Consider the following 57,671-nt stretch of genomic DNA (forward strand, 5'->3'; position numbering starts at 1 on the left):
GGATTTCCTGTCCGCAGACGTGGCGGCCGAAATGGTGGCTGCCAATGCCGGAATTGACCGGATCGACATTCCGGGCGCAACGCACTACGTGCATGACGATCAGCCGGCCGCGTTCAATCACGCGTTGCGCAACTGGCTTGATCGCCTGGACGATCCCGCGTGGCGGGCAGGAGTCTGACGGATGACAGCGAACAAATCGAACCGGACGTCTGTCGCGATCGTCGGCGCGGGCCCGAACGGCGCCGCGATGGCGAACCTGCTGGGCCTTTATGGCATCGATACGGTGATCATCGAAAAAACGCCGCAGATCGTCGAGTTTCCGCGCGCGGTCGGTATCGACGACGAGGCATTGCGTCTGTTCCAGACTGCCGGCCTCGCCGACGAGTTGAGCCGTGACATCATCCAGAACGTGCCGCTGCGCATGTTCAAGGCGAACGGCGCGTGCTTTGCCGACATTCGCCCATCGATGCGCGAGTTCGGCTGGTGGCGGCGCAACATCTTCATGCAGCAACTGGCCGAGCGAACGCTGCGTGACGCGCTCGCGCGCTATCCGCATGTATCGCTTCGTACGAGCGAAGAGGTCGTCGGCATCGAGCAGGACGATGAACGCGTCGCGTTGCAGGTGCGCCGGGCAGACGGGCAGCAATACGTGCTCGAGGCCGACTACGTGGTTGCGGCCGATGGTGGACGCAGTCCGATGCGCGACATGCTGGGCGTCAGGCTTGCCGGCACCACACATCCGATGAAATGGATCGTGGTCGATGTCAAGAATGCCGGGCTCGACCAGCCGTGCACGGCGCTGAACTGCGATCCAAGGCGCCCGAACGTCTGCATCTATCTGCCGTTCAATTATCGGCGCTGGGAGTTTCTCGTGTTTCCGCACGAGGACGAAGAGGCAATCGCGCGACCGGAATCGATACGCGCGCTGATCAAGCCGTATGTCGACGACGTCGATCGTCTCGAGATCGTACGCGCCCGAACCTACACCCACCACTCGCGCGTGGCCGAGCGATTCGTCGTCGGTCGGGTGTCGCTCATCGGCGATGCGGCCCATCTGACGCCGCCATGGATCGGCCAGGGTCTGAATGCAGGCTTGCGCGATGTCGGCAACCTCGCGTGGAAGCTGGCGGGTGTCGTCAAGGGGCGGCTCGGCGCCGGCGTGATCGCGACGTACGAATCGGAGCGCCTCGATCACGCGAAGGCGATGATCAGCCTCGCGGATACGTTCGGCGCCATGCTGATGCCGACCAACCGGCTGGTGGCGTTCCTGCGCGATCGTTTCCTCGGGCTTGCCCGATACGCCCCGGGCCTGAAGAACTATGTGCTGCAGATGCGGTTCAAGCCGATGCCGAGCTACACGCGCGGTGTCGTGCTGGCGGGCGCGTCGGGCGCGATCGGCAGGATGATCGCGCAGCCCGACGTCGAAACGGCCGACGGGGTGCGTCGCAAGCTCGACGACGTGCTGGGTCCGTGGTTTGCGATCGTCGGGTGGCAATGCGATCCACAAAGCTGCCTGAGCGATGACGATCGTGCGTACTGGACGTCGCTGGGTGCGAGATTCGTGCAGATCAACCGCTCGCGGAGCGGGACCTGCCGCGAAGGGCGTGTCGCCAGCGCGTATGGCAGCGAGTGCGTAGAGGACGTCGACAACGCGATGGCGGACTGGTTCGACCGGTATCCCGCTCCCCTCGTCGTGGTGCGGCCCGACCGATACGTGGCGGCGCAGACGGACGCCGCGGGCATGGCACGCGTGACTTCCGGTTTCCACACGTTTGCGCCGCATCGACAGGAGGAAGCCCATGCTGGTTGAGCAACGCATCTATACGCTCGTGCCGGGCGGCGTCGCCGAGTATCTGCGCTTGTACGCGGAATGCGGTCGGGCGGCGCAGGAGCAGGCGCTCGGCACGATGATCGGCTGTTTTGCGACGGAGGTCGGACCGCTGAACCAGATCGTCTATCTGTGGGCGTTCGATTCGCTCGACGAGCGCGCACTTCGTCGCAACGCACTGATGGCCGATCCCGCGTTCAAGGTGTTCCGGGGCAAGGTCCGGCATCTGCTCGTCACGCAGGAAAACCGGATTCTGCGACAGGAAATCGGCGGCCTGCTGCCCGGGCCGTAACAGCCGGCTTGACGCGTCCAGGGTTCGGACGGGCGACCTGTCAACCCACGCGGCGTGTCCGTGCCGAGCGGGCACACCGCTTCATGAAGCTCTTACCGAGGTATCCGTCTTGATTCCGTTTACACCGCTGACTTCTCAGATGACGCCGGATGGACAACGCGACTACGCGCCGCTTCATCTGTATATCGACGGCCGGTTTCACCCTGCGGATGGCCGCCGCACACAGTCGGTCTTCGATCCGGGAACCGGCAGCGTGCTCGGCGAACTTCCGCATGCGACCGTCGACGATATTGACGCAGCGATCGACGCCGCGCATCGTGCGTTCGGGGCGTGGCGGCACGAGTCGCCGCTCGTCCGCTCGGATATTCTGCGCGGCGCCGCAGCGCTGGTTCGCCAGCGGGCCGCCGAAATAGCGCGTCACATCACGATGGACCAGGGCAAACCGCTTCACGAGGCCGTTGCCGAGGTCGTGTCGTCCGCGGAACAGCTCGAATGGCATGCCGAGGAGGGCCGCCGTACCTACGGCCGCGTCGTGCCAGCGCGTTCTCCCGACGTGATGCAGACGGTATTGCGAGAGCCGATCGGCGTGTGTGCGTCATTTTCGCCGTGGAACTTTCCGTTCAGTCAGGCGATGCACAAGATTGCGGCGGCACTGGCGTCGGGGTGCACGCTCGTGCTCAAGGGGCCCGAGGAATCGCCGAGCGCAATCGTGGCACTCGCGCATATCTTCCATGATGCAGGGTTGCCCGCAGGCTGCCTGAATATCGTATGGGGTGTGCCGGGCGAGGTGTCAACGCAGCTGATCGAGTCGCCGCTGGTGCGCAAAATCTCGTTTACCGGCTCGGTGCCGGTCGGCAAGCGACTGGCGGCACTCGCCGCGTCGCATATGAAACGCATGACCATGGAGCTGGGCGGGCACGCGCCGGTTCTCGTCTGCGCGGACGCCGACATCGAGCGCGCCGCCACGATGCTGGCCGCGTACAAATTCCGTAACGCCGGGCAGGTTTGCGTGTCGCCGACGCGGTTTTTCGTGCAACGGCCGGTGCTCGACCGTTTTGTCGCCGCGTATCTCGATGTCGTCGGTACGATCCGCGTCGGATACGGCCTCGACGACGGCGTCACGATGGGACCGCTCGCCCATGCGCGGCGTGTATCCGAAATTGATGCGTTCGTGGCCGATGCCAAGGAGAAAGGTGCGGACATCGTCGCGGGCGGCGCGTCGCTGCCGGGGCCCGGGCACTACTTCGCGCCGACGGTCGTGCTCGGCCCGACTCGCGATTCGCGCCTGATGAATGACGAGCCCTTTGGCCCGATCGTCGGCATCGTCCCGTTCGACGACCTCGGCGATGCGCTCGCGGAGGCCAATCGGCTGCCGTTCGGCCTTGCGTCGTATGCGTTTACCGCCTCGGTACGCAATGCGCACCGGATCGGCCGCACACTGGAAGCCGGCATGGTCAACATCAACCACTTCGGCATGGGTCCGGCGGAAATTCCGTTCGGTGGCGTGAAGGACAGCGGCTTTGGAAGCGAAGGAGGAACGGAGACCTTCGATGGTTATCTGGTGAGCAAATTCATCACGCAGCTGAATTGACCTGCCTCGGCCCGGCGGCGTCGAGCGGCATTCGTTCGTGATGCCGCCCGGCGCCCGGGCAGGTTGGCTGAGTCGGACCATGGGCCTGATCCGAAGCGCGGCGTCGGCGCCTCCGGGAGTGTCCTGAACGAGGCGAGACACCGCGCAGCCGGGCAAATCGCAAAGCCGGGCACGGAATCGGCGCGGCCATGCATCGCGCAGGTCAGAAGCGATGCATCATGTCGATACGCAAAGCCAGCTGGTTTCGCCCCGACGACTGGCCGGCGGTCCCGAGGACGTGCGCGAAGTCGAAGTCCGTGCCCGTGTTTCCCGTTGCGTGCTGGTATGCCCCCTGGATATAGGTCGACGTCCGCTTGCTGAGGTCGTAGTCGAGCATCATCGACACCTGGTGCCAGTTCGGTGACGCAGCGTCTGCCGCCGTCGTGAGGCGGGCATGCGTATAGGTATAGGCTGCACCGAACCAGAAGTCATGCTGGAAAAAATACTGGCCGTTGACTTCGACATTGTCGAATTTCCACGCATGCTGCGAGCCTGCCAACGGCTGGTCGACGAAATAGAGGTTTGATTCCGGGTTGTACACGTCGACGTGCGAATAGGCAGCCGACAGCGTCAGCTTGTCGCCGAACCTGTATGACATTCCCGCATCGATGGTCTGCTGCGAGCGGCCGCCGAAGACCGTATCGTCGCTCGACAAGGCACCGCCTGCCGTGGCGCCCCCGCCGTTTGCCCTGAGATAGGCGACGGCAGCGGAGAACGCCCCTGCCTGATACTGGACCGCAGCGCTGTAGGCGCGATTGCGGGCAAAGCCGCCCGCCCGGTTGCTGAAGCCGTAGAGCACCTCGCCCTTGAAGCCGCCGTAGGCCGGAGACATGTACTTGATGCTGTTCTGGATGCGGTAGTCCCAATCGGCGTTATCGTTGTCGTACGGGTGCGCGCCAAAGTCGCCCAGCCAGTTGCCCGTGGCGGTAAAGGGGCTCCACATGTCCAGCGTCGGATCATACTGGCGCCCCAGCGTCAACGTGCCGAATCGGTCGGAATCGAGCCCGGCGTACGCTTGCCTGCCGAACATCCGTGACGTCACGCCGAGCGCGCCCGTGTTCGTGTTGAAGCCGTTCTCCAGCTGGAAAAGTGCCCTCAGTCCGCCGCCGAGGTCTTCCGTGCCTTTCAGCCCCCAGTTGCTGCCGACCGTGTCGCCGCTGACCATCTGGTAGCCTTTGTTTCCGGCAGCATTGGTCGTGAAATTGAAACCCTCGTCGATCAGACCGTAGAGCGTCACCGTGCTCTGTGCATGTCCAGTCGTGCCGAATCCCATCGCGCTCGCGGCCGATACGGCCACCATCATCTTCTTCATCGTCGATCTCCGTGAACGGGCGCCGATCGATTCGCGTTCCGGATTCGATCTGCCGTATTTGTATTAGGAAAACTAATTATTATTGCCGAGGGCAATCGAATGGCCGGATCTTCCATCGCAGGAGCGTGGGTGCGCTACCGGGACTCCGCCGGTTCTCGTGCCGTCGCCGATTGGTTGAAATAGCGGAATCAGCCGACGTTCCGGCTCCGCGTTACAGCATGCGGCGCAAGACGTCGTTTTCGCGGTTGGCGTCAAAAAACCGGTGTTTCAGTGCGGCGAGAACATGCAGCGCGACGAGCGCCAGCAACGTATAGGCCAGCGTCCTGTGCAGCCACTGGAACACCACGAACCAGTGGTCGTTCTTCGGAAGCAGTTCGGGAACGCGGAAAAAGAAGAACGGCACGCCGTCGCTTTGCGTATACGTACTGGACATCGAGTAACCCATCAGCGGAACGACGATAGCCAGCACGTAGAGCAGGTAGTGGGCGACCTTGGCGAGCTTTCGGTCCAGCGCCGGCAGACTCGACGGCAATGGGGGCAAAGCCTTCATCGAGCGAATCGCCAGTTGCGTGATGACCACCAGCAACGTCAGCACGCCAAACGCCTTGTGGGTCGGGTAGTACCAGTCGAACTTGGCGGGCAGGTTGTCGTCGAGCCGGACCATGGTCCATCCGGTCCAGAGCTGCGCGCCGATCAGTATCGCCCGGACCCAGTGAAGCAGTCGGAGCGCGAGCGGATATTTGGCCGGCTGGAATGCAATGGCCTGGTTTTCCATTTGATGTGTCTTCCCTGAAAGCGAAACTGCGAGATCCGGAAGCAGGGTGGCGGCTTTGATCTGCTGCCGGCGTGGTGCGCCGCCGCGTGCCGGATCGTGTGGGGGATTCGACGCGGCGGCGGACGCGCACGCACCGCTGTACAGGCGGCTCGTGCGCATCGATATCCGCCGATCAGGCGCTCACAAGCGCGTCCTGACAGCATTCCTGCAATGCTTCGCGCAGCGTTTGTGCGATGAAGTCGACTTCGTCCGACTTCAGTGTCAGCGGCGGGGACATCACCAGCTTGTTCGCGATCGCCCGAACCAGCACGCCGCGCCGGCGTGCGGCATCGGCCACGCGCGCCGCGAACCCTTGACCCGGATCGAGCGGAGTTCGGCTTGCCTTGTCGGTCACGAGATCGAGCGCCAGCATCAGCCCTTTGCCGCGCACGTCGCCAACGGTCTCGAAATCGTCCTTCAGCGGCAGCAGTTGATCGAGCAGGCGCTGGCCCATGCGTGCCGCATTGGCCGGCAGGTTCTCGGATTCGACGATGTCGAGCACGGCGAGCGACGCCGCGCACGCGAGGGGGTGCCCGCTGTACGTGTAGCCGTGCATGACCACGTGCGAGAAGCCGGCGCCTTGCTCGATCGCTTGCGCGATCCGCGCGTTGTACATCGTCGCGCCGAGCGGGACGTAGCCTGCGGAAATGCCTTTGGCGAGACACAGGATGTCGGCGGCGACGCCCCATCCGCGGCTCCCGAGCAGGCTGCCCGTGCGCCCGAAGCCGGTAACGACTTCGTCGGCGATCATCAGGATGCCGTGCCGGTCGCACACGGCCCGAACGCGCGGCCAGTAGTCCGCCGGCGGGACGATCAGGCCGCCCGCCCCTTGCACGGGCTCCGCCACGAACGCTGCGACTGTTTGCGCACCGTGGAACGCGATCGTATCCTCGAGCTGCCGGATGCAATGGTCGACGAGTTCCTCGGGATCCTCGCAGCCCCACGGGTTGCGATACAGCCACGGCGTATCGAGCAGCACGCAACCGGGCAACAGCGGGCCATGATTGTAGTGATAGACACCGTTGCCGCCGATCGAGGTTCCGCCGATGTGCACGCCGTGATAGCCGTTGCGCAGCGACAGGAACTTCGTCCGGGAAGGTTCGCCCGTGGCGATCCAGTACTGGCGTGCCATCTTCAGCGCAGTTTCGACTGCATCGGAGCCGCCGCTGCCGAACATGACGCGCTGCATGTTTTCTTGCTCGAACATCTCGCACAGCCGATCGGCCAGGTCGTACACACGCGGGTGGGCGACACCGTCGAAGGTCTGGTAGTAGGACAGCTCGTCCATCTGGCGCGCGATCGCGGCCTTCACTTCCGGGCGGTTGTGTCCGACGTTGACGTTCCACAACCCGCCGACGCCGTCGAGCATGCGATGACCGTCGACGTCGTATACGTAATTGCCGTCGCCCCGCGCGATCACGACGGTCGGCGTCGTGTGGCCGGCCGCCGCCGAGCTCATCGGATGCCAGAATCTTTTTTGGCGTTTTTGATAGTCCATGTTGTGTCTCTCACGAAGTGCTTGAAGAAATGGCGGCATGACGCGCGGCGGCGAGCCGGCGCACGCCGAGGGATTACAGCGCGACGGTAACGATCTTTTCCTCGAGGTAGGAGTCGAGTGCGGCCCGCGACAAGTCCCGCCCGATACCGCTGTGCTTGGTGCCGCCCCACGGCAGGCGGGCGTCGATCGGACTCCATGCATTGATCGCGACCGCGCCGACGTCGAGCCGCTCTGCGACGCGGTGTGCAACACCGAGGTCCTGCGTCCAGACCGACGCGGACAGGCCGAATGGCGTGTCGTTTGCGATATGAATCGCCTCATCCTCCGTATCGAACGGGATGACCATGCCGACCGGGCCGAATACCTCGTCGCGGGCGATCCGCATGTCGCGGTGCACGCCGCCGAGAATCGTGGGACGCATGAAACAGCCGCGCGGCGGAAGCGGTTCGTCGCCTGCGAGCAGGCGCGCACCCTCCGCAAGCGCACCTTCGATATGTGCGCGCACGCGTGCGAGGTGGCGCGGGTTGATGAGCGCTCCCATTCGCGCGTCGGGATCGGATGGCGGACCGACACGGATCGCGCGAGCCGCGGCGGCGAGCCGTTCCTCGAGCGCCCGGGCGATCGACCGGTGGGCGAGCACGCGGGAACCGGCCGCGCAGGTCTGTCCCTGGTTCGCGAACATGCCGGCGACGAGAGACGGGATCGTGCGGTCGAGATCCGCATCGTCGAAGACGATCTGTGCCGCCTTGCCGCCGAGTTCGAGCGTGACGCGCTTGAACGTCCTGGCCGCTTCGCCGGCGATCACACGGCCGACTTCCGTGCTGCCGGTGAAGCTGATCTTGCTTACCAGCGGGTGGGCAACGAGCGCGGCACCGACATCCGAACCCATGCCATGGACGATATTGACAACGCCAGCGGGAAAGCCGGCTTCGCAGGCGAGTTCGCCGAGCCTGGAAACTGCGAGCGGCGCGTCTTCCGACGGTTTGATCACCACCGGGCAGCCGGCCGCAAGTGCCGGCGCCAGCTTCCAGACGGCGATCATCAACGGCGCATTCCACGGAATGATCTGGCCTGCCACGCCGACGGGCAGGCGTCTCGTGTAGTTGAGGGTCGGGCGACCCATGAATCCGTCGGTGGGAATCGTACGGCCCTCGAGCTTGTCGGCCCAGCCGGCGAAGTAGCGCAACGTATCGATGCTCATCGGGACATCCATCATGCGCATCTCGGCCAGCGGACGCCCTTGTTCGGCGGCAAGACGCTCCACCAGCGCTTCGCGGTCGCGCTCGATCAGATCAGCCAGCCGATGAAGCCAGCGGGCGCGGGCTGCACCACCCGCGCGAGGCCAGTCGCCGTCGCGCAGCGCGTCATGCGCGGCGCGAGCGGCGCGGTCGACGTCTTCCGCGTTCGACGCAGGTACGGAGGCGATTCGATCACCGGTCGCCGGTGCGCGTTTTTCGAAAGTGTGCCCGGCGGATGCATCGCAATGCCGGCCGCCGATCAGGTTTTGAATTTTCATCATGGTGTCCGTATTTCTCGAAGGGAATCGTCGGCCGCTCCGGTTGGTGCAATCGCGGCTGCCGCTACGCGTGCTCGACGTTCGGATTCACTGTATGTCGATGAAATGGCGGACCTTGTCCGCTATCGGCAACCGTTGCCGTGATGTCGCGCTAGGGAATACCCGTGCCATGACGACGATGACGCGATACGAACGCGGTCATGGTCGGGTCGACTGCCTTCGAGAGGCGGCCGGAGGCGCGACGGAAAACCGGCCACGCCGGGCAGGTTCGTGACGGCCGGAGGCGGCGGTGCAGATGCGACGCGTCATGAGCGTCGCATCCGCGGCGGGGAGATGGAATTGCGGTTGTGGTGCCGATTGAGAAGCGGGTGACCGGGGGATTACCGGACTGCGCGTCCGAGTTCGCGATAGAGATCCGGATCGCTTCGCTTCAACCGCAATGCCGACCTCATGCCGAACGCGCCGATTCCGAGGAGGAAATAGGGAAAGAGTGCCACGAAAATCGAATCGGATCCGCTGAGCACGGACAGATTGCGCACGACGAGCACGAGGCACGCGGCGAGCGCGATCACACTGACGAGCGGTGCGATCAGTCGATGGACGATGCCGGTGTCGCGATGATCGCGAGAGAAGAACGAGATGACCGATGCTGCCACCAGAATCTGCACGGCGATGATGCCGATGGTGGCCAAAGCGCTCATCCACGAGAAGACGACCGCAAACGGATCGAGACGGAATGCCGCCGAGCCGACGATCGCCGTGAATGCAATCAGTGTCTGCACTTTCCCGGCGACATCGGGGCAGCGATGCACGGGACACGTATGGCCGAGCTTGTGCCACAACACGCGTTCGCGGCCCATCGCGTAGAAGTAGCGCGTGATCGTATTGTGGAACGACAGGATTGCCGCGAACAGGCTCGTGACGAGCAGCACGTTCATCGCGTCCGTCGCAACGTTGCCGAGCAATCGTCCGCTGACGGCAAACCACAGATTCGCGGGATCCTTGGCGGCTTGAGCCGCTATCTGGCCTTCCCCCCATGCTTCGACGATCGCCCACGACGACAGCGCATAGAAGACCATGATGAGGATCACGGCCAGGTAAGTGGCGCGCGGGATCGTGCGCTTCGGATCGCGGGCCTCTTCGGAAAAAATGGCGGTCGCCTCGAAACCCATGTAGGAACCGAGAACGAATACGAGCGCGGTGCCGAGACCGGGCGTGAACACCGTCGCAGGGCTGAACGGCTTCGCGCTGAACCCGCCCGTGCCTGCGCCGTGCATGACGATGGCCAGGTCGAGCAGCATCACGATCGCGATTTCACCCATCATCAGCATGCCGAGTAGACGGCCGCTGAACTCGATCCGTCGTGCGCCGCAGCAATGGACGGCGGCCACGCAGACCAGCGCGAATATCCACCACGGCACGTCGACGCCATAGTGCTGCTGCACGCCGCTGTTGAGAAAGAACCCGAACATGGAATAGATCGCGATCTGCACGGCGTTGTACGCGACGATCGCGACGAATGCGCCGCCCACGCCGACAGGTCGTCCGAGACCGTTGACGATGTACGCGTAGAACGCGCCTGCGTTGGAGATGTGCCGGCTCATCGCGGCATAGCCGATGCTGAAGATCAGGTACATCACGCCTGCCAGCACAAACACGCCGGGTACGCCCGCACCGTTGCCGAGCGAGAACGCCGCGGGCGTTGCACCGACCATCGCGGTGAGCGGCGCCGCGGCGGCAACGACGAAGAATACGATGTGTGAGAGTCCGACAGCGTTCTTGCTGAGTCCCGCTTCGGACCGGGATGACAATTCGTTCATGGAGAGTCCCGCTGGCCGGGTCGTCCGTCAGGAAGCGACCGGGCATGCCTGATCAATACGCCTGCGTGTCGGGCCGATCCTGATTGCCCGTCAACGCGTGTTGCCGTCTGCCGACGACGCAGGTGCGCGCTTCGAAGGTCGCCCGGTGAAGGGTGCGAAGCACCCGGGCGGACCGTCGAGAAAATTTACGGTGCCGAAATTCGATGCGTTGTCCGCTATCGGCAATCTGCGCGAGCTGGACGACAGGGGGATTACCCGGAGACACGCGGGCCGCGTGACACACATGCGCAGCCGTCAGCTCAGGCGCGACGTATGCGACGGGCGTTCGTGGAAATGTTGCTGGTAGTACGCCGAGAATCGCCCGAAGTGGCAAAAACCGAATTGCGCCGCGGCGTCGCCGATTCGCACCGTTTCGGGTGTCGTCATCAGGAAGCGCCGCACGGCGTTAAGCCGGATCGAGCGCAGGTAAGCGGTCGGTGTGGTACCAACGACGTTCTGGAAGCTGTATTGAAGCGTGCGTCGACTGATCCGGAGGTGGTGGCAGAGATCGAGAACGGTCGGTACGTCGTCGCTGTCCAGGGCGATCTCCTGGCTCCGGCGAACGATGTAGCTTTGCGTCGACGCCGATGGCAGCGCGGCGGATGCCGATTCGTCAGACTGAACGAGGTCGAGCAGGATGCCGACGACACTGTGCGTGAGCACGCGTTCGTCGAATGCATCGTGCCCGGTAAGCGAGCCGGTGTCGAGCGCGTGGCTGAGCACGCGCTCCAGGCCCTCCAGGGCATTGGCGTAGCGTAAGGGCGAGATGGGAAGCACCGGTTGCTTCAGGATGCGCGACGGCAAATTCGCGAGTTCGTCGAGTTCTCGATCCGCCGTGATGCCGCGGTCGATCGTAAAGGCCAGCACTTCGGTATCGCGCGGCAGATGGGCGACGAACTCCTCGCCGCCGCGCAACGTCAACAGGCTGGGCCGTTCGACCGTGCGCCCCTGGACGACCGGAGCAACCGAACCCGCGATCGGTAGTGCGAAGCAAAGGCGGTCGTGCGGTGCCATTCCGTGTTGCATGACGCGCTGATTGATCAACTCGCGGAACACATGGAAACGCTGGCCGGCAACCTGCCGCAGTGTGGTGTTGGCGGTGCCGGGGCTGATCTGGTCGTAGTGCTGGGACCAGTTCACGATTGCCTGGGAGTGGAGGAACACATCCGAGAAACACCGTGCTTCAGCGTGCAGGTTCATGGTCTGAACAATGTGTCCGTAGTCAAGTTCGACACCGGTTGCGGCGAAACCGCTCGAACCGACTGTCGAGCGGGCGGGGTCTCGCGATCCGGCGGAATCCGGGCCGGTATCTTCAGGGGTGGCATCGCGCCATTCGAAGCGGCCGTCGCGACGATCTTATCCAGACAAAAACCGCGACGCGATGTGTCGGACCGCTTTCCGCGCACCGGGGCTGTAACGGAGGATGCCAGTGCCGGGCCGGCCCCGTCGCAGCACCGCTCCGAAGCCTGCGGTGTCCGTCGCATGACTGCCCATTTCGCGGGCACCGGCGGGGGCCATCCCGGACCGGGGGCTGATGCCTGCCTCCCACACGAGGCTCGTCACGTTTGATAAGATAAATCCCATTATAGGGGATTTATAAAATATTTGAGAGGGCGGGACGCGTGGGCAACCGTTTCGCGGGATTCAGTGCCGAATGTTCGCCTGGATATGGCCTCCTGGTGCCGGATCGACACACGCCACGGTTGTCACGAGCGCCATGCCGCGGCTCGGGCCTTGGATACGCATGTTCCAGGATGTGGGATTTATAAGGTTAACTACGGATTAATCCCGAATTGGGGGATTTGTAGAATTGTCGTGACGGAGCGGCAGGTACTTGCACACTTCACGCGTTTCGACGCCGGCGGGCGGGAGCTTGACGGAAGACGCCGGCTGCGATGCGCGCGGGCAAGGACAGGCGGGACGGTTGCCGCACGCATTTCAACATCCCGGGAGCGGTCCATGTCCAAGTCGTACCCCACGCGTCTGTATCGTCGTGTCGCACTGCGCGTTATCCCGTTCCTTTTCCTGTGTTACGTCATCAACTTCATCGACCGGGTCAACATCGGGTTCGCAAAGCTGCAGTTTCTGCAGGACCTCGGTTTGACCGAGGCTGTCTTCGGCGCCGCCACAGCGATTTTCTTCGTCAGCTATGCGGCGTTCGAAGTCCCTAGCAACCTGTTGCTTGCACGCATCGGGGCAGGCAGGACGCTCATGCGGATCATGGTGATGTGGGGGCTGTGCACGATTGCGCAGATGTTCGTGACAGGCAGCCTGTCGCTTTACGTGCTGCGCTTTCTGCTGGGTGCAGCCGAGGCGGGGTTCTTTCCGGGCCTCATCCTCTATCTCTCGTACTGGTTCCCGGATACGGTGCGCGCTCGCGTGAACGGCATCCTCCTGCTAGCCGTCCCGGTCGCCGGAATGACCGGCGGCCCGCTGTCAGGCTGGATCATGGGGCACATGCAGGACGTAATGGGCCTGCGCGGATGGCAATGGCTCTTTCTTGTCGAGGGCGTGCCCGCTGTCGCGCTTGGGCTGCTCGCACCGCTGATGCTGAGCGATCGGCCGGAGCAGGCGAAGTGGCTCACGGACGCCGATCGGAAGGTGCTGTTGCGAGACCTGGAAGCCGAACGGGCGGATGCGATGATCGGGCACGGCCGGGCCAGCGTTGGCGAAATACTCTGCAACCGTCACATCCTTGGCCTGGCCGCCATCTATTTCTGCATCTATGTCGGGATGGGCGCGGTGACGTTCTGGGTGCCTACCATCCTGAAGGCGTCAGGGGTCACGAGCGTGTCCAGCATCGGCTGGCTGGCCGGGTTGATTTCCGTATTTACGATGCTCGGCAACGTGGCGATCGCGTGGAGTTCGGACCGGCATGGCGAGCGGCGATGGCACGTCGTCGCGTGCATGCTCGCCACCGCGGGCAGCCTGCTGCTGCTTCGTTTCTTTGTCGGCCATGTGTGGATGAGCGTGACCTTGCTGGCCATCGCTCAACTGTCGATCTTCACGGTTCCGATCGTCTACTGGACCATTCCGGCCGCACAACTGACCGGCCGGGCCGCAGCAGCAGGCATCGCCATCATCAGCATGCTCGGCTCGCTGGGCGGTGCCTTCAGCTCCTGGGTGGTCGGCGTCCTCTTTACGCGTACCGGTACGCCGTACGCAGGGCTTGCGTTGGTGGCCGGACTTCTCGTGCTCGGCTCGGTGCTCTTGCTGAAGCTGGTTCCGTGCAAATCGCCATCGCGGGGCATGGCCGGCGAACGCGCAGCGTAGAGCGAGGGGGCATCGCTCCGGCCGGCCGCTTTCGCCGTCACGTCTGTTCGCCGATACGTGTGGCCGCATCGATCAGGAGCTTGCCCAGCACGTTCTGATCGAAAAGTGGGAAGTGCTCTCCGCGGAAGATCAGCGACAGACTGCTGCCGATCTCGCCGCTGCTGGTTGCGCGAATGGGTGCGGCGATGCCGACAAAACCCGCGTCGAGTTCGCCGCGGGAAATCCAGTAGCCCGTTTCAGTGATGTGCTGGCAGTGTCGCCAGAACGTCGGCCAGTCGCCGAACTCGCCCATTTCCGCGTTGTGGCGGTCGTGCAGGCGCTTGAGGCGCGCGCGCGACATCGCGGCCACGATCACCTTCGACGAAGCGCCCTGGAACAGCGGCATCAGCCGGCCACGGCCGTAGCCCAGATCGAGATTCTCGACGCCTGTCTCGTGCATGACGTTGATCACCTGCTCGTCGTAAAGCGTGGAAATGAGTGCGTCGCCGCCGGTGACCTGGACCAGTTTCCGGATGATCGGACCTGCGGATATCAAGGTCGGGTCCGACTGTCGCATGTTGTAGTCGAGGTGGATGATGCGCGGCCCGAGCGTATAGCTGCCGTTGCTGCTCACCAGCAAGCCGACCGACGCCAGCTCCTTGACATACCGGTAACACGTGGTCCGCGAAAAACCCATGAGTTCGGCGATTTCTTCTGCGGTCATGGACATCGCGGACGACGAGAACACGTCGAGGATGGACAGCATTTTCGTGAGGCTGGACATGGCGTGATCCGTTTCGCGGGCTGCGTGGTTGTTCGTCGGGGATTGCAGGTCGATGCGCCGAGGCCGGCCTCGGTGCGGCTGGCTGGTCGCGTCGCCTGCATGGGGCCGTGCAGCCGGGCACCACAAAACCCGTTTTGCGGGATTTTACAAAAAAAATGGTGGGTTATGCCTCGGCAGCATATCGAAAATCCCTGAAACCGGGGCCGGAAACACATGCAGCAAAAAACGCCCGCCGCCTGCGATGGTCAGGAATTGGTCTATCGAGGTGATCGGAAGGTCACGTCGCCCGGTCGGCAGTCCGGTGAGCAGCCGTGCGTCCGGCCGGCGGCATGCCGATCATCTGTCCGCTCGCATCTTTCGGTACCGGCATGGGGCAGCGGCCGACCGTCATGTTCGGAGAGGCGCGGACCGACCTCGTCGTCGACGCTGAATCCAGCGTAATCGACCTCAGCCAGAGCGGTCACCGACAGGCAAGGCAAGGGGGGGCCGTGCGCGTGCCGGTGGAACCCGAGTCTTCGGCGAGGCATGCACTCTTGGTCGACTCCTTTAAAAATCTCGAAATTCCCGAAAACACATAAATTTTCAGCACCGATTGCCGGATTTTTTATTTTCCAATCCCAAATTACGGGATAGTTGTCATGCCGTCCAGGACGGCGCCGATGTGAACCTTTGCATCGGGACGCGCAGGTTGGCGGGCTGCGCAACGCGGCGCCGTCGCCCTGATTCAGGAGACTGTTGAAGTCAATCGGGAAGAGAAACATGAGATCAAGGAGTTTGGGGCTGGCGCTGCTGGTTTTCGGCGTGCCCGTGCCGGTGTTTGCGCAGTCGAGCGTGACCCTCTACGGGATGCTGGATGTCGGCATCACATATACGAACAACGTGATGTCCGGTGAGGGGCATGGCAAGCAGGTGGCGCTGCAATCCGGCGTCTTGCATCCGGATATCTGGGGCATCCTGGGCAAGGAGGATCTCGGTGGCGGCAATTTCGTGACGTTCAGGCTCGAGAACCAGTTTCAGGTGTCGAACGGCGCGCTGCTGCCCCCGGGTTCCGCCTTTGGCTACCAGTCGTATGTCGGACTGGGCGGCAACTGGGGCACCGTCACGCTGGGGCGACAGTTCGACTTCATGGGCGACACCATGCCGTCTTTCGCGATCGGAAGTAACACACCGGCCGGCCTGCTGGCCTGGAGTTTGCCTGCCAATGCCGCTGCCGGCGGCGCACTCGACAATCGAGTCTGGGGCATCCAGGCAAACAACGCGGTGAAGTATGTCAGCCCGGCGTTCGGCGGCTTTTCGTTCGGCGTCATGTGGGGGTTCGGAAACGTGCCGGGTTCCCTGGCGCAGGGAAGCGCGCAAAGCTACCTGCTGTCTTACGACAACGGCGCGTTCAGCGCAGCGCTTGCCTATTACGGTCAGCACGACGTGAATTCCGGCGGCAACCTTCGGGATTTCGCCGGCGGCGCTGCCTACAATCTCGGTGCATTCCGCTTCTTCGGAATGATTTCGGACGTGCGAACGGGTTCGGATACTTCGCCACGCGCGACGACCTATGAGGGCGGACTGACCTATTCGGTGACACCCGCCGTCCAGTTGGGAGGGGGTGTCCATTACCAGGACCGCAACAACGATATCGGATCCGCCCAGCAGGTCACGCTTACCGCCGACTATTTCTTGTCCAAGCGCACGGATCTGTACGCGGTGTTTGCGCTTGGACACGACAGGGGATATGGCGCGCAGGTGGAAACGGCGCTGGGGGGGAACGCCTCGGGATCGATGCAGAGTGCCGTTCGAGTCGGGTTGCGACATCAATTCTGATCGACGGCCCGCCGGATTGACCATCCGTGCGGCATCGCAGGCATGCCGCCGGCGGCCGGTACGTCCGCTGGCGGCGTCTGCCGGTATGGGCGCATGGGCCGGGAAATCGGCGACGGCAAGGTCTGGTGCCGTCATCCCGGACGGCGCCTGATACCGCGAATCCCCACGCTCCGGTTATGCCGCTGGCAGTGTGATCGAAACGCCCGGCGACGTATGGACGGGCGTCGTCTTGAACCCGTCGAACTTCACGGTCGGGAATGAGGGTAGCCAGCCGTCACCCCCCGCCCACTTTTTTTGAAGACCGCGCCACATTCGCCCGGTATGATCGCTGCGCTCGCGAACGACGCCACTGGCCATCGGATTCCGGCGCGCGCGCAATCGACATCACAAGCATGACAAAACAGGACGGACGCGCTTTCGATGCGTCCGCCACGATCGGGCCGAATCGGCCACCAGCACGATGGAGCAGGGAACGATGGTAACGGGGACGAGTGCGGCGCGACGCGTGAGGGCGATCGCGACCGGGGGAGCGCTGTGCGTCGCGGCCGCGGGCAGCGCACACGCGCAGGCATCGGGCACGGCAGCGGCGGAAGCAGCGCCGCAGGTTGGCCCGCCGTCGGCCGTGCTGCCGGCAATCGACGTGTACGGGCCGGCCGATGCATCGTCTGCCGGGCTCGTCGGGCGGCGCACGGCCGCCGGCACGAAAACCGACACGCCGGTCGGCGAGATTCCGCAAACGGTCAATATCGTCACCGCGCAACAGATCGAGATGACCGGCGCGGCCGACCTGAACCAGGCGCTGCGCTACGTGCCGGGCTTCTCGACGTTCGGCGCCGACAGCCGGACCGATTGGTATGCGGCGCTGCGCGGCTTCACGCCGACGCTGTACGTCGACGGCGTGCCAGCCCTGAATACGGCGGTGATCGCGAACTGGCGCGTCGACCCGTACACGATCGATTCGATCGCGGTGCTGCGCGGGCCGACGTCGGTGCTGTACGGCGCGGGCGAGCCCGGCGCGATCGTCGATGCGCAGACGAAGCTCGCCGATGGCGAGCGGGTGCGCGAAGCCGGCGTGCAGATCGGCAACGATGCGCGCAAGCAGGTCATGCTCGACGTGGGCGACAGGCTCGACCCGGACGGCAAGCTGGCGTACCGGTTCGTCGGCGTCGCGCGCGACGGCAACGCGGTGACCGGCCCGAACGGCGACCGGCGCGTCGCGCTCGCGCCGTCATTCCGCTGGCGGCCGGACGCCGACACGTCGCTGACGGTCTCCGCCACGTTCCTGCAGGACAGCGGCGACATCTCGTCGAACTTCCTGCCCGCGTCGGGCACCGTCCTGCCGAACCCGAACGGCCGCCTGTCGCAGGACATCTACATGGGCGACCCGTCGTTCAACGACTACCGCAAGAAGCAATGGTCGCTCGGCTACGCGCTGGAACATCGCGTGAACGGGATCTGGACGCTGCACCAGGACGTGCGCTGGTCGCACCTGTCGCTCGATGACGCGACGGTGTTCGGCAACGGCTTCGTGCCGCGCAGCACGACGAACATGATGCGTTTCGCGGGATTGTTCCAGCTCAATTACAGCCGGTTCGACATCGACAACCGCGCTCAGGCGCGCTTCGGCACGGGGCCGCTCGAGCATACGCTGCTGTTCGGCGTGCAATTCGACCGGCAGACGACGACCAACAGCGTGCGGCTCGCGCTCGCGCCGTCGCTCGACCTGTATCACCCGGTCTACCGGCCCGTGACGGCCGCGATCTTCTCCGGTCCGACGTCGCTCGGCCATATCGACCAGTACACGGCGATGAACGCGGTCGGCGTGTACGCGCAGGACCAGATCCGCTGGCGGCGCTGGACGCTGACGCTCGGCGGCCGCGAGGATGTCGTGAATGCGCGGTTCGACGACCGGACGGCCGGCACGCAGGCGCAGCAGAACGTCAGTGCGTTTTCCGGGCGCGTCGGGCTCACCTATCAGGGCGACGCCGGGTTGTCGCCGTACGTGAGTTACTCGACGTCGTTCGATCCCGTCGTCGGCGTGCGGATGTTCGGCGGCGGCCTGCCGAAGCCGACGCGCGGCGCGCAGACCGAGGCCGGGCTGCGCTGGCAGCCGCCCGGCAGGAACCTGATGCTGAACGCGGCTCTCTACCAGATCGACCAGACCAACGTCGTGACGCCGACGCCGGTGAATCTCGACCCGACCGGCACGACCTCCGTGCAGACCGGCAAGGTGCGTTCGCGCGGCATCGAGCTGAGCGCGGTCGGCAAGCTGACGCGCGAGCTGTCGATCGTCGCGTCGTATGCGTACCAGGACGTCAAGAACGTGCAGGCGAACGACGCGTCGCTGAACAACTGGCCGGTGTCCGTGCCGCTGCCGCGGCAGATGGCGTCGATGTGGGCCGACTGGACCTGGCATGCGGGCGCATTGTCGGGCATCGGGATCGGCGGCGGCGTGCGCTACCAGAGCGCGTCGGCCGGTGCGCCCGACAATTCGTTGACGGTGCCGAGCGCGACGCTGGTCGACCTCGCGATGCACTACGAGATGCCGCACTGGCGTTTCTCGCTGAACGTCGCGAACCTGTTCGACCGGCGTTACGTCAGCGGTTGCCAGTCGTACGCCGTGTGCGTGTTCGGCAACGAGCGGACCGTGCTGGCCAGCGCGAAATACAACTGGTGACCGCGCGCGCCGGATTCGGCACGGGGTATCCGGGGCCCGCTATCGCGCCGGGGCGGGCAGAAGATATTCGAGGCCGTGCGTGAAACCGCGCGGCGCGACCGTCAGGTGATTCTCGTCGTCGAGTACGTCGACCCGCAGCCGGAGCGACCGGAATTGCCGGGATCGCAACGCCTTTTCCATGTTCCGCGTATCGGTGACCATGTTGTAGGTCCTCGCAAAACGCGGGTCGCCCTTCCGGACTTCCTCGTACTCCCCGACATACATGAACACGCGCGCCGGCAGGTCGCGGTGGCTTGCCGCGTAGGCAGCCTCGACACGTGACATCGTGTGATGGTCGTACCACAGCGACGGACTGCCGATGAGATAGCCGGAGAACAGGCCCGGTTCGGTCAGCAGGATCCGCATGCCGAGCAGGCCGCCGTACGAATGGCCGAGAAAGAGCCGTCGGCTTTCGTCGGTCCGGTACCGCTTCGCGATGAACGGCAGAACCTGGTTGCGCAGATACGCCTGATAGGCGCCGGCCTGGCCGTGGACCGCATCGGCCGGTGCGTCGGGCGAGCCTGCCGGGGTGGGCGTGTAGTCGCGCCGCCGGCTCTGCACGCCGCTTTCGCCGTGCGCATACGACAGGCCGACGAGGATGAACTCCTCGACGACCGGCCCCTCGCCGTTGAGACGGCGGGCAATCTGCTTGACGAGGGGGAACGCATAGTCGGCATCCGTCACGTAGAGGACGGGGTAGCGGCGCTGCGGCTGGCTGCCGTACGACGGCGGCAAGGCGACGAATACCTGATAGTCGCGGCCGGAAGCCGGGTCCGGCACGTCGCGGACTTCGGTGTCCGCGACTTCGTACGGCTGGCCGTTGCCTCGCTGCCAGTACGCCGGATGGGCCGCCGTCGTGGCCTGCCCCGCAATGGCGTCGACGTGGCCGGTCATGCATATCGCGACGATGCCTGCCGGCAGGAAGTGCTTCGCGCCAGAGCTTATGCCCCGTTTTGCCTGCGTCAACGAGGCAACGATCGATTCGTTCGGAAAGCGTGGACGTCGCATGGCTCGTGCCCTTCACCGAAAAGGCGAAGTTTGCCAAAAAAGGCGCACTCGCGTGGAGGCGATTCATTCGAGCGGACGGGGTGGCGCGATTCGTCGTCGACGATCGGTGCGCCGAGGCACGGCGGCGCCGTTGTCCGGATGTCGGCGGGAAACCGCGCGCCGGTGGAGCCGGTGTCGCGTCAGCGACGCGCGTCGAACCGGCGCGCTACGCGCCGCGTTGCGGCTCCCGTGCGGCGGCGCGCGCGCCTGCATGGCCCTGGCGCCGCCATTCGGTCGGCGTGATGCCGAACCGCTCGCGGAAGGCGGTCGCGAAATTGGCCGGCGTCGAGAAGCCGATCTCCTTTGCGATGCTGGCGATGCTGAGCGACGTCGAATCCAGCAGGTCTTGCGCGATCCGCAGCCGCTCGTAGCGCAGATACTCGAACACCGTCTGGCCGAGATTGTCGCGAAACGCGCGCGACAGCCGCTTTTCGTGCGTGCCGACCGCGCGTGCGAGTTCTTCCACCGTCGGCGGATCGTTCAGCGTGCGCGACAGGTGGCGGATGGCCGCGCGCACGATGATGTCGTCGTCCTTGCCGGCCACGAACGGGCTGTTCGCCTGTTCCGTCTCGGCCGGCCGTTCGCGCTTCGTCCGTGCGAGCTGCACGCGAATCCGCGCGACCACTTCCTCCGGCTCGAACGGCTTCACCACATAGTCGACGCCGCCGATCTCCAGCCCCTCGAGCCGTTCGTGCAGCGCGCCGGCCACGGTCAGGAAAATGACCGGAATCGCGGACGTGAGCGGATCGGCGGCCAGCAGGCGGCACGCGGTGAAGCCGTCCATGCGCGGCATCCGCACGTCCATCAGGATCAGGTCGGGCATCAGCGCCTGCGCGCGCTGGCACGCTTGCGCGCCGTCGGATGCGATGCTGATCCGGCAGCCGGTGCCGCGCAGGATGTCGATCAGCAGACGCAGCTGGTCGGGTTGATCGTCGACGACCAGGATATGGGCGTCGCTCAATGCGGAGATCGATGGGGGCATCGTGCACCTGTTGTGAAAAGGCTGCTGGCTGCGTTCCTGCGGGTGGCCGGCCCGGTTCGGAAAATGGTCGGAAGCTGCTCTTCGACGACGCGCAAACGCATCGCACGCTGCATCGAAACGCGGGTGTCGCCGGACAACGCGGCAGGCAACTGGTCGGCGCAATACACGGCATTGGTTGTTCTGATCACTGGCCGGTAAAGACGCGGGGCATTGCCGCAGTCGCGCCGGGAATGCGCGGCTGCCGGTATCGATGCGAGCGGAATTGTAGGAGCATATTTCGATTCCCGCCAGATGGGCCGGCTCTATTCCCTTCATTTTATTTTATGGACTATTCATTGCGTTCGCGTACTTCGGTATCGCCCGATTGGCGGTATTTGATTTGAATACGCTTCGGCAATGTATTTATCATCCCGGCAAAACATTCGGGTTAATGGCGGGAGATGCGCAATCGTTTGCCATGGGTTATTTTTTAACGTAACTTGTTGAATTTGCATGGCTTTACAATCTATAAAGAATGTTGCCGCCAATAGTTCCGGCTTGTGTCTCATAATTCGTCCGAACTTTGAATGCAGGGCGGGACGAAGTAGCGCAAGACACGGCAGGAGGTGACGGATGTTGTGCGGTGCGAGCGAAAATCATCAATTGATACGCTCCCGAACAAATGTTCGATACCTGGAAATGAGAATCCGGCTGCCGGAGACGAATTAAAAGAAGCGGGGTTGGCCGCGCTCGGCGCGGAATCGAATTCGGAGTGTTTATGACGACGGGTTGAATCTCCGGATTCAGCCGGGGGTGAACTCGTCCATGAACAACGATACGGATTCCTGAAGAATTTTTCGAATTAACGGAACGGACCGTCAAGGAGCGACGTGCCCGGGCCATCGAACGTCCGGCCGATACGGGCGCTCGATGCGTGTCGCTCTCGGCACGGCCCGGCCGCGCGACGGTATTCGCTTTCGCACCGAAGTCGTAATCGCAATCGCAGTCGAAGCTTTCAATAAAAGTAAGTAGTCCGTATTCAAACCAGACGCTACAAAACGGAGCAGAAGACCATGAAGAGGAAGCAGATTTCGGCGCTCGCCGCCGCCATGTTCACGGGCGCAGGTGTCCTGATCGCCGGTGCCGCGCATGCGGACAATTTCGTCGATCGCGGCAACCCGGACAACGCGCTCACCGGGCAGTGCATCGACGGGACGAACCCGCTGTGCGTGGCAACGAAGAGCGGGAGCTACGTCGCGGTGAGTACGGCGAACGTGACGCAGGGCACGAACGCGAAGGCCGGCACCAGCGGCATCGCGATCGGCGACCAGTCGAATGCGAGCAGCAACGGCGGCAGCAGCAGCGGCGGCGCGATTGCGATCGGCGTCGGCTCGCAGGCGCTGGCGAACTCGTCCACCGCGATCGGCACGGTGGCGGTTGCGCAGGGCAACACCGCGCTGGCGATCGGCCGCCAGTCGGCCGCGGTCGGCGATTTCTCGATGGCGCTCGGCAACGTGGCGGATGCGCACGGCACGAGCTCGATCGCGCTCGGCCACTCGGCGCTGGCCAGCGGCGATCGTTCGGTCGCGATCGGCGGTGCAAACCCGACGTCGAGCGACGGCGTGTCGGCCGGCGCGTCGTACGACGCGGCGACGCAGACGCGTGCCGGCGGTACGCAATCGGTGGCGATCGGCGCGGGCGCGCAGACGAACGGCAACAACCAGGTGGCGATCGGTTCGGGCAGCATCGGCGCGAACAACGGCGGCACGCCGGTGTTCGGCGGCACGGCTGCGCCGGTCGGCGGCGCGGTATCGTTCGGTGCACTCGGCAGCGAACGCCAGCTCAAGAACGTCGCGGCGGGCGCGGCCGATACGGACGCCGTCAACGTCCAGCAGCTGAGGAACGTGAACAACACGCTCAGCACGGGCATCGGCAACGTCGATGCGCGCGTGACGTCGGTCGGCAATTCGCTGTCGACCACGATCTCGAATGTCGACCAGCGCGTGACCAGCGTCGGCAACAGCCTCAGCACGAGCATCGTCACGGCGACGCAGAATGTCGTGAAGTACACCGACAACACGCATGCGGCGATCGCGCTCGACGGCGCCAACGGTACGACGATCGGCGGTGTTGCCGCCGGCGTCGCCAATACCGACGCGGTGAACGTCGGCCAGTTGAAGGGCAGCCTCGCACCGCTGCAGACGTCCGTGTCGACGGCCGCATCGAACATCACGAACCTGCAGACCAGCGTGACCGGCATCAATGCGTCGCTAAGCACGGCCGCGTCGAACATCGGCGGCCTGCAGGCGGCCGATGCGCGCAACGTGAAGTACGACGGCGCAAGCGGTTTCGATTCGGTCACGTTCGCCGGCACCAACGGCACGACGCTGCACAACGTCGCGGACGGCAAGGACGTGCACGACGCGGTCAACGTCGGGCAGCTGAACGGTGGCCTCGCCTCGCTCAGCACGAGCGTGACGAACAACCTCAGCACGACGCTCGGCAACCTGAGCACGTCGATCACCAGCCAGATCGGCAGCGCGACGAAGAACGCCGTGCAGTACGACAGTGACGCGCACAGCGGCGTCACGCTGGGCGGGACGGCGGCAGCCGCGCCGGTCGGCCTGCACAACGTCGCCGATGGCGTGGCGGCAAACGATGCGGTGAACGTCGGCCAGCTCGGCCAGGCGACCAGCACGCTCAACCAGTCGATCACGACCGTCGGCAACCAGGTGACGACGAATACGGGCAACATCGCGGCGCTGCAGCAGGACGCGCTCCAGTGGAACCCGGGCATCGGCGCGTACGATGCGAGCCACGGCGGCCATGGCCCGCAGCTCATCAGCAACGTCGCGGCCGGCAAGGCCGGTACCGACGCGGTCAACGTCGACCAGCTGACCGCGGCGATTCACGACGGCACGAGCCAGCTCGATGCGCTTGCGGTGAAGTACGACGATGCGAGCAAGCAGCAGGTTTCGCTCGGCGCGGGCAACGGCGGCAGCCCGGTGCGCGTGACCAACGTGGCGGCCGGCAACGTGGCGGCCGGCAGCACCGACGCGGTGAACGGCGCACAACTGCGCAGCGCGATCGGCGGCACGGCAGCCGCGCTCGGCGGCGGCGCGGCGGCGAACCCGGACGGCTCGATCACCGCACCGAACTACAAGATCGGCGGCAGCGCGTTCAACAATGTCGGCGACGCGCTGACGAATCTCGACGGCCGCGTCGGCAGCAACACGACGACGCTCGAGAATCACGAAACGCGCATCGGCAATGCCGAAACGAACATCGCGGGCAACACGGCGGCGATCGCCGGGCTGCAGCAGGACGCGTTGCAGTTCGATCCGACGCTCGGCGCGTTCAACGCGGCGCGCGGCGGTGCGCCGACGAAGCTGACGAACGTGGCCGACGGCAACGTCGCCGCCGGCAGCACGGATGCGGTGAACGGCGGCCAGCTGTCGGGCGTGAAGACCTCGCTCGAACAGCAGATCACGCAGGTGTCGAACCAGGCCGGCGAAGCCGTGAAGAACGTCGTCAAGTACGACGTCGACACGAACGGCAACCGGCTGAATTCGGTGTCGCTCGTCGGCGGCGATGCCACGTCGGCGGTCGTGCTGAAGAACGTCGCGGCGGGCACCAGCGATACGGACGCGGTGAACGTGAAGCAGCTGAAGGACGTGCAGTCGAACCTGAACCAGCTCGGCGCGCTCGCGGTGCAGTACGACGACAGCTCGAAGAGCACGATCACGCTCGGCGGCGCCGGCGGCACGCGCATCACCAACGTGCAGGCAGGCACGCTCAGCGCGACCAGCACCGATGCGGTGAACGGCTCGCAGCTTTACGCGACCAACCAGCAGGTGTCGAAGAACACGACCGACATCTCGAACCTGCAGAGCAACGTCACCAACATCGCGAACGGCAAGGCCGGCCTCGTGCAGCAGCAGGATCCGAACGGCGCGATCACGGTCGGGCAGGGCACGGGCGGCACCAGCGTGAACTTCTCCGGCACGGCGGGCGACCGCGTGCTGACCGGCGTCGCGGCGGGCGTGAACGCCAACGACGCGGTCAACATGGACCAGTTCAACACCGCGCTGCAGAATGCGGCGGCCAACGACAAGATCCGTGCGGCGGCGACCGATGCGAACACGTCGTGGATCGCGCGCGCCGATGCGGGGGCGATCGGGTCGACGGCGACGGCGACCGGCAAGAATGCGGTGGCGGTCGGCCAGGGCTCCGTCGCCGATCGCGACAACTCGTTCTCGGTCGGCGCGAAGGGCAGCGAGCGTCAGGTCACGAACGTCGCGGCCGGGACGGCGCCGACCGACGCGGTGAACGTGCAGCAGCTGAACGACAACCTGTCGGCGGCATCGACGCAGGCGAAGGGCTACACCGACCAGCGCATCGGGCAGGTGTACAACTCGTTCAACGACCTGAAGAAGGACATGTACGGCGGCGTCGCGTCGGCGATGGCGGTGGCCGGCTTGCCGCAGCCGACGGGCGCGGGGCGCTCGATGGTATCGGCGGCCACGTCGAACTATCACGGCCAGCAGGGCTTCGCGGCAGGGTACTCGTACGTGACGGAGAGCAACCGCTGGGTCGTCAAGGCATCGGTGACGGGCAACACGCGGTCGGACTTCGGCGCGGTGGTCGGCGCGGGTTATCAGTTCTGATGCAGGTCGCGCAGCGTTGAGTTGCGGTGGCCCGGGGTCCGTCGGTGGACCCCGGGCCATTGGCGTTTGACGCGCCGCTCGATGCCGAAACATCGGCAAGGGTCGCAGTGTCGCCGTGGCGACCTGTACGACCGTCAACGAATGACCTGCCATGCGTCGGACACGCGGAACGCCCCGGTGGTGCGAATAGAATGGGCGATGTGCCGGTTGCGGAGTGCGCCGGCCGGTCAACCGGAGCTCAAACATGAAGCGGATCGGCACACGTGCGTGGTTGCCGGGCGTTGCAGCGTTGTTCGCGTCGGCAGTTCTGGCGAGCGGCCATTTGCCGCCGAGGACCCAGCCACCGCAATCGTTCGCCAGTTTCGACGCGTGCGTCGAGCATCTGCGGCAGTTGTACGCACAGGACATGACCGGTGCGAAGCAGGGGCCGCAACCGATCGAGAACGGCGCGACACGCGAGAAGACAGTCGAGACCCAGGGCGTCGTGGCCAACGGACCCGATGAAGCGCATTACAACGCCGAGGTGGGTTGGTCGATTCGCGTGCCGGGCGGCGACGCCGTGGGCCATCGCTGGATCCGGACGAGCTACACGTTCGAACGGTGGGCATGGACCTGCAGCAGTGCCCTGCTGACCGGCACGATGAACGGCGGCTTCGCGTCGCCGTCATTCAAGCCGATCAGCGACGCAAGCGAGCAATGACAAGCGGGTCGACGGCCGTTCGCCTGAGTAGCTAGCGGTTGAGCGCATCGCCTGGCGGCCGCGTGAACGCCAGGTGAAAACGTAATGAACATGAAAGAATCGGCGTGACCTTCGACGCACGCAGGCGTGCGGTGTCGTTGTCACTGCCCGATATCGTCGATATTTCGCCGTGTGAAACGATGCCGGCACGTGCGATCGATGGATTTCCGGTTCGCCTCTGGTGCAGACAATCGTCGGCTGGCACAATGCACTCCGCATTGATCGTGTCCGAGCACGATGGCCCGTTCCGTACGGGCACCGACAACGACAAATGAAAACAATGAAACCCGTTACCTGGATGCGTCTCCGGCCACGCTTCGCATGGCCGCACCCGGTCATTCGGCTCCGTTTCGTTCGATCGATCCCGCTGTGGTTGCCGCTGGTCGCCGCGACGGGCTGCGCACAGCAGCGCAGCATCGAGATCCAGGACAACCCCGTTCCGAAGCGGCAGTACGAAGTCACGCTGCAGATCCACCAGCCGCCCGGGCCGTTCGACGGTACGGCGCGCGGATGGGTGTACTTCCGCGTCGAGAACAATCGCTGCCTGCCGCTCACGCCGATTTCCGGCGCCACGATCTATCCGGACAAGACCGTCGCGTTCAACGTCACGCGGGTGAGTGCCACCGAGTACCGCGGCACGTTCTTCGCCGACCGTCTGCAAGACCAGGACTACTACGGTCTGGGGGTATGCCGCTGGGCCGTCAACACGCTGGGCATTGAACTGTCGGGCAACGGCGTCAGGTTCAACACGTCGATGGGCGGCACCGATGCGGATTCGGGCAAGCCGGCGACCACCTATTACACGGTGGCCGACTATCGGCGGCCATCCAGCCGGACCGAAGCCGACGGCTCGACCCGCCGCGATGTCTTCGGCGCACAACCGCCCGGTGGCGTATTCGACATGACGCTGACCACGCGGCCGCTACCCTGACGGACCCGCGCGCTTGCGACGCGGCCGTCGCGTGACTTCGGCAGGTCGGCGGCATGCGGTTGCATCGCGACTCATCCCGTGCGTTGCGGTTCAACCCGAATACCAACGCATACGAAGCATCGAAGACGTAGCGCGGCATGTCACTTTCAACGATGGTTCCACGTAGATAAAAAAGAGGATTGCATGGAGATGCCTGTCTCGAAAAGAAGCCTGTCAATCGTGTTGGCGTGTGCGGTCATGCCCTTCGCTACCGGGTGTGCGTCGGTTTGCTCCGCGCTGGATAACAGCCCGGTCTGCGCCACGATGTATCCCGGCCCGGTTCAGAAGGCGGCCAAAACCATGGTCGGGAAGCCGATCTCGGTCGCATTCAAGACGTTCGGCCAGCCGTTCATCAATCATCCGCCCGTGCCCTCAGCATCACCGGAATCGGTGAGCTATACCGGAAATTATTTCTGGGACAGTTCACGAACGCACGTGAGCCCGAATCTGACGTTCGTTCAAACCGGCAGCCAATACGTCGGCAGCCATGTGGCCGGGATGACCCCGGCCGGCAACGGCGTGGCGGAAACACCGGTGTACCAGGACGACTATCAAGCCACCGGCTACTACGATCACGAGACGGTCCTGGACTATGTCTGCATGATCACCATCAAGACCAACCATGCGGACATCATCACGAAGGTGGATGTCGGCGGCTGCGGGAAAGGGCACTGAAGGATCGATCGCGACCACAACCGGGTGAGCCGGCGGTGTCGCGATGCGCTCACCCGACGGCGCTTACTTCAACGCACCCTCGGCCACCAGCACTTCGTGTGCGGCCTTGAACGCACTCAATCCATGCGGGATTCCCGAGTAAGCGGTCGCATGTAGTAGCGTCGCCTTGATTTCATCGACGCTCACACCGTTGTTGAGCGCACCCTTCACGTGCAGCTTGAGCTCATTGGTATGACCCGCGGCAGTCAGCATCGCGAGGTTGAGCAGGCTGCGCGTTTTGCGGTCGAGCGTCTCGTCGCCCCATGCCCAGCCCCACGCCCACGCCGTGGTGGCGCGCTGGAACGCCATCATGAAGGCGTCGGCCTTTTCCATCGACGCATCGACGTAGTCGGGGCCGAGCACTTCCCGACGGATCGGCAAGCCTTTCTGAAACAGCGCGTCGTCTTCATTCATGATCGATCTCCTTCGTTAATCCAGAGCCCCGGCGCTCGCCGGGCAGCGGCCGCGTGCACGCGAACCGTTCTTCGACGCGAACAGGCAGCACACCAGCGCGGTGACGACGAGTCCCACCATCCACGACACGTCCGCGCCACCGAGAATCGATGCCCACGGGCCGTGGAAGAAGCTTTCGTCCATGAACGGCACCTGGACCGCGATGCCGAACACGTAGATCGCGAGGGCCTTGACGTTGAACGCCCCATACACGCCGCCGTGGCTGCTGATGATTTCCGCGACCCGGTAGTGGCGGTTGTTCACCAGATAGAAGTCGATCAGGTTGATCGCGATCCACGGCGCCAGCACGATGCGCAGCGCGAAGATCGCGTTGAGGAAGATCGAGATGAAGTTGCTCGACGCCCACAGCGCGGTGATGGTCGACGCCACCAGCAGCACCGCCGACACGACGACGCGCACGTTGCGGCCGGGCACCCAGTGCGGGCGGAAGGTCTGCGCGGCGGTGATGAACGACAGCACCGCGCCATACAGGTTCATCCCGTTGTGGCCGATGATGTTGACGAGGAACAGGAAGATCAGCACGTAGCCGAACGCGCCGGTCTGCTCGCGGATCGCCTGCATCGCGTCGGTCGAATGCCCGGTGCTGACGGCGAGCACGCCGAACAGGAACGCGAAGATCGTTCCCAGCGACGTGCCGAAGTACGTGTACGCGAAGGTCTTTCCGAATCCGGCGGAAGCCGGCAGATAGCGCGAATAGTCGGACGTATAGGGTGCGAAGCTGATCTGCCAGACCGCGCACAGCCCGAACATCGCGAACCAGTTCGCGAAATCGAAGTGGCCCTGCGCGAAGCTCCGGGCGTCGAGGCCAGGCACCATCAGCGCGACGCCGATCAGCAGCGCACCGCCCATGAACCACGCGCCGATCTTGTTGAAGCGATGAATGAAGTGGCAGCCGATCACGCCGACCAGCGTCGCGAGTACCGCGCCGATGACGGTCGCAACCGGCACCGGTACCGCGGGCGCGGCCGTGTGGAGTGTCTTGCCCGCGAGAATGATGTTCGATACGAAGAAGCCGAGATAGATGAGCGTGGTGAACCCGACCACCAGCAACGATCCGTAGCGGCCGAACTGCGCGCGGCTCTGGATCATCTGCGGTACGCCGACCAGCGGCCCCTGCGCGGAGGTGAGTGCGTGAAAGATCGCGCCGAAGCATTGCCCGGCCACGATGGCGAGAATCGCGCTGACCAGGTCGAGGTGGAACACCAGCACTGACGTGGCGCCCGAGATCACGGCCAGCGGCGCGACGTTCGTGCAGAACCACAGGGTGAAGAGGTCGGCCGGCTTGCCGTGCCGGGCCTCCGGGGCAACGTACTCGATCGAGTTGCTCTCGATCGCCAGAACACCGTTATCGTTTTCCGCTTGCTTCATGCTGTCTCCATCTTTATTGCCGGACCGTGCCGCACCATGCACGCGGTTCGACGCGACATGGCACGGCAGGATCTGTACGGCTTCGAGTCGGTACTGCAGGCGAATGCCGGCCCGCTCAACGCATCACGAACGGGTCGCTGATCGGATCGTCCGACGTGCGCAGCCACACGGATTTCGTCGTCGTGTATTCGAGCGCGGCGCTCAGGCCGCCTTCGCGACCGTGCCCGGACAGGCCGAAGCCGCCGAACGGCACGAGTGGCGACACGGCCCGATAGGTGTTGATCCACACGATGCCCGAGCGCACGCGCTTCGATACACGGTGCGCACGCGTGAGGTTGGTCGTGAAGATGCCGGCCGCGAGGCCATAGACCGTGCTGTTCGCCTTCTCGATCGCTTCCTGCTCGGAGTCGAACGTATCGACCGACAGTACCGGCCCGAACAGCTCCGTCGTGATGCTGTCGGCTTGTTCGACGCCGGTGCAGTCGAGGATGGTCGGCGCGTAGTAGTAGCCGTCGCGCGCGAGCCTCGTTCCGCCCGCGAGCACTTTCGCGCCCTGGCGCACCGAATTCGCGACCACCGATTCGATGTTGCGAAGCTGACGTTCGGTACACAGCGGTCCGTACTCCGTTTCCTGCTCGTTGGGTGATCCGACGCGAATGCGCGACACCCGCTCGACCAGCAACGCAAGGAACCGTTCCTTGACGGACGCCTCGATCAGCAGGCGCGAACCCGCGACGCAACTCTGGCCGCTCGCCGCGAAAATCGCGGCGACCTGCGCATTCACCGCGCTCTGGATATCGGTATCGGCGAACACGATGAACGGCGACTTGCCGCCGAGCTCCAGCGACACCTTCGCAAGGTTGTTGGCCGTGTTCCGCACGATGTGGCGAGCAGTCTCGGGGCCGCCGGTGAACGCGACCTTGTCCACGCCCGGATGGCTGCTCAGCACTGCGCCGCATTCCGGGCCGAAGCCGGTAATGACGTTGACGACACCCGGCGGGAATCCGGCTTCGTGCACGAGGCGCGCGAACTCGAGCAACGGCCCCGGCGCTTCCTCTGATGCCTTCAGCACCACCGTGCAGCCGGCCGCGAGGGCCGGGCCGACCTTGACCGCGGACAGGAACAACTGGCTGTTCCAGGGCACGATCGCGGCGACGACACCGACCGGCTGCCGCTCGAGCCACACCTGCATGTCGGGCTTGTCGACGGGGATGCTGCTGCCTTCAAGCTTGTCGGCGATGCCCGCGTAATAGCGGTAATACTCGGCGACATATGCGATCTGGCTCGACGTTTCCCGGATGATCTTGCCGGTATCGTTCGTCTCGATCGCGGCAAGTCGCGGTGCGGCCTGTTCGACGAGCGCGGCGAGCTTGTACAGCAGCTTGCCGCGCGCGGATGCGGAAAGCCCTGCCCAGGCCGGATCGGTCAACGCGCGGCCGGCCGCCGATACCGCACGGTCGACCTCGTCGGTCCGCGCTTCCGGCATCTGCGCCCACACGGCGCCCGTCGCCGGATTGATGCTGCCGAAGGTGGCCGCGCCGGGCTCGAACTGCCCGTCGATATACAGCTGAAAATGCACGTTCATGGCATCTGCACCTTATTGGAACGCGGGCATCACGTCGCGGATCATCCGTTCGAGCGACGCCTTCTTGCGCTCGAAGCTCATGCCCGTATCGATCCAGAACGAGTACTCGTCGAAGCCGAGCGCCTCGTAGGCCTTCAGGCGCGCAATGACTTCGGCGGGCGTACCGATCACGTTGTTCTTGCGCATCGCTTCCGGCGTGTAGAACGGGTGCGCGGCGATTTCCTCGCGGCTGAGCGGCTTGATCATTCCGCGGCTGACCGGACGCTCGTTCTTGAACCACGCGCCGAAGTAGTTGTAGAAAACGTTGACTTCGTCGGCGGCCACTTGCGCGTCGTCCTCGCTGTTCGCCACGTAGGTGTGACGCAGCAGCATGATCTGCGGGCGCGGCATGTCGCGGAACTTCTCGCATGCCGCGTTGAAGTGGCCGACCAGTTTCTCGACTTCCTCGTCGCCGAAGTGCAGCGGCGTGACCTGCACGTTGCAGCCGTTCGCGACCGCGAACTCGTGGCTGTTCGGATCGCGCGCGGCCACCCAGATCGGCGGATGCGGTCGCTGCAGCGGCAGCGGCGACGACGTCGTCGACGGGAATTGCCAGAACTCGCCGTCGTGCGCGTAGTCGCCTTCCCACAGCTTCTTCACGGCCGGAATGAGTTCACGCATGCGCTGGCCCGCGCCCCACGCGTCGAGGCCGGGCATCAGGCGCTCGTATTCGAACGAGTATGCGCCGCGCGCGATGCCCAGTTCAAGACGTCCGCCCGAGATGATGTCGGTCATCGCGGCCTCGCCGGCAAGCTTGATCGGGTGCCAGAACGGTGCGACGACCGTGCCCGTGCCGAGCCGCACGCGCTTCGTCTTGTTGGCGAGGTCGGCGAGGTTGATGAACGGATTCGGCGCGATCGTGAAGTCCATGCCGTGGTGCTCGCCGGTCCAGACGGCGTGCATGCCGCCCCGATCGGCGATCTGGCACAGCTCGACCATTTCGTCGTACAACTGCTTTTGACTGGTCTGGTCGGAGACGCGCTCCATGTGGACGAAAAGCGAAAAACGCATGATGTGACCTTTCAGGAAAGAAGCGGGCGGACGGTGCCGGTGCTGTGATCGCCGAAGTACAGGCCGTAGCTCTTCAACTGGCTTTCCCTGCGATAGCGCTCCAGCATGCTGGCCAGCGCGCTGTCCTGGAACGCATCGGCCTCGATATCGTCGAGGCTCACGAATGCGCCGGCGGTGGCCACTTCGTCGGGCGCGCTGCAGAGGAACGAGATGTACTGGTAGTGCGTTTCGGTATTGTTGTAGACCGAATAGATGAAGCTTGCCGAAGCGTCCGGCTGGTATTGCCTGAAGAGTTCGGCGAGCGCCTTGTCGGCGCCTGCGTTGCCGATCTCCCGGGTGGGCAGCGCCCATTTGTGGTCGGCCGTTTTCACCATCAGCACCTTGTCGTCGCGCGTGATGATCGCGCTGACGATGACCTTCGGGCCGGCGATCACCTCGGCCGACAGCTTCGCCGGCGTGAAATAGCCGCCGCGGTAGTAACCGAGCCCCGCGTAGCCGGCGGAATGGAACGCCTCGACCTTGCCGACGATGAGCGCATGGTCGCCTGCGTCGATCACCGCGTGCGTCGTGCAGTCGAACCACGCGCTGACGTCGTCGATCAGCGGGTTGCGATGCGCGCTCAGGTGCCAGCCGACCTGTGCGAAGCGATCGTCGCTGGGCCGCGCAAAGGTGTTGGACAGTTCTTTTTGTCCCTCCGCGAGGATGTTGATCGCGAAGTGGCCGGCCGTGGAAAACGTCTGGAAATTGCTCGACGTCTTCGCGATGCTGACGAGCAGCAGCGCGGGGTCCAGCGACACCGACGAGAACGAATTCGCGGTGAAGCCGAGCGGCTGGCCGTCATCGCGGGCGGTGGTGACGATCGTCACGCCGGTCATGAACGCGCCGAACGCGTCGCGCAACTCCCGGGTGTTGATCGCCGGGGCTTCCTGGCGGGTTGCTTGGCTCATCTCACACTTCCGATTTCAGGGTTTCCGCCTGTGGCTCGGTCTGCAACCAGGCACGCAGGGCGCGATTGACTTCCTCGGGCGCGGTCAGGTTCACCATGTGGCGCTCGTTCTCGATGACGACGGCCTTGCCGTCATGCGCGGCCTGCGCCATTTGCCTGGCCATTTCGGGCGTCGAATTCGGGTCGTCCGATCCGGTGAGCACGAGGGCGGGGCAGGTAATCCGGTGCCAGCCGTCGGCATACACTTCGTCGCCCTTCGCGAACGCGGAGTACGCGGTGGCGTAGCCCGCGAGATCCACGGACTGCAGCCACGATTCCACCTTCTGCGCGGCGACCTGCTGCGCTTCTTCCGCGTTGAACCAGCGCCGCAGCGGCGTATCGACGTCGATGGTTCCCGAGCGCAGCTCGGCGGCGCGTTGCAGCACGGCTTCGCGCGCCTGCTCGGTGCGGCGGTACACACCGTTCAGGATTGCCACGCGCTTGACGAGATCGGGGCGCGTCACCGCGACACCGGCGGCGATGAGCGAGCCCATCGAATGGCCGGCCAGGTTGACGGGGCCGACCTTCAGCATCTCGATGAACGCGATCGCCCACTGCACGAACTGCTGCAGATCGGCATCGGTGTCGAGTGCATCGCTCGTGCCGTGGCCCGGCATGTCGACCGAAATCACGCGGAAGTCGCGCGACAGGTCGTCGATCTGCGGATACCACGCGTTCGCCTGCATGCCGACCCCGTGAATCAGCACCAGCGGTTCGCCGGCGCCCTGGTCGAGATAGTGGGCGACGCGCTTATTTGACAGCGGCAGGGTTCTTGACGTCATTTCCGAGCTCTGCGAGATCTTTGTAGCGGTCGCCGATGCGGTGATGCGGACGGCCGGCGGTGGCGGCGCCGATGGCGATGACCAGCTCGTCGGCGGCCGGGGCGTCCGGAATCGAGAACTGGAGCGTCAGGTAGTGAGAGCGACGGCCTTCGTCGTTCTTGTCCATCATCGGGATCAGCAGCGGCGCATTGGCCGGGCCGCGCGTGTTGTTGAACGCGAGGTACGACTTCGCGCCGACAGCCGTGCGATAGGTGTTGCCGAAGTGCAGCGTGTGGATCAGCGCGGACGCATGCTCGATTTCGCCGTCGAGGCCGACGATCGCGCTCTTGCCGAACGCTTCGACCGCGTCGCCCGAGCCGGCTTCGTCGAGGATCAGCTTCGTCAGGTGTTCGCTGAGCTGCGGCGCGAGCGCGCGGATCTCCGGCGACAGGTCCTCGACGTACCCGCGGCCTGCCCACGGGTTCTTGATCACGGCGACCGCGCCGATCATCTTCAGCGGTCTGGCCGCGACCTTGTCGCCATCCACATGGAGCGTCTCGACATGGAGGACGGATTTCCGAATCAGGCTCATGGCACCTTCCTTTCGTGCGTTGATTGTGGGATTCATTGTGGTATACCATGTTACGGCATGCCATGAGTGTTAACCCGTGTCTTGAAATTCCCCGAACGTGGAGGCGGAAAATGAGTGCGTACTGGATTGCCCATGTGCAGGTGCTGGACCCCGTGAAATACAAGGACTACACGGATCTCGCACCACTGGCGTTCAAGAAATTCGGCGCGGTGTTCCTCGCGCGCGGCGGCGTATCGCAGGTGCTGGAGGGCGACGCGTTCGAGCGTCACGTCGTGATCCGGTTTCCCGACCTGGAAACGGCGCTCGCGTGCTATCACTCGCCTGAATACCAGGCGGCGAAGGCGAAGCGGGATGGACACTGCCGCGCGCAGGTCTCGATCGTCGAGGGGCTGGAGGGCTGATCGCGCGGCTGACGGCGCGCGGCGCGTGGGATGGAAAGCGCCGACAGTTGGGTCATAATATGGCATTCCATGTCTGTGCCCGGCGCATCGCCGGGGCAGGCAGCCCATCCGTTTTCAGAGTGCCGCCCATGCAAGACCTCAAAATCGACCGCAATGCCAAGACCTTGCGCGAACTGACGCTCGACAAACTGCGCGGTGCGATCGTGCAGGGTTATTTCCGGCCGGGTGCCCGGCTCGTCGAGCGCACGCTGTGCGACGAACTCGGCGTGAGCCGCACGGTGGTGCGTGAAGTGCTGCGGCACCTGGAGACCGAAGGGCTGGTCGAGACCGTGTCGCGGCAAGGGCCGGTGGTCGCACGGCTCGATCCGGCGCAAGTCGGCGAGATCTACGAGTTGCGCGGCCTGCTCGAAGCCAATGCCGCGCGGGCCTGCGCGGAAGGCGCGACGCCCGAAGTCGTGCAGCAACTGCGCGAGATCCGCGCGACGATCGAAGATGCGTTCGCGAAGCAGGAACTGCCGCGCGTGCTCGAGTACACCGAGCGCTTCTACGAAACGCTGTTCGAAGCCGCGGGGAAACAGGTGTCGCTGACGGTCGTCAAGACGCTCAACGCCCGCATCAACCGGCTGCGGGCACTGACCATCGCGATGCCGGGGCGCGGCAGCGATTCCAACACCGAGATGAACCGCCTGCTCGACGCGATCGAGCGGCGCGACGGCGAGGCGGCGTCTGCCGCGTCTGCCGCGCACATCAAGCGGGTGGCCGAACTGGCGTTGTCGGCACTGGCCCGACAGGACGAGGCCGTCGACGAAAGCTGACGGGTTCCGGCGCACGGGTTTCGACTCGCGCGGTTCGGGTTTGACATGAAAGGCCGCCGGCGCACAACGCCCGCGGCCTTTTGTTTTGCCTGCCGATTCATTCGATTTTGTCTGCTGATTCCACTCATGGTATTCCATAATACGGCAGGCATTGTTGTGGGCCATAAGATGGAATACCATAATCTCATCGAGTAACGCACCGTTCACGGGAGAACGCCATGACTGAGTCGATGACCGCACATACCGTGCAACCGGACTTCGATACGCGTGGATTTCGTCGCGCGCTCGGCGCATTCGTCACCGGCGTGACGGTCGTCACGACGCTTCAGCAGGACGGATCCCCACGCGGCTTCACGGCGAACTCGTTCACGTCCGTGTCGCTCGACCCACCGCTGATCCTCGTGTGCATCGCGAAGACGGCGTCGAGCCACGCCGTGTTCTCCGCCACGCAGCGCTTTGCCGTGAGCGTGCTCGCCGAAAACCAGACCGATGTATCCGGCGTCTTCGCATCGAAAGCACCGGACAAGTTCGCACAAGTACCGTGGAGCACACGCAAGACGGGCGTGCCGGTGATCCAGGATGCGGCGGCGAGCTTCGACTGCCTGACGCATGACGTGGTGGACGCGGGCGATCACGTCATCCTGATCGGCCGCGTGGTCGACTTCGAACAGACGAGCGCTTTGCCGCTGGGCTATTGCCGCGGGGCGTACGTGAACTTCACGTTGTCGCAGGACGCGTTGTCTGCGGCGGGCGAGCGCGCCGAGGTCGGCGCGATTCTCGAACATCGCGACGGGCTGGTGCTCGTCGATACGCCGCACGGGCTGCGCCTGCCGACCGGCACCCGGCTCGAACCGGCGAGCGACGCGGCGAGCCTGCGCGGCGTGCTCGCGAAGCTCGGCCTCAACGCGCATCTCGACTTCCTGTTCGCCGTCTTCGAATCGATCGGCGCGCGCGAGCCGGGCGTCCATATCTATTACCGCGGCCGCGTGATTCCCACCGGCTCGCCGTGGTTCGACAGCAGCATCCGAATCGTGCCGCTCTGGCAGGTGCCGTGGGACGAGATCACCGATCCCGCCGTGCGCTCGATGCTCGAACGCTACGTGCGCGAACGCCGGCAGGACGCGTACGGCATCTATGTCGGCGGCACGGAAGCCGGCACGGTGCAGCCGCTCGCGCTCGCGCACTGATAGCGCTGCCGCGCGATTGCGATTGCGATCGCGGCCGGCGATGAACAACAAGATCGAGATCGGGAAGCCGGCGCGTCTGACGCCGGGTGCCTGAACACGCGTATTCGAATGGCTGCCGCCCCCATGGCCGCGAGTCGCAACCGTTTTTCCTGGAGAGAGACCATGAGCAGCAGAAGCATCCCGCGCTTCGCAGCGTCGCGCCTCGCCTGTATCGCCCCGTTGGTCGCGCTGAGCGCCGCGCCCGCACTCGCCGCCGACCAGATCGTGTTCACGAGCTGGGGCGGTACGACCCAGTCGTCGCAACAGAAGGACTGGGCGCAGCCGTTTACGCAGGCGAGCGGCATCAACGTGCTGATGGACGGGCCGACCGATTACGGCAAGCTCAAGGCGATGGTCGACAGCGGCAACGTCGGCTGGGACGTGGTCGACGTGGAGGGCGACTTTGCGTACGCGGCGGAGAAGGCCGGCCTGATCGAGCCGATCGACTATGCCGTGGTGAAGAAGGCCGACCTGGATCCGCGCTTCGCGACGCCTTCCGCGGTGGGCAGCTTCTATTACTCGTTCGTGCTCGGCTACAACAAGGCGAAGTACACGGGCGCGCAGCCGCAAACCTGGGCGGACCTCTTCGATACCCGGCGCTTCCCGGGCAAGCGCACGTTCTACAAGTGGTCGGCGCCGGGCGTGCTTGAAATCGCGCTGTTGGCCGACGGCGTCGCACCCAACAAACTGTACCCGCTCGACCTCGACCGTGCGTTCAGGAAGCTCGACTCGATCAAGGGCGACATCGTCTGGTGGAGCGGCGGCGCACAGTCGCAGCAGTTGCTCGCGTCGGGCGAAGCGCCGATCGGCATGTTCTGGAACGGCCGCCTGCATGCACTCGCGCAGACCGGTGTGCCGGTCGGCATGTCGTGGAACCAGAACCTGACCGCCGCCGACATGCTCGTGATCCCGAAGGGCGCGAAGCATCGCGACGCGGCGATGAAGTTCCTCGCCGCCGCGACGAGCGCGCAGGCCCAGGCGAAATTCGCGGCCGATACCGGCTATGCGCCGATCAACCTGAAGTCGGCCGCGTTGATGCCGCCGGCGATCGCGAAGACGCTGCCCGACCAGTACAAGGCCTCGCAGATCAATCTCGACATGAAGTACTGGGCCGAGAACCGCGATGCGATCGCGAAGCGCTGGTACGCATGGCAATCGAAGTAAGCAGGCCCGGGAAACTGGACGGGCTCGCGCTCCGATCAGGATAACGAACCGAATAGAACCTGACCGGCCCGGCAACGCATCTGCATGGGGCCAGGGGAAGCAGGCGCCGAAGCGCCGGCCCTGGCCGACAAAGGAGACACCATGCCAAACGTATTGAGTACCGTCGCGCATCCGCCTGCGGCGGCCATGCGCAAGCGGCGCGACTGGCGCAGCATGCGGCTGCTGATGCCCGCGATGCTGCTGCTCGTGATTTTCTTCCTGCTGCCGGTGCTGTCGCTGCTGCTGCGCAGCGTGCTCGAGCCGACGCCGGGATGGCACAACTACGCACAACTGCTCGGCTCGACGACGTATGTGCGCGTGTTCGGCAACACGTTTCTCGTGGCGACGGTCGTGACGCTCGTCACGCTGCTGGTGGGCTTTCCGATGGCGTGGCTGCTCGCCATCGCGCCGCGCAAGCTCAGCGCCGTGCTGTTCGCGATCCTGCTGTTGTCGATGTGGACCAACCTGCTCGCGCGGACGTTCGCGTGGATGGTGCTGTTGCAGGGAACGGGGCCGATCAACCGCGCACTGATGGCGATCGGCGTGATTCACGAGCCGCTGTCGCTCGTGAACAACCTGACCGGCGTCACGATCGGCATGACCTACATCATGCTGCCGTTCCTCGTGATGCCGCTGCACGCGACGCTGCGCGGCATCGATCCGTCGACGTTGCGCGCCGCCGCGGTATGCGGCGCGAGCCGCTGGCAGGCGTTCTGGCGCATCCTCGTGCCGCTCGCGATGCCGGGCGTGGCGTCCGGCGCGCTGATGGTGTTCGTGATGGCGCTCGGATACTTCGTCACGCCCGCGCTGCTGGGTGGGCCGTCGTACATGATGCTGGCCGAACTCATCGCCCAGCTCGTGCAGGAACTGCTGAACTGGGGCCTCGCAGGCGCCGCCGCATTCGTGCTGCTCGCCGTGACGCTCGCGCTCTATGCGTTGCAGCTGCGCTTCACCGGCAGTACGCGCGCCACTACCGGAGGTCGCTGACATGTTGCTCGATTTCGATCGCCTGGGCGCATTGCGCTGGGTCCTCGTGGCCGTGGGCGCGGCCGTCGCGCTGTTCCTGCTGCTGCCGATCGTCTTCATCGTCGCGCTGTCGTTCGGCGATTCGCAGTGGCTCATCTTTCCGCCGCCGGGCTGGACGCTCGAATGGTACCGTCAGCTCTTCACCGACGCGGGCTGGATCGACTCGCTGCTGACCAGCGCGAAGCTGGCGGTGATCGTCACCGCACTGTCCGTGCTGATCGGGTTCCTCGCGTCGCTGGCGCTCGTGCGCGGCACGTTTCGCGGTCGCGAGGCCGTGCGGGGCTTCTTCCTCACGCCGATGGTGCTGCCCGTCGTCGTGCTCGCTGTCGCGCTCTATGCGTTCTTCCTGCGCATCGGCCTGAACGGCACGATGACCGGCTTCGTGATCGGCCACCTGATCATCGCGTTGCCGTTCTCGATCATCTCGATCAGCAATTCGCTCGTGAGCTTCGACACGGCGCTGGAAGACGCCGCATTGATCTGCGGTGCGTCGCCGCTCACGGTGAAGCTGCGGGTCACGCTTCCCGCGATCCGGCTCGGCCTGTTTGCCGCTGCGATCTTCGCGTTCCTCGCGTCGTGGGACGAAGTCGTGGTGTCGATCTTCATGTCGAGCCCGACGCTCCAGACGCTGCCCGTGCGGATCTGGGCGACGCTGAGGCAAGACCTGACGCCCGTCGTGGCAGCCGCGTCGTCGCTGCTCGTCGGATTGACGACCGTATTGATGCTGGCAGGCGCCGTGGTGCGCCGCGCACGCGCTCACTGAGGTAACACGCCATGACAGCCTTCCTGCAAATCCAGCGCCTGCGCAAGACCTACGGCGACGTCGTCGCGATCGACCAGGTGTCGCTCGACGTGCGCAAGGGTGAATTCATGACCTTCCTCGGACCGTCGGGTTCGGGCAAGAGCACCACGCTTTATATCGTCGCGGGTTTTCAGGAGCCGACCGACGGCCGCGTGCTGCTCGACGGCAAGTCGCTGCTGTCGGTCGCACCGAACCAGCGCAACATCGGGATGGTGTTTCAGCGCTATACGCTGTTCCCGCATATCACCGTGGGCGAGAACGTCGCATTCCCGCTGCGGGTGCGCCGCCGCCCCGACGCTGAAGTTCGCGCGAAAGTCGAGCAGATGCTGAAACTCGTGCACCTGTCCGAATGCCGTGACCGGATGCCCGCGCAGCTCTCGGGCGGACAACAGCAGCGTGTCGCCATTGCGCGTGCGCTTGCGTACGATCCGCCGGTGCTGCTGATGGACGAGCCGCTCTCCGCGCTCGACAAGAAGCTGCGCGAGGAAATTCAGCTGGAGCTGCGCCGCATTCACCAGGAAACGGGTGTGACGATCCTCTACGTCACGCACGACCAGGAGGAAGCGCTGCGCCTGTCCGACCGCATCGCCGTGTTCAACCAGGGGCGCATCGAGCAGATCGGCACTGGCGAGGAGCTTTACGCGAATCCGGCGTCGCGCTTCGTCGCGAGCTTCATCGGCAATTCGAACTTCCTGCCGGTCAAGGTGACCCGGCACGGCGACGGCCGCATCGGCGGCGTGTTGCCCAACGGCCACGAAATGGCATCGGACCTGTTTCACCCGACACTCGCCGCCGGTGACGAAGGCGCGGTGATGATCCGCCCGGAGCAGATGCGCATCAGTTCGCTGCAGCACGCCGGCGGTTCGAGCGGCACGACAGGCTTGCCCGTGATCGTGCGTGACGTCACCTATCTCGGCGATGCGATGCACTACGCGGTCGCGACACCGTGGCAGCAGGAGATCTCGATCCGCATGCCGGCCGCGCACCGGCACGACAACGGCATCGTGATCGGTGCGCAGGCACGGGTCGACTGGGACGCACGCGACGTGCGCCTCTTCGCGCAAGCCTGACGGCGGCAGCCATGCGTCCCGCACTGCCGTCCCTGAAAGTCGAGCGGCCCGCCGCCACGCTGCGCGAGCTCGCTCTCGAGAAGATGCGTACCGCGATCCTCGATGCGCACTTCCAGCCGGGCGAGCGGCTGGTCGAGCGCTCGCTATGCGAGATCCTCGGCGTGAGCCGCACCGTCGTGCGCGAGGTGCTGCGGCATCTGGAAACGGAAGGGCTCGTCGATTCGATCCCGAACCAGGGGCCGATCGTCGCGGTGCTCGACTTCGACACGGCGGCCGAGATCTACGAAATACGTGCGTTGCTCGAAGGTGAGGCCGCAATGGCCTGCGCGCAGCATGCGGACGCATCGCTGGTCGCCGAACTGGCCGCGTGTATCGACCAGATCCAGCGAGCGTTCGACGCGCAGGAACACCAGGCGGTGAAGTCGCTCACGTCGGCGTTCTATGAGCGCATGTTCAGCGCAGGCAAAAAGCACGTTGCGTGGGAGATCGTGCAGACGCTGATCGCGCGTATCAACCGGTTGCGCGCGCTGACGATCGCATCCGACGATCGCGGGCACCAGGCCGTCGTGGAGATGCGCGCGATTCTGTCGGGCATCGCGACGGGAAACGGCATGGCGGCGCGCGAGGCGGCCATCGCGCACGTGCACCGGGTGGCCGAGATCGCACGCAAGCTGCTGACGCACGGCCACGACAGTGCGTCGTGGCGTCAGGCGGGATAGTGCGTTTGGCTTCGTGATGCCGTCCTCGCTGTCGTCGTCCGTCGCTTGAAATTTTCCGTATCCGCGGCCCGAATCGTACCTGGGTCGCTTCATGCATTTTTATCCCGGAAGGAACGATCGTGGAATTGAACACGCTGTTGAAGGATCCGGCGCTCTTGCGTCAGCAGGCTTATGTGGGCGGCCAATGGTGCAACGCGGATTCGGGCGAGCGCTTCGACGTGCTTGACCCGGCGACAGGCGCGACGCTTGGCAGCGTCCCGTCGATGGGTGCCGCAGAGACGTCGCGCGCGATCGATGCCGCGAATGCGGCATGGCCGGCGTGGCGTGCGAAGACGGCGAAGGAACGCGCGCGCATCCTGCACCGCTGGTACGCGCTCGTGATCGACAACGCCGACGATCTCGCGCTGATCCTGACGGCCGAGCAGGGCAAGCCGCTGGCCGAAGCGAAGGGCGAAATCGTCTATGGCGCGTCGTTCATCGAATGGTTCGCGGAAGAGGGCAAGCGCGTGGCCGGTGACACGCTCGCGACGCCCGCGTCGGACAAGCGCCTGCTGGTCGTCAAGGAGCCCGTCGGCGTGTGCGCGGCGATCACGCCGTGGAATTTTCCGAACGCGATGATCACGCGCAAGGTCGGCCCGGCGCTCGCGGCCGGCTGTCCGATCGTCGTGAAGCCCGCCGAGGCGACGCCATTCTCGGCGCTCGCGCTCGCCGTGCTGGCCGAGCGCGCGGGAGTGCCGAACGGTGTGCTCAACATCGTCACCGGCGACCCGAAGGCGATCGGCGGCGCGATGACGAGCAGCCCCGTGGTGCGCAAGCTGTCGTTTACCGGATCGACCGGCGTGGGGCGATTGCTGATGGCGCAGAGCGCACCCACCGTGAAGAAAGTCACGCTCGAACTCGGCGGAAACGCGCCGTTCATCGTGTTCGACGATGCCGATCTCGATGCGGCGGTCGAAGGGGCGATCGCTTCGAAGTACCGCAACAACGGACAGACGTGCGTGTGCACCAATCGCTTCTACGTGCATGAGCGCGTGTATGACGCGTTCGCCACGAAACTGGTGGCGGCGGTGAAGAACCTGAAAGTCGGGCACGGCGCCGAAGGCGGCGTGACGCTCGGGCCGCTGATCAACCGCGCGGCGATCAGCAAGGTCGAAGCGCATATCGCGGACGCACTCGACAAAGGCGCGACGCTCGCCGCCGGTGGCAAGCGGCATGCGCTCGGGCATGGCTTCTTCGAGCCGACGGTGCTCCTGAATGCCACCGCGCAAATGGACGTCGCGCGAGAGGAGACGTTCGGGCCGCTCGCGCCGCTGTTCCGCTTCTCGAGCGACGACGAGGTCGTCAAGCTCGCCAACGACACCGAATTCGGGCTTGCCGCCTATTTCTACAGCAGCGATGTCAAGCGCGTGTGGCGGGTCGCCGAGCAGCTCGAATACGGGATGGTCGGCATCAATACCGGACTCATTTCGAACGAAGTTGCGCCGTTCGGCGGCGTGAAGCAGTCGGGGATCGGCCGCGAAGGGTCGCACTACGGCATCGACGATTACCTGGTCATCAAGTACCTGTGCATGGCAGTCTGATCGTCGGTTCGTTTGACTGAAAGCGGGGGCGCGGACGTGACGGCGTGGTCGTCCGCAAACAGCGAACTCGCGCGTCATCGTGCGCGCCATCCGATCGGCAATGCGGTCGGCATCGCCGACATCACGTCAAGGGGCGTACGCCCCGAATGCGAGTAGCGCAAGCCGCCGGGATCGTCCCCCTCCCCGGACCGGCGGCCCCGCAAGGGTTCACGCGCTGCCCGGCACGTGCATCCAATGCGAGTTGTCGAATGTGAGCAGTAGCTCATATTCTGAAGTCGTCGGGCGGAACGGCATGGGGCCGCCGCCGATCACCGCATCAGAGAGCACGACAATGACCGAAACGACCCAAACGATGAAGCTCAACCACCTGAGCTTCCCCTCGGCCGATACGCTGGCGACGGCCCGATTCTTCGAGCGGTACCTTGGCTTCACGATCGCCGGAAGCTGGGACCAATCCTGGATCCTGAAGCGTCCGGGCTTCGACGTCGTGATCGATCACGTCGGCGACGGCGTGCCCGCATGGCCGACGAATTTCCACGTCGGCTTCGAACTGCCGAGCCTCGATGCCGTCCGCGCGCTATTTGAGCGCTTCAAGGAAGAGGGCGTCGCGATGGAGACGGAGATCTTCAACAACGGGCGCGGCTCGCGCTTCTTTTGCCGCGAACCGGGCGGCGTGATGTTCGAGCTGAATACGCGCTCGGATGCGTCGCCGGAATATCAAGGCACGTTCGACGACTGATGCGGGGTGGTTCGCACCGAGCTCAACCGCAACCGCCGCTGCACCGTATCGAGATGGCGCCGGCGCCTCAGTCGAGCGGCGGCACCGCGCCGTCCTGCAAGGTCTTGACGAGCCTTGCACGCCGTTTCTCGAGATCCGCGATCTGACGGTCGATCGCGTCGAGGCGTTCCCGCTGAACGTCGGTGATCTGATCGCACGAGCGGGCGCCCTCGATCAGCAGCATGCAGTCCGGAAAGCCGCGAATATCGTCGATGGTGAAACCGGTCGCGATCATGCGCTGAATCTGTTTGACCTGCGTGACCACCTTGTCGGGGAACATGCGATAGCCATTGGCCGCCCGCACCGACGCGAGCAGGCCGTGCTCGTCGTAGTGCCGGATCGATCGCACGCTCGCGCCGGTGAGTTGCGAGAGTTTGCCGATGGTCAGGAGTGGCTGCACGGACGGACTTTTCATGAAAGGAAGGTTAGCACGACCTGCTTGACTCTCACACAGGTGTGAGGGTTGAGACTGGGTGTCCCGGCCATTCTTTCAGGAAAACTTCATGACGCTACGATTGCTGATCAACGTGCTGATCGCCGCGATCTCGTGGGCGATGCCGTTTGCGTTTGCCTGCGACGCGGCCGCCGCGCCCGTGAGCTATACGGTGACTTCGACCGATGGGGTCAGGCTGGCCGTTCAGGAAAGCGGCGACCCGGACGGCCCGCCGGTCATCCTGATCCACGGCCTGCTCGGCAGCCGCCTGAACTGGGACGCGCAGGTGGCGAGCCCCGAATTGCGCCGCTACCGGATCATTACCTACGATCTGCGCGGCCACGGCCTGTCGGACAAACCACCCGGCGCGGAACCGTATCGCGACGGACGCCGTTGGGGCGACGATCTCGCGGTGGTCATCCAGGGGGCGCATGCGCGCCAACCCGTCGTGGTCGGCTGGTCGCTCGGCGGCGTCGTGATCTCGAACTATCTCGCCAAATACGGTGATCGCGGGATCGCCGGCGCCGTATACGTCGACGGCGTGCTCGAGCTTGTGCGGGATCAGATCGTCGCGCATCCCGATGTCTACCGGGACATGAATGCGCCGGACCTGAAAACGCATCTGGACGGCGAGCGCACCTTCGTCGGTCTGTGCTTCAACCGTCAGCCGGAGACCGTCGCGTTCGAGCGGCTGCTCGCCAACGCCGCGATGGCGTCGTGGGACATGCAGAAGGTCATCCCGACGATGACGGTCTTCGCGGCCACGGGGCTCGGCCGCGCGCGCGTGCCGCTGCTTTTCATCTACGGCGGCCACGACGCGCTCGTCGATACGCACGCGACGCTGGCACGCGCGGCCGCGCTGAATCCGCGCGTGACCAGCAAGGTGTATGCGGAGTCGGGGCATGCGCCGTTCATCGAGGAAGCCGAGCGGTTCAATCGCGACCTGGCCGCGTTCGTCGAGTCGACGTCGCGGCAATGAAGCCGCCTGCCGCGCAACTTTATGACGCAGGCCGATAAATTTATCGCTTTATATCGCTTGGGATAGCCGGATCGGAGGAACAGAATTTCCGCAGCCGGGCCTCGACGACAGCGGGACCGCATTCGCGCGATGGCCTGATGCATCGCGAATGTGCATGCCCGGGTTCCCGCGCCACGCGAACAGCGCCGGTCGCCCGGCGTGAAATTAAGGAATGCGATGAGTTCGATCCATCTGGACCCCGTCACACCGGTTTCTTCTCCCATCCGCTCGGCCAGCGACGTCGCGCGCCTGATCAATACCGTCGACAGTTCGGTCAGCCATGCGCGGATGATCGTGCTGCTGGCGCTCGGCGGCGTGTTTCTCGATGCTTACGACCTGACGACGCTGTCTTACGGCATCGACGACGTCGCGCGCGAATTCGGCCTGACGCCCGCGCTGACCGGGCTGGTCGGTTCGGCGATCATGATCGGCACGATCTTCGGCAGCCTGATTGGCGGCTGGCTGACCGACCGGATCGGCCGCTACCAGGTGTGCATGGCCGACATGCTGTTCTTCGTCGTCGCTGCCATCGCGGCGGGGCTCGCGCCGAACGTCTGGGTGCTGATCGGCGCGCGCTTCGTGATGGGGCTCGGCGTCGGGATCGACCTGCCCGTCGCGATGGCGTTTCTCGCGGAATTCTCGAAGTTCGACGGCCGCGGCAACAAGGCGTCGCGGCTCGCGGCGTGGTGCCCGATGTGGTACGTCGCGTCGTCGGTCTGCTTCCTGCTGATCTTCGGCCTGTATTTCCTGCTGCCGGCCGAACATGCGGGCTGGCTCTGGCGCGCGTCGCTGATCTTCGGCGCGGTGCCCGCGCTCGTCATCATCCTGTTCCGGAACCGGTTCATGAACGAATCGCCGCTGTGGGCCGCGAACCAGGGCGATCTGGCCAATGCCGCGCGCATCCTGCGCGAATCGTACGGCATTCACGCACACGAAGCGGAGGGCGTGCCGCGCGAGCCGAGCCCGCCGCCCGTGCGGATCCGCGTGCTGTTCCAGCGGCCGTATCTCGGGCGCACGATCGTCGCCAGCGTGATGAACCTGTGCATCCCGTTCGAATACACGGCGATCGCGTTCTTCCTGCCGTCGATCCTGTCGCAGTTTCTCGGTGCGGGCGTGTTCGAGACGATCGCGGCCTCGCTCGCGCTGAACGTACTGTTCGCGTTCACCGGCGGCTTGCTGGGCATGCGCCTCGCGTACCGGTATCCGTCGCGCCATGTCGCGATCGCGGGATTCGCGCTGCAAACGGTCGCGCTCGTCGCGCTCGCGCTGGCCGGACATCCGCACGGCGCCCTCGCGGTGGGCATCGTGCTGCTGATGCTCGGCACGTGGCTGTTCGCCGAAGGCTTCGGCCCGGGCGCGCAGATGATGATCTATCCGACGCTGTCCTATCCGGCTTCGATCCGCGGCACCGGGGTCGGCTTCGGGCGGTCGCTGTGCGGCATCGGCCAGGCGCTTGCGCTGTTCGTGTTGCCGATCCTGCAGGCCCGTCTCGGTACCGACATGTTCTGGGTCGTCGCGATCAGCGCGGTCACGCCGATCGTGTTTCTGTTGATCGTGCGCTACGAGCCGACGGCGCGCGACATCGACGACGAAAGCGTCGCGTGAACGCTGACCGGGGGGCGCTCGCCGCCCCCGGAAAGCGCAAACGGCTTCGTCAGGCCGCACGAAGCCGTTTGCGCTGAAGCCGGTTGCCCCGTATGCGGGCAAACCGGCCTCGACATTGCCGTACGTTATGCGCTGACCGCCTCCCGCTCGGCATTACGCTTGACCTGCTCGATATCGCGAAACTGCGCGGCCGGATGCGCGTCCGGCAGCCGCGCCGTGCCGCCGAACAGCTTTTCGCGCAGCGTGCCCGGCGCATACGCGGTCGGATACACGCCGCGCCGCTGCAGCTCCGGCACCAGATGGCGCACGACATCCTCGAAGGTTTCGTGCGCAACCGCATACGCGAGATTGAAGCCGTCCACGTCGGTCGCGGCCACCCATTCCTGCAGGATGTCCGCGACGGTTGCGGCCGACCCGACGAACACCGGGCCCATCCCGCCGATGCCGCCCCAGGTCGCCAGCGCCTCGATCGTCCACGCGGTGTCGCCGCCCGACAGGTGCTCGACGGCCGACACGATCGCATTCGTTTCGACGCGCCTGACAGGGTCGGCCGGCGCATACTGGCCGAAGTCGATGCCGGTCCAGCCCGACATGAACACCAGCGAGCCGTCGTACGACACGTAGCGGCGGTACTCGTCGAATTTGGCCTGCGCCTTCTCGTCGGTCTCGTCGACGATCACCGTGACGAGGTTGTAGATCAGCACGCCGGCCGGATCGCGCCCGGCGGCAGCGGCCTGCGCACGCACATCGGCCACGTAACGCGCGAGCTGGTCGCGGGTGGGGGCGGCGACGAACACGCATTCGGCATGCTGCGCGGCGAACGCCTTGCCGGGGCCCGACGCACCGGCCTGGAACAGCACCGGTGTGCGCTGCGGCGATGGCTCGCACAGGTGATAGCCGGGCACGTCGAAGAAGCGGCCCTTGTGGCCGATTTCATGCACCTTCTCCGGATGCGTGAATACGCGGCCGTCGCGATCGCGCACCACCGCGCCGTCTTCCCAGCTGCCTTCGAACAGCTTGTACAGCACCTCGACGTATTCGGCCGCGACCGCGTAGCGGTCGTCGTGCGTGCGCAGGCCGTGATCGCCGACGTTCTTCGCACCGCTTTCCAGGTACGACGTGACGATGTTCCACGCGAGCCGGCCATTCGTGTGATGGTCGGCCGTCGACAGCCGGCGCGCGAACGTGTACGGGTGCTCGAACGTCGTCGACGCGGTGATGCCGATGCCGAGATGCTCGGTCGCCATCGCGATCGGCGCGGCGAGCTGCAGCGGATCGTTGACGGGGATCTGCGCGGCCTGGTGCAGCGCGTGATAGTTGCTGCCCTTGTAGACGTCGTAGTAGCCGATCACGTCCGCGATGAAGATCGCGTCGAAGATTCCGCGTTCGAGCACGCGGGCGAGGTCGGTCCAGTAGTCGAGATCCTTGTACTGCCACGAGCGGTCGCGCGGGTGCGCCCACAGGCCCGGTGACTGGTGGCCGACGCAGTTCATCTCGAACGCGTTGAAGCGGATGGTCTTGCTCATTGCGCGGCTCCCGTTTCCGTTTCCGCACCCGCGCCGTTGCCGACGCGCCAGACGAACGGCGGCGTACGGCCGTTGATGACCCAGTCGCCGACGATCCGCGCCTTGTAGACGAGCGGATTGTGCGACGACACCGTGCGCGCGTTGCGCCAGTGACGGTCGAGCGCGGTCGTGGTGCGGGTCGCGGATGCGCCGAGCGCGTCGAACAGGCGCGTCGCCGCGCGCAGCACGAGTTCGGACACGACGAGCTGGCTCTGCGCGGATTCGATCTCGGCCGCGACGTTCGCCGCGTGCTCGGCCGCTTCGTCGCTGCCGAAGCGCGCTTCATAGGCCTGCTGAAGCGGCTGCGCGGCGCGCAGCGCGAGCGCATCGGCCGCGTACGCCCATGAAGCGATCTCGCCGATCACCTGCTGCAGCTGCGCGTCGTCGCCCGCCCGTGCCGCGTTGCCGTGGCTGTACACGCGCGTGCGGTTGCGCACGAGCGTGCCCGCGTCGCGCACGATCGCGTGGCCGATGCCCGCCAGCGTCGCGACGTGGAACAGCTGGTAGAACGCGGTCTGGTACTTGAAGCGGCGCGCGAAATCGATCACGTTGTCGGTATCGACGGCCGCATCCTCGAAACGCGTCGTGCCGCTGCCGGTCGTCGTCTGGCCGAAGCCGTCCCAGTCGTCGTCGCGGATCACGCCCGGCTGCGCGGTCGCGACGGCCACGATCACGTCGCTGCCGTCGTGCGCGCGCTGCGCGAACACGTCGATCCAGTCGGCGAACAGGCTGCCCGTGCTGTAGAACTTCCGGCCGTTCAGCACGAGCCGGCCGTTCTGCTCCGATACCTTCGTGACGGTCTGGCCGAGCGGCACGTCGCCGGCTTCCGACCACGCATTGCCGACGAGCTGGCCGCTCGCGAAGCGGTCGAACCAGGTCGTGCGTTGCGGGCCGGCCGGCGCGTTCAGCCAGTCCTCGACGAAGGCGAAATGCCCGCGCAACGCCTGCGGCAGATTGGAATCGGCGGCGGCGAGCTCGGTGAGCAACCGGAACAGCTGCGGCAGCGATGCACCGGCGCCGCCGGCGCTGGCCGGCAACCGCACCGCGCCGAAGCCCGCCGACTTCAGCCAGCCGATCGCTTCGTGCGGCAGCTCGCGGCGCCGTTCGCGCTCGGCGGTGCCGGCGGCGATCCGCTCGAAGATCGGCCTGAACCGGCTTGCGAGCGCGTCGTAGTCGGTGCCGGTGGAAAGATCGGGGGCAGCGTGCGTCGAAGTCATGCGGTGTTCCTCGAAGAGCGGGGCCGATTGCGCCGGGAGGCCAGTATAGGAAGCGCGGTGCAAGCGTTCCAATAACGGATTCGCAGATCGTTATCGTCGCTGCGTATTACCGGGAGCGGACGGGGATGCATCGACGCTGGCGCATCGATTACGGTGCGAAAGCACGATTTCGACGCACTGGTGATCTGCCGGGTCGTTTGTTATCCAAAGGAATATCGTTTCGAGAATCGCTCGGTTTTACCGCTCGCGCTGCGCTGCTAGATTGATTGCTTTCGTCATTCGACAGGAGGGGCAGATGTCAGACACGATCGCCACGATTCAGGAGCGTCCGGCCGATGTGCAACCGCATGCGGCCAATGTGATCGCCGACGACGCACAGGCGATCGCGGCCGCGCACGCACTCGCTCTGCGGCTCGCGGAAGGCGCCGCCGAACGCGATCGCACGCGCCGCCTGCCGCGCGACGAAATCGAATGGTTCTCGCAATCGGGGCTGTGGGCGATCACGGTGCCGAAGGCATACGGCGGTGCGGGCGTTTCGCATGTGACGCTGACCGAAGTCGTCAAGATCGTCGCGGCAGCCGATCCGTCGCTCGGGCAGCTGCCGCAGAATCACTTCGGGCTGGTCGACGTGATCGCGCTGACCGGCACCGATGCACAAAAACGCCATTTGTTCGCGGAAGTGCTGGGCGGCAAGCGCTTCGGCAACGGGTTCTCGGAGAAGGGCACGAAACACGTGCTCGACCTGAAGACGCGGGTGCGGCAAGACGGCGACGACTATGTCGTCGACGGCACCAAGTTCTACTCGACCGGTGCGCTGTTCGCGCATTACGTGCCGGTGCTGGGCCTCGACGACGCGCGCCAGGCGTGGCTCGCGTACGTGCCGCAGCCGACGCCCGGGCTGACCGTGATCGACGACTGGTCGGGCTTCGGGCAGCGCACGACCGCGAGCGGCACGGTCGTGCTCGACGCGGTGCGCGTCCCGGCGTCGCACGTGCTGCCCGCGCAGCGCGTGTCGGACCTGCCGACGCTCAACGGCCCGCTGTCGCAGATCATCCAGGCCGCGATCGACGCGGGCATCGCGAAGGCGGCCATCGACGACACGCTGGCGTTCGTGCGTACCCGGACGCGGCCGTGGGTCGACAGCGGCGTCGAACGGGCGGCGGACGATCCGCTGACGATTCGCGAGATCGGCCATCTGCACATCCAGCTGCATGCGGCCGAGGCGCTGCTCGAACGGGCGGCGCGCACGCTCGACGAGATCACGGCACGCGGCGACGTGAGCGAAGACGACGTCGCACGCGCATCCGTCGCGGTCGGCGAAGCGAAGGTGCTGACGACCGAGGTCGCGCTGCTCGCGGGCGAGAAGCTGTTCGAGCTGGCCGGCACGCAATCGACGCTTGCCGAACACAACCTCGACCGGCACTGGCGCAATGCGCGCACGCATACGCTGCACGACCCGGTGCGCTGGAAATATCACCTCGTCGGCAACTACTACCTGAACGGCGTGCGCCCGGCGCGCCACGCGTGGAATTGAACGGCCGGCGGCAGCGGCCCGGCAGGCCGCTGCGCATCGCGCTAGCGGTCGGACGCCAGCAACGCCCGGGCCAATAGCCGCGCGAACCCGTCGAGCGCGAAGCCCAGCGCGCCGATGACGACGATGACCGCCATCAGTTCGGAATACGCGAGCCGGTCGCGCGTGTCGAGGATCAAATAGCCGAGGCCCGCGCTGACGCCCAGCATCTCGGCCGGCACCAGCACGATCCACAGGATGCCGATCGCGAGCCGGATGCCGTTGAGCAGCGGCCCCGCGATCGCGGGCAGCACGATGTGGATCAACAGCTCGCGGCGGGTGGCCGCGAGGCTTGCGCCGAGCTGCAGCCAGCGCCGGTCGATCTGGGTCACGCCCGCGGCCGTGCTCATCAGGACCGGCCACAACGCGGCGAACCCGAGCAGGAAGTAGATCGCGCGGTCGCCGATGCCGAACGACATCACGGCGAGCGGCATCCACGACAACGGCGACACCATGCGCAGGAACTGGAACGTCGGCGACAGCATGCGCTCGATCCATCGCACGCGGCCGATCAGCAGCCCGAGCGGCACGCCGGCCAGCAGCGCCGCGCCGAGCCCGACACCGATGCGCCGCAGGCTGACGAGCGCATGCTCGAGCAGATGATCGTCCGCGAGCGAACGCAGGCTCGCGAACGCGCTGTCCGGTGCGAACTGCCGGCCGAGCGAGCCGGGCTCGGTCCACGCGTGGATCGCGGCCCACCACACGGCGACGGTCGCGACGAGGCCGGCCACGCCGAGCCATCCGGCGGCCGCGCGCGCCGGGTAACGGAAGCCGCGGACCCCGCGTGTTTCGCGGGCGGACGAACGGCGGGTGGCAAGCGCATCAGACAACGATGATCTCCTCCCGCCGGAAGGCGGCCGGCTGACCGAACGCCGCGAGCCCGCCGACCGCGTCGATGCTCTTGCGCACGAACCGGTCGTCGACGAGATCGCGCGCGGCGAACGCCGGGTCGAGCGACGCGAGGAAGGCGCTGTCGCCGTCGACCACGGTGTGCTTCAACCGCTGAACGAGTGCCTCGGTGTAGCTCGGGAACGGATACGGCTGGAAGTCGATCCGCTTGCCGCGCCAGTCCGCATGACGGATCGCGCCGCTCGCCCGATAGGTGTCGGCCAGCGACGCCGACGGAACCAGCACGCGGTCGAGCGCCGCGAGCGTATGCGGCGTATAGCGGTGCGTGCCGTCCTTCGACAGCAACTGCGCGGTTTCCCGCGGATGCGTGCGCGCCCACAGCTGCGCCTTCACGATCGCGTTGACGACCTTCTGCGACCACGCGGGGCGCTGCGTCAGGTCGTTCTCGTGCATGAACACGACGCAGCACGCATGGTTCTGCCAGACGTCGCCTGTGAAGCGCAGGATCTTGCCGATCTTCATCAGTTCCGCCGTCGCGTTGAACGGTTCGGCGACGATATAGCCGGCGATCTGGCGCGCGGCGAGCGCGGGCAGCATGTCCGACGGCGCCATCACGACCAGGTTGACCTCGTTCGGCGCGGGCGTGCCGCGCCGCTTGAGCACCGGGACGAGCCCCTGCTGACGGAGCATGTCCTGCAGCACGACGTTGTGGATCGAGTACCAGAACGGGATCGCGACGGTCTTGCCGCCGAGATCGCGCACCGAATCGACGTCGGGCGCGACCGTGAGCCCGGAGCCGTTCACGTGGTTCCAGGCGACCACCTTCGCGGGCGCACGGCTGCCATAGCGCGCCCAGAGCGTCATCGGCGACAGCAGGTGCACGACGTTGACCTGGCCCGACAGGAACGCTTCGACGAGCTGCGCCCAGCTGCGCAGCAGCTTCGGGGGCTCGACGTTCAGCCCTTCGGACGCGAAGTAACCGTTGTTGTGGGCGACCAGCAGCGGTGCGGCATCGGTGATCGGCAGATAGCCGATCCGGACGGGCGCATCGGGCTCGGTCGCCGCATGCGCATTGGCGACGGACAGCAGCGGGGCGGCACCGGCCGCGGTGAACAGCGTCGCGAGTTTCAGCCATTCGCGGCGCGACATCGGAATCTGGCACATGGATAGGCAGGGGTCAGTTCGAGGGGGGGAGTTCGGCGGCGTGCGGACGCTTCATGCCGGCCTGCAATGCCTTCAGGATGTCGATGCGCATCGTGCCGAGTTCGCTGACGAACGCGTCGCGCGGATGCGGAAGGTCGACCCGCCACGCATCGATGAAGCGGCCCTGCGTGCCGAGCAGCACGATGCGATCGGCCACGAGCAGCGCCTCGTCGATATCGTGGGTCACGAGCACCGTCGCGCAGCGTGTCGCCGAGACGATGCTCACCAGCAGCTGCTGCATCGCCGCGCGCGTGACTTCGTCGAGCGCCGAGAACGGCTCGTCGAGCAGCAGCGCCTGCGGCTGGCGCGCCAGTGCGCGCGCGAGCGCCGCGCGCTGCGCCATGCCGCCGGAGAGCTGGGCGGGGCGCAGCGCCGCGGCGGCGTCGAGCCCGACCGCATGCAGGGCCGACCGGACGCGCTCGCGTTGCTGATCGCGCGTGAGGCGATCCTGATGCTCGAACGCGAGCCCGAACGCGACGTTCTTTTCAGTCGACAGCCACGGCAACAGGCAGGGATCCTGAAACGCGATCGCGATCTTCGGATGCGGACCCTGCAGCGGCGCGCCGTTGACCGACACGGTGCCGGATTGCGGCCGTTCAAGGCCCGCCAATGCACGCAGGAGACTCGACTTGCCGGTGCCGCTCGGGCCGATCAGCGCGACGATTTCGCCGGGATCGACCGACAGCGAGACGTCGGCAAGCACGATGGTGTGCGGCGCCTCGCCGTAGCCGAGCGTCAGGTGGCGGGCGTCCAGCAGCGGCGGCGTCATGCGGCGATGCTCCGCGTCTGCGCCGCGAGTTGCGCCTTCAACTGCACCACGCTCGGCGTCACGATCGGAATGAACGCCGCTTCGCGCCAGCGTCGATCGAAGCCGAGCCCGGCATCGCGCAGATAGCCGCGGCCGCCGCTCGCCTCGAGTTCGAGGTTCACGGCGGTCGTCACTTGCGTCGCGAGTGCGATGCGCAGCTCGAACAGGCGGTTGGGGTGCGTGCGCAGGCTGCCGTCGGCGAGGCCGGACGACAACTGCGCGCATGCGGCGGCCAGCCCGGCCGCGCAGGCTTCGACTTCGGCGCCGAGAATGCCGCGCGTCGTCTCTGCAGCGCGCCGCGCTTCGGCCAGCGCGCGACGCGCGAGCCCGATCGAGAGCCCGCACTGCAAGCCGAGGAACGCCGGTCGTACCGCGGGTAGGAACGCCTGCGCATCCGGATGGATCAACCACGCGGCATCGGTCGGCACGTCTTCAAGCTGCAACGCGGCGGTGTTGCTGCCGCGCAGCGCGATCAGGTCGAGATCCGTGCTGCGGGTCAGGCCGGCCGCGTCGTGCGGGATCGCGACGATCGCCGACGGACGGCCATCGGGAAACGCGACGGCCGCCGCCACCACGAACTGCTCCGCGCGCAGGTTCGTCACCCACGCCATCCTGCCTGTCAGCCGCCAGTCGTCGGCCGCTTCCGCGTGCCGCGTGGCGTCGATCTGCAGCGACTCGATCCCGCACAGATACTTCATCGCGTTCGACAGGCCGCTGGCGCCGGCGCACCTGCCGTCGAGCAGCGCCGGCAGCCAGCGCTCGCGCAGCGCGGTATTGGGGCTTTGCAGCAGATACTCGATGAAGCTGCGCTGGCCCCACAGGACGAAGGCCGCAGCCAGCGAATGCCCGGCCACCGCGGCGATGCCGGCAATGGCGTCCGCGGTGGTGCCGCCCGTGCCGCCGAGGCTCGCCGGCACGCCGGTCCGGAACAGCCCGGCGGCCGCGAGGCGCGGCACGACTTCGGCTTTCAGGTCGGCGCTCGTGTCGAGCGACGTGGCGTTCGCGTCGAGCCAGTGGACGAGCGACGCATCGAGTGCGGGCGCCGTCAGGCGAGCTGTGTCCGGGGTGCCCATTGGTATGCGGCCAGTTCGGGGTTGAGTTCGTTGCGCGACAGGTTGTTCGCGAAGTTGCACAGCGTCGCGAGGCTCACGCCCAGCACCACCTCGAGCGCGTTCGCTTCGGTGAAGCCGGCGGCAACGAAGGCGTCGAGTGCGTCGTCGGCAACGGCGCCGCGCGTCGCGATCACCGCACGCGTGAATTCGGCGACGGCATCCAGCCGTGCATCCGCCACCGGCTCGCCGTCGCGCAATGCGTCGACGTCGGCGCGATCGACGTTCGCCTTTTTCAGCGCGGCCGCGGTGTGCCCGGCCACGCAGAATGCGCAGCCGTGGACGGCCGCCGCGGTGATCTGAACCGCTTCGCGCTCGGCGAACGTGAGGCCCGCGCGGCTGTTGATCTCCGAGACGGTCAGATAGGTTTCGAGGGCGACTGGCGCATTCGCGAGCGAGCGCACGAGGTTCGGCAGGAAGCCGTTCGCACGCAGCGACTTCTCCAGGAACGGCTGGCTCGGCGCGGGGGCCGTTTCGACGGTGGGCAAGGGCAGGCGGCTCACAGGATTCTCCGGAAGGGCAGTGAGATCATTGTCGAGGCGGCATCGCCACCGGACAATGCGCGAACATCCGCGATTCCTGTGCGTTCGTCCCGCGGCGCGACGGTGCGCCGTCCGGCTAGTGCACGCGCGCCGCCGCGTGCGCAGGGTTGTCGCGGTCGCGACGCCATGCGCCGGGTTGCACGCCCATCGTGCGCTTGAATGCATGCGCGAATGCCGACTCCGACTGATAGCCGACGCGTTCGCCCGCGCGCGAGATCGGCAGGCCCTGCTGCAACAGGTCCGCCGCGAGCCGCATCCGGACCATCGTGACGAACTGCATCGGCGGATGTCCCGATGCTTCGCTGAAGTGCTTGCAGAACGCGGTGCGCGACATGTTGGCGAACGCGGCCATCGACTCGGTGGTCCATGCGTCGCCGGGCGCGTCGATGATCGCGGCCACGAGCGTGCCGAAGCCGGTGCGCTGCATCAGCGACGCGAGCCCGCTGGCCACGGTGTCGTGCCCGGCGGCATCTCGCACCGCATAGAACAGCAGCAGCTCGACCAGTTTGTCGATCAGCGGCGAAGGCGCGTCGACGCCATGACGGCCTTCGGCGCGTATCAGGTCGAACAGGCCATGGATGCCGCGATGGGCATCGTCGCCGTGCCGCACGATCAGGCACTCCGGGAGGAGCGACACGATCGCGCGCGCGACGGTAGCGTGGAATTCGATGAAGCCGCAGGCGAGCCCGACACTGCCGTCGACCGACGGGTCGAGCGGCTGCATCGTGCCGCGTCGCTCGATCCGGTTGCTACCGGCGGCGGCGCAGGCGTTCGGATTGACCGGGCTCGGCGACAACCCGTGCGGCACGTCACGCAGCAGGAACACGGCTTCGCCTTCGGCAACCGGGAGGCTGTCACGCCCATCGGCGAAGTGAAGCCACGCCGATCCATGCAGGATGATGT

At 65.6% G+C, this 57,671-nt stretch carries 51 protein-coding genes (2 of these 51 cut by a window edge); 26 read left to right on the top strand and 25 right to left on the bottom strand.

What is annotated here, in order from left to right:
- The 4 genes from AC5LXK_RS33850 to AC5LXK_RS33865 form a co-directional block, all read left to right on the top strand.
- On the top strand, positions 1-178 hold the 3' portion of the coding sequence (locus AC5LXK_RS33850) for an alpha/beta fold hydrolase (protein WP_493394973.1). Its footprint begins 701 nt before the window's first position; only the last 178 of its 879 coding nucleotides appear in the window; the start codon falls outside the window, past its left edge; the stop codon is at positions 176-178.
- Between the two features lie 3 nt (positions 179-181).
- On the top strand, positions 182-1,810 hold the full coding sequence (locus AC5LXK_RS33855) for a bifunctional 3-(3-hydroxy-phenyl)propionate/3-hydroxycinnamic acid hydroxylase (protein ID WP_493394974.1): 1,629 nt from the start codon (positions 182-184) through the stop codon (positions 1,808-1,810).
- Complete coding sequence (locus tag AC5LXK_RS33860) at positions 1,800-2,120, top strand: NIPSNAP family protein (RefSeq protein WP_493394975.1); 321 nt, start codon at positions 1,800-1,802, stop codon at positions 2,118-2,120. Before AC5LXK_RS33855 ends, AC5LXK_RS33860 begins: the two co-directional genes overlap by 11 nt.
- 139 nt (positions 2,121-2,259) lie before the next feature.
- Positions 2,260-3,711, top strand: a complete 1,452-nt coding sequence (locus AC5LXK_RS33865) for an NAD-dependent succinate-semialdehyde dehydrogenase (protein ID WP_493395090.1) — start codon at positions 2,260-2,262, stop codon at positions 3,709-3,711.
- A 202-nt stretch (positions 3,712-3,913) separates the two neighbouring features.
- Here AC5LXK_RS33865 and AC5LXK_RS33870 read toward each other — a convergent pair whose 3' ends face one another.
- The 6 genes from AC5LXK_RS33870 to AC5LXK_RS33895 form a co-directional block, all read right to left on the bottom strand.
- Positions 3,914-5,062 (bottom strand): porin, encoded by a 1,149-nt coding sequence (locus AC5LXK_RS33870; RefSeq protein ID WP_493394976.1) that lies wholly within the window; start codon positions 5,060-5,062, stop codon positions 3,914-3,916.
- 211 nt (positions 5,063-5,273) lie between these two features.
- Positions 5,274-5,996 carry a cytochrome b gene (locus AC5LXK_RS33875; RefSeq protein ID WP_493394977.1) on the bottom strand — a complete coding sequence of 241 codons (723 nt, stop codon included), beginning with the start codon at positions 5,994-5,996 and terminating at the stop codon, positions 5,274-5,276.
- 13 nt (positions 5,997-6,009) lie between these two features.
- Positions 6,010-7,374 carry an aspartate aminotransferase family protein gene (locus AC5LXK_RS33880; protein WP_493394978.1) on the bottom strand — a complete coding sequence of 455 codons (1,365 nt, stop codon included), beginning with the start codon at positions 7,372-7,374 and terminating at the stop codon, positions 6,010-6,012.
- A 73-nt stretch (positions 7,375-7,447) separates the two neighbouring features.
- A complete protein-coding gene (locus AC5LXK_RS33885; protein WP_493394979.1) occupies positions 7,448-8,893 on the bottom strand; it encodes an aldehyde dehydrogenase family protein in 1,446 nt (481 codons plus the stop codon).
- A 377-nt stretch (positions 8,894-9,270) separates the two neighbouring features.
- Positions 9,271-10,710 (bottom strand): APC family permease, encoded by a 1,440-nt coding sequence (locus tag AC5LXK_RS33890; RefSeq protein WP_493394980.1) that lies wholly within the window; start codon positions 10,708-10,710, stop codon positions 9,271-9,273.
- A gap of 294 nt (positions 10,711-11,004) precedes the next feature.
- Positions 11,005-11,949: a helix-turn-helix domain-containing protein gene (locus AC5LXK_RS33895; protein ID WP_493394981.1), complete on the bottom strand. Its 945-nt coding sequence runs from the start codon at positions 11,947-11,949 to the stop codon at positions 11,005-11,007.
- 759 nt (positions 11,950-12,708) lie between these two features.
- On the opposite strand from AC5LXK_RS33895, the gene AC5LXK_RS33900 reads away from it, so the two are divergent.
- Positions 12,709-14,022 carry an MFS transporter gene (locus AC5LXK_RS33900; protein WP_493394982.1) on the top strand — a complete coding sequence of 438 codons (1,314 nt, stop codon included), beginning with the start codon at positions 12,709-12,711 and terminating at the stop codon, positions 14,020-14,022.
- A gap of 37 nt (positions 14,023-14,059) precedes the next feature.
- On the opposite strand, the gene AC5LXK_RS33905 is transcribed toward AC5LXK_RS33900, so the two are convergent.
- Positions 14,060-14,785 carry an IclR family transcriptional regulator gene (locus tag AC5LXK_RS33905; RefSeq protein ID WP_493394983.1) on the bottom strand — a complete coding sequence of 242 codons (726 nt, stop codon included), beginning with the start codon at positions 14,783-14,785 and terminating at the stop codon, positions 14,060-14,062.
- 774 nt (positions 14,786-15,559) lie between these two features.
- Between AC5LXK_RS33905 and AC5LXK_RS33910 the strand changes: the two genes are divergently transcribed.
- Entirely contained in the window at positions 15,560-16,600 is a 1,041-nt protein-coding gene (locus AC5LXK_RS33910) for a porin (RefSeq protein WP_493394984.1), read from the top strand.
- 475 nt (positions 16,601-17,075) lie between these two features.
- On the top strand, positions 17,076-19,277 hold the full coding sequence (locus tag AC5LXK_RS33915; RefSeq protein ID WP_493394985.1) for a TonB-dependent siderophore receptor: 2,202 nt from the start codon (positions 17,076-17,078) through the stop codon (positions 19,275-19,277).
- A 39-nt stretch (positions 19,278-19,316) separates the two neighbouring features.
- On the opposite strand, the gene AC5LXK_RS33920 is transcribed toward AC5LXK_RS33915, so the two are convergent.
- Positions 19,317-20,210, bottom strand: coding sequence for an alpha/beta hydrolase (locus tag AC5LXK_RS33920; protein WP_493394986.1), 894 nt, complete (start codon positions 20,208-20,210; stop codon positions 19,317-19,319).
- A gap of 319 nt (positions 20,211-20,529) precedes the next feature.
- Positions 20,530-21,345, bottom strand: a complete 816-nt coding sequence (locus AC5LXK_RS33925) for a response regulator (protein WP_493394987.1) — start codon at positions 21,343-21,345, stop codon at positions 20,530-20,532.
- Positions 21,346-21,357: 12 nt separating this feature from the next.
- On the opposite strand from AC5LXK_RS33925, the gene AC5LXK_RS33930 reads away from it, so the two are divergent.
- From AC5LXK_RS33930 to AC5LXK_RS33955, 6 genes are all read left to right on the top strand, one after another.
- Positions 21,358-21,543 carry a hypothetical protein gene (locus AC5LXK_RS33930; RefSeq protein ID WP_493394988.1) on the top strand — a complete coding sequence of 62 codons (186 nt, stop codon included), beginning with the start codon at positions 21,358-21,360 and terminating at the stop codon, positions 21,541-21,543.
- Between the two features lie 854 nt (positions 21,544-22,397).
- Entirely contained in the window at positions 22,398-25,991 is a 3,594-nt protein-coding gene (locus tag AC5LXK_RS33935) for a YadA family autotransporter adhesin (RefSeq protein WP_493394989.1), read from the top strand.
- A gap of 244 nt (positions 25,992-26,235) precedes the next feature.
- Positions 26,236-26,691, top strand: a complete 456-nt coding sequence (locus AC5LXK_RS33940) for a hypothetical protein (RefSeq protein ID WP_493394990.1) — start codon at positions 26,236-26,238, stop codon at positions 26,689-26,691.
- Positions 26,692-26,795: 104 nt separating this feature from the next.
- Complete coding sequence (locus AC5LXK_RS33945; protein ID WP_493394991.1) at positions 26,796-27,005, top strand: hypothetical protein; 210 nt, start codon at positions 26,796-26,798, stop codon at positions 27,003-27,005.
- A 5-nt stretch (positions 27,006-27,010) separates the two neighbouring features.
- A complete protein-coding gene (locus AC5LXK_RS33950) occupies positions 27,011-27,661 on the top strand; it encodes a hypothetical protein (protein WP_493394992.1) in 651 nt (216 codons plus the stop codon).
- Positions 27,662-27,844: 183 nt separating this feature from the next.
- Positions 27,845-28,375, top strand: a complete 531-nt coding sequence (locus AC5LXK_RS33955) for a hypothetical protein (RefSeq protein WP_493394993.1) — start codon at positions 27,845-27,847, stop codon at positions 28,373-28,375.
- A gap of 63 nt (positions 28,376-28,438) precedes the next feature.
- Here the strand turns inward: AC5LXK_RS33955 and AC5LXK_RS33960 are convergent, their stop codons facing one another.
- From AC5LXK_RS33960 to AC5LXK_RS33990, 7 genes are all read right to left on the bottom strand, one after another.
- Positions 28,439-28,828 carry a carboxymuconolactone decarboxylase family protein gene (locus tag AC5LXK_RS33960; RefSeq protein ID WP_493394994.1) on the bottom strand — a complete coding sequence of 130 codons (390 nt, stop codon included), beginning with the start codon at positions 28,826-28,828 and terminating at the stop codon, positions 28,439-28,441.
- 15 nt (positions 28,829-28,843) lie between these two features.
- Complete coding sequence (locus AC5LXK_RS33965; protein WP_493394995.1) at positions 28,844-30,256, bottom strand: purine-cytosine permease family protein; 1,413 nt, start codon at positions 30,254-30,256, stop codon at positions 28,844-28,846.
- Positions 30,257-30,371: 115 nt separating this feature from the next.
- Entirely contained in the window at positions 30,372-31,841 is a 1,470-nt protein-coding gene (locus AC5LXK_RS33970) for an aldehyde dehydrogenase (protein ID WP_493394996.1), read from the bottom strand.
- A 12-nt stretch (positions 31,842-31,853) separates the two neighbouring features.
- Positions 31,854-32,891 carry an LLM class flavin-dependent oxidoreductase gene (locus AC5LXK_RS33975; RefSeq protein WP_493394997.1) on the bottom strand — a complete coding sequence of 346 codons (1,038 nt, stop codon included), beginning with the start codon at positions 32,889-32,891 and terminating at the stop codon, positions 31,854-31,856.
- Positions 32,892-32,902: 11 nt separating this feature from the next.
- Complete coding sequence (locus AC5LXK_RS33980) at positions 32,903-33,838, bottom strand: flavin reductase (RefSeq protein WP_493394998.1); 936 nt, start codon at positions 33,836-33,838, stop codon at positions 32,903-32,905.
- A 1-nt stretch (position 33,839) separates the two neighbouring features.
- A complete protein-coding gene (locus AC5LXK_RS33985; protein ID WP_493394999.1) occupies positions 33,840-34,658 on the bottom strand; it encodes an alpha/beta fold hydrolase in 819 nt (272 codons plus the stop codon).
- Positions 34,627-35,229 carry an amino acid synthesis family protein gene (locus AC5LXK_RS33990; protein ID WP_493395000.1) on the bottom strand — a complete coding sequence of 201 codons (603 nt, stop codon included), beginning with the start codon at positions 35,227-35,229 and terminating at the stop codon, positions 34,627-34,629. The genes AC5LXK_RS33985 and AC5LXK_RS33990 overlap by 32 nt, the downstream gene beginning before the upstream one ends.
- A gap of 110 nt (positions 35,230-35,339) precedes the next feature.
- Between AC5LXK_RS33990 and AC5LXK_RS33995 the strand changes: the two genes are divergently transcribed.
- The 10 genes from AC5LXK_RS33995 (at position 35,340) to AC5LXK_RS34040 (ending at position 44,810) form a co-directional block, all read left to right on the top strand.
- Positions 35,340-35,630: a DUF1330 domain-containing protein gene (locus tag AC5LXK_RS33995; RefSeq protein ID WP_493395001.1), complete on the top strand. Its 291-nt coding sequence runs from the start codon at positions 35,340-35,342 to the stop codon at positions 35,628-35,630.
- Positions 35,631-35,758: 128 nt separating this feature from the next.
- Positions 35,759-36,445, top strand: coding sequence for a GntR family transcriptional regulator (locus AC5LXK_RS34000; RefSeq protein WP_493395002.1), 687 nt, complete (start codon positions 35,759-35,761; stop codon positions 36,443-36,445).
- Between the two features lie 218 nt (positions 36,446-36,663).
- Complete coding sequence (locus tag AC5LXK_RS34005) at positions 36,664-37,632, top strand: flavin reductase (RefSeq protein ID WP_493395003.1); 969 nt, start codon at positions 36,664-36,666, stop codon at positions 37,630-37,632.
- Positions 37,633-37,794: 162 nt separating this feature from the next.
- Positions 37,795-38,835, top strand: a complete 1,041-nt coding sequence (locus AC5LXK_RS34010; RefSeq protein WP_493395004.1) for an ABC transporter substrate-binding protein — start codon at positions 37,795-37,797, stop codon at positions 38,833-38,835.
- A 141-nt stretch (positions 38,836-38,976) separates the two neighbouring features.
- Positions 38,977-39,861: an ABC transporter permease gene (locus tag AC5LXK_RS34015; protein WP_493395005.1), complete on the top strand. Its 885-nt coding sequence runs from the start codon at positions 38,977-38,979 to the stop codon at positions 39,859-39,861.
- A gap of 1 nt (position 39,862) precedes the next feature.
- Entirely contained in the window at positions 39,863-40,663 is an 801-nt protein-coding gene (locus AC5LXK_RS34020; RefSeq protein WP_493395006.1) for an ABC transporter permease, read from the top strand.
- A gap of 11 nt (positions 40,664-40,674) precedes the next feature.
- Positions 40,675-41,772: an ABC transporter ATP-binding protein gene (locus AC5LXK_RS34025; protein ID WP_493395007.1), complete on the top strand. Its 1,098-nt coding sequence runs from the start codon at positions 40,675-40,677 to the stop codon at positions 41,770-41,772.
- An 11-nt stretch (positions 41,773-41,783) separates the two neighbouring features.
- Positions 41,784-42,491 carry a GntR family transcriptional regulator gene (locus AC5LXK_RS34030; protein WP_493395008.1) on the top strand — a complete coding sequence of 236 codons (708 nt, stop codon included), beginning with the start codon at positions 41,784-41,786 and terminating at the stop codon, positions 42,489-42,491.
- A gap of 119 nt (positions 42,492-42,610) precedes the next feature.
- Complete coding sequence (locus AC5LXK_RS34035; RefSeq protein ID WP_493395009.1) at positions 42,611-44,071, top strand: NAD-dependent succinate-semialdehyde dehydrogenase; 1,461 nt, start codon at positions 42,611-42,613, stop codon at positions 44,069-44,071.
- A 331-nt stretch (positions 44,072-44,402) separates the two neighbouring features.
- Positions 44,403-44,810, top strand: a complete 408-nt coding sequence (locus AC5LXK_RS34040) for a VOC family protein (protein WP_493395010.1) — start codon at positions 44,403-44,405, stop codon at positions 44,808-44,810.
- A gap of 67 nt (positions 44,811-44,877) precedes the next feature.
- Here the strand turns inward: AC5LXK_RS34040 and AC5LXK_RS34045 are convergent, their stop codons facing one another.
- The gene (locus tag AC5LXK_RS34045) at positions 44,878-45,264 is read right to left on the bottom strand and encodes a MerR family transcriptional regulator (RefSeq protein ID WP_493395011.1); all 387 of its coding nucleotides are present in this window, start codon (positions 45,262-45,264) and stop codon (positions 44,878-44,880) included.
- A gap of 88 nt (positions 45,265-45,352) precedes the next feature.
- Between AC5LXK_RS34045 and AC5LXK_RS34050 the strand changes: the two genes are divergently transcribed.
- Both AC5LXK_RS34050 and AC5LXK_RS34055 read left to right on the top strand, forming a co-directional pair.
- Complete coding sequence (locus tag AC5LXK_RS34050) at positions 45,353-46,261, top strand: alpha/beta fold hydrolase (RefSeq protein WP_493395012.1); 909 nt, start codon at positions 45,353-45,355, stop codon at positions 46,259-46,261.
- Between the two features lie 216 nt (positions 46,262-46,477).
- Positions 46,478-47,905: an MFS transporter gene (locus AC5LXK_RS34055; protein ID WP_493395013.1), complete on the top strand. Its 1,428-nt coding sequence runs from the start codon at positions 46,478-46,480 to the stop codon at positions 47,903-47,905.
- Between the two features lie 125 nt (positions 47,906-48,030).
- Here the strand turns inward: AC5LXK_RS34055 and AC5LXK_RS34060 are convergent, their stop codons facing one another.
- Positions 48,031-49,431, bottom strand: a complete 1,401-nt coding sequence (locus AC5LXK_RS34060; RefSeq protein WP_493395014.1) for an LLM class flavin-dependent oxidoreductase — start codon at positions 49,429-49,431, stop codon at positions 48,031-48,033.
- A complete protein-coding gene (locus AC5LXK_RS34065) occupies positions 49,428-50,687 on the bottom strand; it encodes an acyl-CoA dehydrogenase family protein (protein WP_493395015.1) in 1,260 nt (419 codons plus the stop codon). Before AC5LXK_RS34065 ends, AC5LXK_RS34060 begins: the two co-directional genes overlap by 4 nt.
- A gap of 295 nt (positions 50,688-50,982) precedes the next feature.
- Between AC5LXK_RS34065 and AC5LXK_RS34070 the strand changes: the two genes are divergently transcribed.
- Positions 50,983-52,221, top strand: a complete 1,239-nt coding sequence (locus AC5LXK_RS34070; RefSeq protein ID WP_493395016.1) for an SfnB family sulfur acquisition oxidoreductase — start codon at positions 50,983-50,985, stop codon at positions 52,219-52,221.
- Positions 52,222-52,262: 41 nt separating this feature from the next.
- Here AC5LXK_RS34070 and AC5LXK_RS34075 read toward each other — a convergent pair whose 3' ends face one another.
- The 6 genes from AC5LXK_RS34075 to AC5LXK_RS34100 all read right to left on the bottom strand — a co-directional run.
- Entirely contained in the window at positions 52,263-53,087 is an 825-nt protein-coding gene (locus AC5LXK_RS34075) for an ABC transporter permease (protein ID WP_493395017.1), read from the bottom strand.
- Positions 53,080-54,270 (bottom strand): ABC transporter substrate-binding protein, encoded by a 1,191-nt coding sequence (locus AC5LXK_RS34080; protein WP_493395018.1) that lies wholly within the window; start codon positions 54,268-54,270, stop codon positions 53,080-53,082. The genes AC5LXK_RS34075 and AC5LXK_RS34080 overlap by 8 nt, the downstream gene beginning before the upstream one ends.
- A gap of 13 nt (positions 54,271-54,283) precedes the next feature.
- Positions 54,284-55,078, bottom strand: a complete 795-nt coding sequence (locus AC5LXK_RS34085) for an ABC transporter ATP-binding protein (RefSeq protein ID WP_493395019.1) — start codon at positions 55,076-55,078, stop codon at positions 54,284-54,286.
- Positions 55,075-56,190, bottom strand: a complete 1,116-nt coding sequence (locus AC5LXK_RS34090; RefSeq protein ID WP_493395020.1) for an acyl-CoA dehydrogenase family protein — start codon at positions 56,188-56,190, stop codon at positions 55,075-55,077. The genes AC5LXK_RS34085 and AC5LXK_RS34090 overlap by 4 nt, the downstream gene beginning before the upstream one ends.
- Complete coding sequence (locus AC5LXK_RS34095) at positions 56,163-56,729, bottom strand: carboxymuconolactone decarboxylase family protein (RefSeq protein WP_493395021.1); 567 nt, start codon at positions 56,727-56,729, stop codon at positions 56,163-56,165. Before AC5LXK_RS34095 ends, AC5LXK_RS34090 begins: the two co-directional genes overlap by 28 nt.
- Positions 56,730-56,844: 115 nt before the next feature.
- A protein-coding gene (locus AC5LXK_RS34100; protein ID WP_493395022.1) for an AraC family transcriptional regulator crosses the window boundary here: on the bottom strand, positions 56,845-57,671 show its 3' portion. Its footprint extends 133 nt past the window's final position; 827 of the gene's 960 nt are visible here — the last part of the coding sequence; its start codon lies off the right edge, out of view; its stop codon occupies positions 56,845-56,847.

It is taken from the genome of Burkholderia pulmonis (genome assembly GCF_984667975.1).

What these genes read in the sequence shown, in the direction of transcription:
- AC5LXK_RS33955 (WP_493394993.1), top strand. Translation starts at nt 27,845, where the DNA reads ATGGAGATGCCTGTCTCGAAAAGAAGCCTGTCAATCGTGTTGGCGTGT.
- AC5LXK_RS33950 (WP_493394992.1), top strand. Translation starts at nt 27,011, where the DNA reads ATGAAACCCGTTACCTGGATGCGTCTCCGGCCACGCTTCGCATGGCCG.
- AC5LXK_RS33915 (WP_493394985.1), top strand. Translation starts at nt 17,076, where the DNA reads ATGGTAACGGGGACGAGTGCGGCGCGACGCGTGAGGGCGATCGCGACC.
- AC5LXK_RS34050 (WP_493395012.1), top strand. Translation starts at nt 45,353, where the DNA reads ATGACGCTACGATTGCTGATCAACGTGCTGATCGCCGCGATCTCGTGG.
- AC5LXK_RS33855 (WP_493394974.1), top strand. Translation starts at nt 182, where the DNA reads ATGACAGCGAACAAATCGAACCGGACGTCTGTCGCGATCGTCGGCGCG.
- AC5LXK_RS33935 (WP_493394989.1), top strand. Translation starts at nt 22,398, where the DNA reads ATGAAGAGGAAGCAGATTTCGGCGCTCGCCGCCGCCATGTTCACGGGC.
- AC5LXK_RS33865 (WP_493395090.1), top strand. Translation starts at nt 2,260, where the DNA reads ATGACGCCGGATGGACAACGCGACTACGCGCCGCTTCATCTGTATATC.
- AC5LXK_RS33870 (WP_493394976.1), bottom strand. Translation starts at nt 5,062, where the DNA reads ATGAAGAAGATGATGGTGGCCGTATCGGCCGCGAGCGCGATGGGATTC.
- AC5LXK_RS33880 (WP_493394978.1), bottom strand. Translation starts at nt 7,374, where the DNA reads ATGGACTATCAAAAACGCCAAAAAAGATTCTGGCATCCGATGAGCTCG.
- AC5LXK_RS33975 (WP_493394997.1), bottom strand. Translation starts at nt 32,891, where the DNA reads ATGCGTTTTTCGCTTTTCGTCCACATGGAGCGCGTCTCCGACCAGACC.
- AC5LXK_RS34070 (WP_493395016.1), top strand. Translation starts at nt 50,983, where the DNA reads ATGTCAGACACGATCGCCACGATTCAGGAGCGTCCGGCCGATGTGCAA.
- AC5LXK_RS33995 (WP_493395001.1), top strand. Translation starts at nt 35,340, where the DNA reads ATGAGTGCGTACTGGATTGCCCATGTGCAGGTGCTGGACCCCGTGAAA.
- AC5LXK_RS33940 (WP_493394990.1), top strand. Translation starts at nt 26,236, where the DNA reads ATGAAGCGGATCGGCACACGTGCGTGGTTGCCGGGCGTTGCAGCGTTG.
- AC5LXK_RS33925 (WP_493394987.1), bottom strand. Translation starts at nt 21,345, where the DNA reads ATGCCCCCATCGATCTCCGCATTGAGCGACGCCCATATCCTGGTCGTC.
- AC5LXK_RS34000 (WP_493395002.1), top strand. Translation starts at nt 35,759, where the DNA reads ATGCAAGACCTCAAAATCGACCGCAATGCCAAGACCTTGCGCGAACTG.
- AC5LXK_RS34005 (WP_493395003.1), top strand. Translation starts at nt 36,664, where the DNA reads ATGACTGAGTCGATGACCGCACATACCGTGCAACCGGACTTCGATACG.
- AC5LXK_RS33875 (WP_493394977.1), bottom strand. Translation starts at nt 5,996, where the DNA reads ATGCGCACGAGCCGCCTGTACAGCGGTGCGTGCGCGTCCGCCGCCGCG.
- AC5LXK_RS34055 (WP_493395013.1), top strand. Translation starts at nt 46,478, where the DNA reads ATGAGTTCGATCCATCTGGACCCCGTCACACCGGTTTCTTCTCCCATC.
- AC5LXK_RS34065 (WP_493395015.1), bottom strand. Translation starts at nt 50,687, where the DNA reads ATGACTTCGACGCACGCTGCCCCCGATCTTTCCACCGGCACCGACTAC.
- AC5LXK_RS33985 (WP_493394999.1), bottom strand. Translation starts at nt 34,658, where the DNA reads ATGACGTCAAGAACCCTGCCGCTGTCAAATAAGCGCGTCGCCCACTAT.
- AC5LXK_RS33905 (WP_493394983.1), bottom strand. Translation starts at nt 14,785, where the DNA reads ATGTCCAGCCTCACGAAAATGCTGTCCATCCTCGACGTGTTCTCGTCG.
- AC5LXK_RS34030 (WP_493395008.1), top strand. Translation starts at nt 41,784, where the DNA reads ATGCGTCCCGCACTGCCGTCCCTGAAAGTCGAGCGGCCCGCCGCCACG.
- AC5LXK_RS34085 (WP_493395019.1), bottom strand. Translation starts at nt 55,078, where the DNA reads ATGACGCCGCCGCTGCTGGACGCCCGCCACCTGACGCTCGGCTACGGC.
- AC5LXK_RS33980 (WP_493394998.1), bottom strand. Translation starts at nt 33,838, where the DNA reads ATGAGCCAAGCAACCCGCCAGGAAGCCCCGGCGATCAACACCCGGGAG.
- AC5LXK_RS34045 (WP_493395011.1), bottom strand. Translation starts at nt 45,264, where the DNA reads ATGAAAAGTCCGTCCGTGCAGCCACTCCTGACCATCGGCAAACTCTCG.
- AC5LXK_RS33990 (WP_493395000.1), bottom strand. Translation starts at nt 35,229, where the DNA reads ATGAGCCTGATTCGGAAATCCGTCCTCCATGTCGAGACGCTCCATGTG.
- AC5LXK_RS33900 (WP_493394982.1), top strand. Translation starts at nt 12,709, where the DNA reads ATGTCCAAGTCGTACCCCACGCGTCTGTATCGTCGTGTCGCACTGCGC.
- AC5LXK_RS34040 (WP_493395010.1), top strand. Translation starts at nt 44,403, where the DNA reads ATGACCGAAACGACCCAAACGATGAAGCTCAACCACCTGAGCTTCCCC.
- AC5LXK_RS34025 (WP_493395007.1), top strand. Translation starts at nt 40,675, where the DNA reads ATGACAGCCTTCCTGCAAATCCAGCGCCTGCGCAAGACCTACGGCGAC.
- AC5LXK_RS34080 (WP_493395018.1), bottom strand. Translation starts at nt 54,270, where the DNA reads ATGTGCCAGATTCCGATGTCGCGCCGCGAATGGCTGAAACTCGCGACG.
- AC5LXK_RS33860 (WP_493394975.1), top strand. Translation starts at nt 1,800, where the DNA reads ATGCTGGTTGAGCAACGCATCTATACGCTCGTGCCGGGCGGCGTCGCC.
- AC5LXK_RS34090 (WP_493395020.1), bottom strand. Translation starts at nt 56,190, where the DNA reads ATGGGCACCCCGGACACAGCTCGCCTGACGGCGCCCGCACTCGATGCG.
- AC5LXK_RS33920 (WP_493394986.1), bottom strand. Translation starts at nt 20,210, where the DNA reads ATGACCGGCCACGTCGACGCCATTGCGGGGCAGGCCACGACGGCGGCC.
- AC5LXK_RS33970 (WP_493394996.1), bottom strand. Translation starts at nt 31,841, where the DNA reads ATGAACGTGCATTTTCAGCTGTATATCGACGGGCAGTTCGAGCCCGGC.
- AC5LXK_RS34010 (WP_493395004.1), top strand. Translation starts at nt 37,795, where the DNA reads ATGAGCAGCAGAAGCATCCCGCGCTTCGCAGCGTCGCGCCTCGCCTGT.
- AC5LXK_RS33965 (WP_493394995.1), bottom strand. Translation starts at nt 30,256, where the DNA reads ATGAAGCAAGCGGAAAACGATAACGGTGTTCTGGCGATCGAGAGCAAC.
- AC5LXK_RS33960 (WP_493394994.1), bottom strand. Translation starts at nt 28,828, where the DNA reads ATGAATGAAGACGACGCGCTGTTTCAGAAAGGCTTGCCGATCCGTCGG.
- AC5LXK_RS33885 (WP_493394979.1), bottom strand. Translation starts at nt 8,893, where the DNA reads ATGATGAAAATTCAAAACCTGATCGGCGGCCGGCATTGCGATGCATCC.
- AC5LXK_RS34020 (WP_493395006.1), top strand. Translation starts at nt 39,863, where the DNA reads ATGTTGCTCGATTTCGATCGCCTGGGCGCATTGCGCTGGGTCCTCGTG.
- AC5LXK_RS34060 (WP_493395014.1), bottom strand. Translation starts at nt 49,431, where the DNA reads ATGAGCAAGACCATCCGCTTCAACGCGTTCGAGATGAACTGCGTCGGC.
- AC5LXK_RS34015 (WP_493395005.1), top strand. Translation starts at nt 38,977, where the DNA reads ATGCCAAACGTATTGAGTACCGTCGCGCATCCGCCTGCGGCGGCCATG.
- AC5LXK_RS33895 (WP_493394981.1), bottom strand. Translation starts at nt 11,949, where the DNA reads ATGAACCTGCACGCTGAAGCACGGTGTTTCTCGGATGTGTTCCTCCAC.
- AC5LXK_RS33890 (WP_493394980.1), bottom strand. Translation starts at nt 10,710, where the DNA reads ATGAACGAATTGTCATCCCGGTCCGAAGCGGGACTCAGCAAGAACGCT.